Source organism: Hyalangium versicolor (assembly GCF_020103695.1).
Lineage (GTDB): Bacteria > Myxococcota > Myxococcia > Myxococcales > Myxococcaceae > Hyalangium > Hyalangium versicolor.
Genome location: NZ_JAHXBF010000038.1, coordinates 57,672 through 105,151 on the forward strand (window position 1 = coordinate 57,672; position 47,480 = coordinate 105,151).

Here is a 47,480-nt window from a genome sequence, read left to right on the forward strand (position 1 = left end):
CGAGGCGCTGTTCGTCCCGTATGTCCGCACATAGTATGTGCCCGCCTGCGGCGTCGGGATGACACAGCTGTCGGCGTTGCTCAGGCTCGCCGACCTGCAGCTATAGGAACTGAGGGTGGGCTCGGAGCCATACTTCACGTACAGGTCGCCGTTTCCCGATCCCCCGCTCGTGGTGAACTTGATGTCGGTGGCGCCCGCCGGCACCTCCAGCGCGTAGATGCAGCCCCAGGCCCCGGACGCCACGCTGGGGTAGCTCACGGGCGTCCCTTGGGTCAGAGCGGTGACGTAGTCGCAGTTGCTGGGTTTCTGGTACGAGCCCGTCAGGGTGACCCCCGAGAACTGGGTTCTTCCCTGCAGCCGCACGTACCAGGTGCCTGACACGGGGCTCGGAAGGGTACAGCTCTCGTTGCTGTTGCCCCCGGTCTGGCCGCGACAGTCATAGGTGGTGCTCGTCGGCTCGGCATTGAACTTCACGTACAGGTCCGCGTCCCCCGTACCCCCGCTCGTGATGAATTTGAGGTTGACGGCTCCAATGGGCACCTGCAGCGCGTAGAGGCAGGACCAGCCCTGCGTCGCCGCACCGAGCCCCGTCACGGGCGTGCTGGCGCTGAGCGGGACGGTGTCGGTGCAGTCCCCGGCGAGCGCTTGAATGAGGTGTTGAGGCGCCTCTGCTGATGGCACCTCTGGCCGGGGCTCGGCCTGGGCCTGCGTGCCGCTGGGGGGCTCACTTCCACATGCGACCAGGGCACAGAGCAACGACACTGCTTGGAAAAAAGTCTTTGCAATCGGTTTCAACGATGTTCTCCCTCATGGTGAGATTGCAGTTGCTCCAGGCATCACATCGCGCCCACCCACAGCTCGGGCAACCCTGTGAGGGCATCGCGAACGTCGATACGCAAATGTGTATTTAGCCGTGAGGCCTGACATCAAGGCTCCGCCCGCTCGCGAAGTCACGAGATAGGGGAAATCCCCAAGGTCAACCCTCGAGGCTCTCGTCACCGCTGCACGTGGAGCTCGCGAGCGTCAGCGCGGCGCTGTGCTCCGGGTCCGGTGAGGCCTGCCAATGGCTTCATGATGCTCTTGGCAAGGGAAGCATTGTTGGTGGACGTCCGGCGCCGCGCCGCCTCTGATGCCAGCCTGCGGCTACGGTGAGTTCTCGTCGCTTCAGATGTCCACGAACGTTTGACCGATGCCGTCTACGACTCGGTCCCGCCAGCCCCCGGTCCCACAAGCGGAAGCGTGACCTTGAAAGTGGAGCCTTGTCCCGGCTTTGACTTCACCTCCACCCCAATCCACCGCACCAGGCGCAGTCCCTACTACCGAAATGGCCCCTGCCAGAGCAGGGCTCGCAGTCTCTGGCGCCGTCGGGCCTCCGGGGAAGCATCTCCGCCAGCTCGGGATACTTCTTGCTCCCGACCCGGAGGGCCTGGGCCCGCCAGGCATTGGCGTCCAGGGGTTCCACCTCTTCAGGTGGGTTCCAGCGCTGGTTGCTGTGAAAGAAGAGCCACTCACCCGTGGGCTTGAGCGCGATGCACCCACCGATGTCCGCATAGAGCGGTAGCGCCCCATAGTGGATGGCGATGCTCCGGTAGTCTTCCCCGAGTGGGCCTGTGTCCGTGGAATCCCGAAGTTCGGACACTCTCTGCTCGATGAGCGGTGCCAGACGGGAGGGAAGGGTAATCATCATCGGATACCTCCATCCTACCAGGCGCGGGCTTGTCGTTCGACTTGGACGTGTTGGCCTGCGAGCGGTGCGGAGGCAGGCTTAAGGGTGTTGGCGTACGTAAAGTAGGCGGGAGGGGAGAGCGCGATTCGAGCACGATGATCTACGGCTTGAGCCTGCTCAGCGGTCGGGCGAGCCCGCGAAGAAGGGCTGAGCGTCCCCCAAGCTTGGGCATCGAAGCCGATGGAGGTGAGGGAGGACGCGTGAGCCGTCATGGTAGGCTCGCTTTGTTATCGGAGGCCGCGCCAGCGGCGGGGTTTCAGTCTCGGCAAGGTGTGGATCATGGCTGCTCGAGTGGTGCTCATCGGCAAGGACAGCGACCGCCTCTTCGCGCTGGGCCGGGCGTTCACGGAGCTGGGGGCCGGCAAGGTGAGCTACGTGGAGTCGCCGCTCCACGCCACCTCGCAGCTGACTGCTGACGAGGATCCGATCGCCTTCCTCTTGATGCCAGGCACGCGCCAGCTGGTCCTCCAACGGTTGCTGCTGGAGCACCAGCGCCAGTCCTCCAGGGCGCGTTTGTTCATGCTCGTCTCCGGCACGCCCGACGTTCCCTCGGGAGTCACTCCGATCGAGGACGTGCCCGAGGTCCAGAGCATCGCCGAGCGGCTCTGGCGAGAGCTGCGGCTGGCCCTCCCTCGCTTCGATCAGGGCACGCTGGTGTCCTCGTTCTGGAGATGTACGGTCTCTCGGGCCTGGGACCGGCAGCGCGCGCGGACTGTACTGCTCGCTCGCCTGCCCATGCTCGAGGGAGGCCAGGACGGGGAACTGGTAGCCGACTGGCTGGAGGAGGTACGGCGGGCCCAGGCCGTCCAGCACCGCAACCTGCCCCCACTGCTCGAGGCGGGCCACCTGGAGGATGAATGCTTCCAGCTCTGGGAGGACCTGACAGGCGTGCCGCTCAAGGATCGCATCTACCCCAGGTTCATGAAGGGCCTGCGGCCCCTGAGCGTCGAGTCCTGCATCTGGGTGGCCACACAGGTGACGGAAGCGCTGGCGGAGATCCACCGAGCGGGCCTGCGCCACTACCTGCTCGATCCGGCCACGGTCTGGGTGCTGCCAGACGGAGGCGTGCGGCTGATGTACCTGGGCTTCGGCCGCGAGGCCATTCAGACACGGCGGTCGATCGGCGGCTACGTCAGCTCCGTCGTCCCATCCATGGCGGACATGGCGCCCGAAGAACTGGACCCCTCCCACCCGCGCAGCGATGCGCGCACGGACGTGTACCGGCTCGGGTTGCTGCTCTACGAGATGCTCTTCAAGCACCACCCCTTCTATCAACGGAACGATCCCCTGGCCGAGATGAAGGCCATCCGCGAGAAGGTCCTCGAGCCGCCGATGGAGAGCCGGCCGGAGATGCCAGCGGGCCTGGTGTCGCTCATGCTGCGGATGCTGGAGAAGAATCCGGACCGGCGCCCGGCGAACGCCGCGGAAGCACTGGAGGCCCTCAAACCCTTGCGCGCTCGCAGCGCCCTCTTCCGCGCGCCTGAGGAGCTGGGCCAGTGGAGCCAGGAGTTCCTGCGCACACGAGGCGGCGAGGACTCAGCAGGAGGAGGCGGCAGCGGAGAGAGTGGCGCCTGAGGCAGCGGCGAGGCAGCAACTGAAGAAGGGTTGTCGCGCTGAGGTGACCGCATCAACCGCTGCGCATCCGGGGCACGGGCCTGCGCTACCAGGTGACCGGCAGCTCGTGCGCGCCGAGCAGGTTCTCGTCCTTCTTGAAGGGGATCTGTTCCAGGGGCACGGCCAGCCGCAGCGTGGGGATGCGCCGGAACAGCGTTTGGAACACCACCTCGAGTTCGATGAGCGCGAGCATGCGTCCGGTGCACAGGTGGATGCCGTGACCGAACGCGAGGTTGCGGTGCGGCTCGCGGCGCAGGTCCAGCTTGTCCGGATTCGTGAAGACCGCTGCGTCCCGGTTCGCCGAGTCCGCCTGGGCGAGGACGCCTTCACCGGCGCGGATGAGCTGCCCCCCGATGGTGACGTCCTCCGTGGCGGCGCGCTGCCGGCCGATGTGTGAGACGGTGACGTAGCGCAACAACTCCTGCACAGCCGCGGCCACCTCCTCGGGGTCTTCCATCGCGCGGAACACGCCGAGCTGCTCCGGGTCGAGCAGCAGGGCCAGCGCTCCCATGCCCATCATGTACGCGGACGGCCCGTGCCCCGCGTAGAACAGCGCATGGAACAGGGCGACAGCGTCCCGCTCGCTCAATCGTCCCGGCAACACCTGCTCGGCCACGATGCGTCCGGCGAGCGTGTCGCCAGGCTGGGCCTTGTTCGCGTCCAGCAGCTTCTGGAAGTAGCCATCCAGCGCGTCCAGCGCTCCTTCCGCCACCTCCCGTGACGAGGAGCGGGAGCCAATCGTCCTGCTGAGCACGTGCAGGTGTTCCGCATCCGCTCGGGGCACGCCGAGCAGATCACAGATGACTCGCATGGCCACCGGAAGCGCGAAGCCCGAAATCAGATCGGCGGGACGTGGCCCGGCCAGCATCGCGTCGAGCACCTCGTCGACCGTGGCCTGGATTTGTGTCCGCAGGGGCTCCATCCGCCGGGGCGCGAACTCCGGCATCACCATCGCTCGCTGCGCCCGGTACTCCGCGTCGGGAAGGAACGGGAACGGCAAGGGCCGCCCCTGGCGCGCCGCCGACGAGGGCGACGTGTGCGGAAACCCTGGCAGCGACGAGTCCAGGCTCAGGCGCGGATCCCCCAGGGCCGCGAGGACGTCCTCGTAACGGGTGATCAACCAAGGCGTGTTGCCGTCCCACGTCCGAACGGGGCACACCGGGGCTTCCTGGCGGAGCCGCTTGTAGCCAGGCGGAGGATCCAACGGGTACTGCCAGTCTTTCGGCAAGGGATAGGAATCGCTCATCGGGATGCTCCTGTCTGTTCAAGACGCGCGGCGGCACCCGCCGGGGTGGGATGTTGATACAACTCACGCAATCCGAGGTCCCGGCCCAGTTCGGTCCGGATTCGGGCCGCGACCTCGACAAGTTGCAGGGAATGGCCGCCGAGCCGGAAGAAGTCGTCGTAGGGGTCGATCGAGTCGACGCCCAGCACGTCGGCGAAGATGCGGGTGAGGCGTTGTTCGGTCCCGCTCCGGGCGGAGAGCAGGCCCGTCACCCGAGTACCGGGAGCCGCCGCGCGGAGGACTTCCTCGTAGGCCGCCAGCAGCGCGACGACGAATCCCGCGTCGAACAGGCTCTCGTCGAACTCGGCCCATACGCGGGTCGGGCCGTCGGCGTGGTCCTCGACGCGCAAGGTGAGTTCGAACTTCGCGGTAGGGAGATCCAACAGAGGCTCCGTCACCGTGCAGCCATGCAGGGCCAGTGCGCCCGCGGTGCCCACCGGGTGGTAGGCGAAGTTCACCTGGACGACCGGAGACCGGGTGGGATCTCGCGGGGGCGCGAGGTCGGCGACGAGCTGTTCGAAGGGCAGGTCCTTGTGCGCGTACGCGGACGTCGTGGTCTCGGACACGCGGCGGAGCAGCTCGCGGAAGTCGGGGTCGCCGCGCAGGTCCACCTGGAGCACGACGGTGTTGACGAAGAAGCCGAGCACGCGCTCGACCTCCGGCAGGTCACGGTTGGCCACGGCCAGCCCCAACAGCACCTGCTGTCGGCCCGCTCTGTGCCCGAGGATGACTCCGCACGCGGCGGCCAGCACCGTGAAGACGGTCTGGCGTTCGGCGCTCGCGAAGGTGCGCACCGCCTGGGTGACGTCGGCGGGAAGAACGCGGTGCACGCGACGGCCCTGCCCCAGCGCGGGACGGGGCGGGACAAGGTCCAACACCAGGGGAATCCCTGACAGCTGCTCCCGCCACCAGCGCGACAACTCCTCTCGCCGGGACGGGGTGAGCTGCTCCCGCTGCCACGCGGCCCAGTCCGCATACTGCACGGGCAGCTCGGGCAAGCCAGTGGACTCCCCGAGGAGGGCCGCGCGATAGGCGATGGCCAGCTCCTCGGAGAAGATCTGCAGAGACCAGCCATCCGCCACCAGCAGGTGCGACGCGAAGACGAGGAAGTGCGTCTCCGGATCCAGCCGCGCCACGGTGAGCCGCAGCAGCGGGCCGTGTTCGACATCGAAGGGCCGAGCCACCTCCGCCTCCGCGTGGCGCAACGCTTCCGCTTCGTCCGCCACGTCCACGATGTGCAGGCGTCCGCGGCCGTCGGGTGAGACGTGCTGGTGCGCTCCCAGCGGGAAGACCGTGCGCAGGGGTTCGTGCCGGGCCACCAGCACGTCCAGGGCCTCACGCAGGGCGCGCAGGTCCAACGGGCCCGTCACCCGGTAGCAGCGGACCGCACTGTGGGCGGCCCCCGTGGGGTCCACCCAGTGCAGGAAGCACAGCCGCTGTTGTGCGAAGGACATGGGGAACGCGGTCGTCATGCGCGAGGCAGTCTCCTGATGGTGGCCGGTGCGGCCGGCAGCACCGTCAGCACTTCCGCCAGCTGCGCGATGGTCGGGCCCGCGAGGAGGGTGGCGAGTCCGACTTCTCGGCCCACCATCCGGCTCAACCGCGAGGCGAGCCGCATGGCCTGCAACGAATGCATGCCGAGCGCGAACAAGCTCTCGTGGACGCCGACCTGCGGCTGGTCCAGCAGTTCGGCTACCACCGAGGCGATGCGGACCTCGAGCTCGGTCCTCGGGGCCGTGAGGGCCTCCGTGCGCCTTCCAGAGGTGGGCAGGCGGGCCCGATCGATCTTCCCGTGGGGGTTCAACGGCCACGCGTCGAGCACCACGACCTCCGAGGGCACCAGGTGCGCGGGCAGCCTGCGCAACAGGTCCTCGCGCACGGCGGGACCCGACAGCTCGGCGCCCGGCTCGGCGATGACATACCCCACGACCCGCGGTTCGCCGCCGGTCCGGTCGATGACCGCGAGGGTATCGGTCACTCCAGGGTGGGAGGACAGGCCCGCGCGCACCTCGGCCAGCTCCACCAGGAAGCCTCGGACCTTCGCCTGCTCATCGCGGCGGCCCAGGAATTCGAGCACGCCTCCAGGACGCCAGCGGCCCATGTCTCCACTGCGATACATCCGCGCGCCGGGAAGCGATGAGAACGGATCCTCTACGAACCGCTCGGCAGTGAGTTCCGGCATGCCCACGTATCCCCGCGCGATACCGGGACCGCCGATACAGAGTTCCCCGATCGCACCCGGGGGCACCGGCTGCGAGAACGCATCCAGCACGGCGAGGTGGACGTTGGCCAGCGCTCGGCCGATGGGCACGCTGGCGGCTCCGGCGTCGTCCCAGTCCGCCAGCCGTTGGCCGCTGGCCATGATGGTCGTCTCGGTGAGCCCGTAGACGTTCACCGCCTTCGTGAAGCCGCGGCGCCGCAGCGCGCGGAATGCCTCCGGTGGGAAGACGTCTCCTCCGATGATCGCCCGCTCCAGGGCATCGAACGCCTCTGGGTACTCGGCCACCAGCGGAGCCAGGACCGCGGGCGGAATCACCACGTGGGTGATGCGATGGTCGATGAGGCACCGCGCGAGCCCGCGCACATCCCAGCCAGGAGGCAGGAAGTGGATCGCGGCGCCGTTCACCAGCGCGCCCCAGACCTCGAGCACCGAAGGATCGAAGGAGGCCGGCATCAACGCCAGCATCGTCTGGCCCGGCCCCAGGTCGAGTGTCTCCGTGCCGTGCAGGAGGGCCACCGCCGAACGGTGCTCGACCTGCACCGCCTTGGGCCGGCCCGTGGAACCGGACGTGGAGATGACGTACGCAAGGTCGGAGGGGCTGCCTTGGGGCAGCGTGACGCCGGGAGCGTCGGGCACGTCATCGAGCACGACGAGCGGGAAGCCCGGGACTCTTCCGGCCAGCGCCGCGGTCGTGACCACCGTGCGGGCGCCCGCGTCCTGGACCACCCGCCTCAAGTGGGACGGAGGATGGCTGGGATCCAATGGAAGGAAGGCCGCGCCCGTCAGCAGCACTCCGAGCTGGGCCACGACGAGCTCCGCCGTGTGCGGAGCACACACCGCCACCACGTCCTCACGGCCGAGCGCCATCCCCCGCAGGTGCCGCGCCAACCGCTCGGCCTGCTGGGTGAGCACGCGATAGGACATGGGCACGGGGCCCGATGCCACGGCGATCGCATCCGGCGTGCGTTCCGCCCACTCCAGGACGAAGTCGGTCAGGCGCCTGGCCGGGGAGTCCCGCCGGGGGCCTGCGACGACGAGCGCCCGCCGGTCCACGTCGTTCATCAACGCGAGCCTGGACACCCGCGTGTCCGGGGCGGCGGTGATGGAGCGCAGCAGCTCCTGATAGGCGGACAGCATGCCCGTGATGAAGAAGTCCTCGAAGAGGTCCGAGTCGAACTCCCACGCGAGCAAGATGCCGCTCAGCGACGCGCGAGGACTGGAGCGCACGGTGGCTTCGGAGCGGGGGATGCTCACCACGTCCCCGGCCAGCCGGCTGGTGTACCCCGGCTCCGCGTAGAGGGGCACCGCGACGACGGACAGCTCGAACTTGGCGGAGCCGTTGCTCAAGCCCTCCACGATGGTGACATCGAGCGGCGACGCATCGAGCGTGCCCACCGGCGTGTCGTGGAAGTTGAACATCGCCTGGATCAACGGGTTGAGCCCACCCTGATGCCGCGCGGGCGACTCCGCGAAGATCAGCTCGTACGGCAGCTCCTGGTGGTCAAAGACCGCCAGGGCGTTCTGCCGCACGCGCGCCAGGAACTCCGTGAAGGAGGGATCTCCGTTCAGCCGGCCGCGCAGCACCACCGTGTTGACGAACATGCCCAGCAGGCCCTCGGTCTGCTGCCAGCGCCGGTTGGCGACCGCGGAGCCCACGAGCAGGTCCTGGGAGCCGGTGTAGCGGTGGAGGAGCACGAAGAACGCCGTGAGGAGCGTGGTGAAGAGCGACGTGTTGTTCCGGTCCGCCAGGTCCTGCAGGCGGCGCGCGAGTTCCCCGTCCAGCTCCATCCGGGGCGCCACGCCACGGAACCGGCGGGTGCCAGGCGCCGCTCGGCGCGGGAGCTGGAGCTGGGTCTCCGCCCCTTCCAGGGCCTCACGCCAGAAGCGGCGCTGCGCCTTCGCGGCCTCGGTGTTCACCCACTCCCGCTGCCAACGCGCGTAGTCGTAATACTGCACAGCGAGCGCCGGGCGCCGTACCCGGCCGTGGCGCACGTGCTCGGCGTAGCCGTTGATCAGCTCTCGGACAAAGACGTTGAAGGACCAGCCGTCGTGCACGACGTGATGCTCGACGTGCACGAAGACGTGCTCCTCCGCGCCCAGCCGGAGCAGCCGCCAGCGGAACGGCCTGCCCTCCGCCAGAGAGAAGGGGGCCTGGACCACGTCGCGAACCGCCTCGCCGACCCGTGTCGCCAGCTGGTGTTCGCCCACGCCGCTGAAGTCCTGGAGCGGAACCTCCACCTCCCAGGGTGGCTCCAGCTCGCACCGCAGCTCCCCATCCACTTCCGGGAAGCGGGTGCGCATCACGTCGTGACGCCGGACGATGTCGGTGAGGCTCGCATGCAGCGCCGTGAGGTCCAGGGCGCCCGCCAGCCGGAACACCGCTTGCGTGTGGTAGGCCCGCGCGTCCGGGTTGAGCTTGTGCATCAGCCACACCCGCTCCTGACCATACGAAGGTGCGATCGCGGCCTGTGTCGTGCTTCCCCTCGGGCCCAGGTCCACACCGCTCGGCCCTTCCTTCAGCCCGGCCGCGAGCTGGGCGACCGTGGGGGCCTGGAGCACCGCGCTCAGCTCCAACTGCGCTCCCATCACCCGACGCACCCGGGCCACGAGCTGGGTGGCGAACAGCGAATGCCCTCCCAGTTCGAACAGGTTGTCATGTCGCCCCACCTGCTCCATCCCCAGCAGCTCCGCCGCGATGGCCGCCAGGGCCTCCTCTCCGGGCGACTCCGGCCGCTGGTAGCCGATGCGCTCTGTCCTCTGTGGCCGAGGCAGCCGAGCCCGGTCCACCTTCCCGCTCGTGTTCAGCGGCCAGGCCTCCACGACCACCACCACATCTGGCACCAGGTAGCCGGGCAGCCGGCGGCGCAACTCCTCGCGCACCGCTTCGCCCGACAGCACCGCTCCGGGGTTCGGCATCACGTAGCCCAGCAGGCGTTCCCCCGTGCCATCCATGAGCGCGACCGAATCCCGCACCCCTGGTAACGCGGCCAGCGCCGCTTCCACCTGGCCCAGCTCGATTCGCGCGCCGCGAATCTTCACCTGGTCGTCGCGCCGGCCGAGGAACTCCAGCGTTCCGTCCGGCAGCCTCCGGCCCACGTCTCCGCTGCGGTACAGGCGCCCTCCGGGTACCGGGCCGAAGGCATCTGGAATGAACCGCTCGGCGGTGAGGATGGGCCGTCCCAGGTATCCGCGCCCGACTCCTTCTCCGCCGATGCACAACTCGCCCGGAGTTCCGTCGGGAACCGCGCGCAGGTGCTCGTCGAGGATGACCACGTGGTAGTTGGAGATGGGACGCCCGATGGGCACGCGCTCCCCGTCCACGGCACCCACTGCCTGGAGCGTGCTGGCCACCGTCACCTCCGTCGGACCGTAGCCGTTGATGAAGCGGTGGTGCGCACCCCACTGCCGGGCTGTCTCCGGCAGGCACACGTCTCCCGTGCTCATCAGCATCTGGAGATCTGAGAAGCGGCCCGGTTGCAGCGTGCGGAGGACTGTCGCGGGCAACACCGCGTGGGTGATTCGCCGCGACACCAGCACGTGGGCCAGCGGCTCCCCGGAGATTGACGACGCATCAAGGGTCTCCAGCCGACCGCCATTGGGCAGCGCCATGAGGAGGTCGAACAGGGAGGCGTCAAAGGAAGGGTGGAAGAACTGAAGCACCCGCGTGTTCGGCCCCAGCTCGCCCAGGAAGTCCCGCTGGGCATGGAGAAGGTTGGCGACCCCGCGATGCTCGGTCATGACCAGCTTGGGCTCGCCCGTCGAGCCGGACGTACAGATGATGTACGCCAGGTCCTCCGGGGCGAGCGCCACGTCCTCGTTCACGGACATGCCGTCGCTGAGCGCTCCGCCGAGTTCAAGGTGGGGAACACCCGGCACCGCGCTGTCTGCTGACCCACCGACCACCAGCACCGCACCCACCCTGCGGATGATGTCCTCCCGCCACGCCGCGGGATGCGACGGCGCCAGCGGGAGATAGGCCGCTCCGACCCGCCAGACGGCGAGCGCGAGCTCCACGAAGGCGGGGCCCCGGTCCAGCACGAGTGTGACGACGTCACCGCGTCCGACACCCCGGGCCCGCAGAGTCGCGGCCAGGGTGCGGGTGCGCTCCCGCAGCCGCGCATAGGTCGTCTCCGAAGTCGCGTCCGAGAGCGCGATGCGGTCCGCATGCAGCTGGCACTGCTCATCGATGACGTCCACCACCGAGCGCCATGCTCCGTGGTCGACCCGGCTCTCCCGCACGTTTGCGGCCGCGCGCGCACCGTCCAGGGCCTCCAGCGGTGCGGACGGGGTGCGGCCATCGAGCGCCCAGGGGCTCTTCAGCCGGAGGCTGGACAGCAGGCGTTCGTATTCCGTTCCTGTCACCAGGGGGGAGGGAGGGGTGGGGGGCACGGCGGATCTCCTGTGAAGCGATGGCTATCAACTCCGCCCCTGGGAGCAGTCATCACCCAGGAGCGCGGAGCGCCATAGCACGCAGGAAATGGATCGGCCCTCGATTCTGATGGGGGGCCAGGTGTGCCTCCGCGGTGGACGCTGCGTGGACCGAACGGGCGGCATGGGAAGCGCCCGGAACGCGCTGCTGCGGAGCCGCGAGGACTTCGGCGAGCGACTTGTTCATCCCCGGGCCCTACGCGGCGGGCCCGACGAGCGTGAACGGATCGGGGACGACGACGCGGATCGCCGCGCCGAGCTTGGGCTCGAGCCGCGACCGCTCGGAGTCCTCGATCACCTGCAAGTCGCGTTGCAGCAGATGATAGAGCCGAATGAAGCGGAACGGAGTCGTACCATTGAAATTCATGCCACTGCGGCGGCGGCTCATCGAGTCTGCTTCGAGCCACATGGGACGGAAGAACGACATCTCGGTCACCAGCTCGACGCACTTCTCCTCTTCGCGTCGGGGGTACAGCGCGGCGAGCAGGAGCAGCATCGCCAGTGGATCGTCGCTCGCCAGCCAGGCGGCCGTGACCGTCGCGCGATCGAAGCCGAGATCCTGCGGCGATCCCCAGCCGGGGATGCGGCGGCCGGACACCTCAGCCATCAGGTCGGTGAGCGTGCGTTGTGTCGTCACGCGACGATGATACAGCACGGCCGGGCACGGCTTCTCCACCGGAACGAAAGTGTCCGGCATTGCCTCCTCGAGGTGGGTCAGGCGCTCGTCCGAGCTCGACAGCCCAGGGCGATCTGCATTGCTTGCGCCTGATCCAAAAGCTGTCGCGGTATGAACGCTCAGGTGTCACCACTCATGGCTGTGGCTGCACGAAGTTCATCAACGTCAACGGCGTCAGCCGATTGGTGGTCGTCCCATCCCCGAGCTGGCCAGCAAGGTTGTAACCCCAGATCCACAGGGTGCCGTCCCGCTTCACCGCGGCTGTGTGGTAGAAGCCCGAGGCCACGGCGGTGATGGGGGCGATTCCGGGCACCTGCACCGGCACCAGCCGGCTGGTGGTCGTCCCATCCCCGAGCTGGCCCGCAAAGTTGTGCCCCCAGGTCCAAACAGTGCCGTCCAGCTTCACCGCGACGGTGGAGGCACCCCTGGAGGCGATGCCGCTGACACCGTTGAGCGCGTTGACTGCCCCTGGCGTGGAGCGGACGCTGGTGGTCCCAACTCCCAGTTGGCCTTCGCCGTTATAGCCCCAGCTCCAGACATCGCCCCCCTGGCGCAGGGCCACGGTGTGGTAGCCGCCCGCGGCAATGTCGACGACATCCGAGAGGGGAGACACCTGCACGGGGCTCAGCCGCTGGACGGTCGTCCCATCCCCCATCTGGTTGTTCGTGTTATCGCCCCACGCCCACACGGTGCCGTTCGCCTTCAACGCCACGGAGTGCCGGACACCCGCGCTCACGGCGATGACGCTGTCCAGCTCCGCCACCTGGACGGGAGTGAGCTTGCTGGTTTTGGTCCCATCCCCGAGCTGGCCATAGCCGTTGGAGCCCCACACCCACACGGTACCGTCCGCCTTCAACGCCAGCACGTGGGAGCTGCTGGTGCTCAGGGCGATGACGTCACTGAGGCCCAACACCTGCACGGGCCTCGTCCGCTGAAGGGTGGTCCCATCTCCGAGCTGGCCATAGAAGTTGTCGCCCCATCCCCACACGGTGCCGTCCGCCTTCAACACCAGGGTATGGTAGGTGCCCGTGCTGATGTCGGTGACGCCGTCGATGTTCGACACCGGTGCACCGGGCACGAGGCGACGCACGGTTGACCCGTCGCCGAGCTCGCCATGGGCGTTGGCTCCCCATGCGTAGACCTTGCCATCCTGGGTCAGGACCACCGTGTGCTCCATGCCGGCGCTCACCCGCTTGATGGGGGAGGGCACGACTGGGACGGGCGCCATGCGCACGGTGGCGGTGCTGTCACCGAGCTGGCCGGAGGAGTTGGCTCCCCAGGCATACACGGTGCCATTCGTCTTCATCGCCACCGTGTAGTCGCTCCCCGCGTCGAGTCCCAGGACGTCCGTGAGGCCACTCACCTGTACGGGTGTGAGACTTCTGGCGGTCGTCCCGTTGCCAAGTTGACCGAGGGCGTTGTCGCCCCAGCTCCAGACGGTGCCGTCCTGCTTCAGCGCCGCGGAGTGCATGTATCCCGCGGCGAGGCGGGTGACGCCGCTGAGCCCCAATATCTGCACAGGGTACGCGCGAAGTGTCGTCGTCCCATCGCCGAGCTGGCCATTGGCGTTGTAGCCCCACGCCCACACGGTGCCGCTCTTCTCCAGCGCCAGCGTGTGGTACAGGCCCGCCGTCACGGAGGCGGCGTTGAACAGGCCCGTCACCCTCATGGGTGTCGGCTGAGGGTTGGTCGTCCCATCTCCCAGTTGGCTGAAGCCGTTGTAGCCCCAGACATACACGGTATTGTCCTTCCTCCAGGCCACCGAGTGGAATGCTCCCACTGAGATGGAGCCCATGCCACTCAGGCTCGAAGCCTGCACTGGCGCATTGCGCTGGGTTGTCGTCCCATCGCCGAGCTGGCCATAGAAGTTGTATCCCCACGCCCACACGGTGCCGTCCGCCTTGAGCGCCAGCGTGTGGTAGGCGCCCGCGGACACGGCGACGACGTCGCTGAGGCCCTCGACCTGGACGGGCAGGACCCGCATGGCGGTCGTCCCATCTCCCAGCTCACCGTAGCTGTTATAGCCCCACGTCCACACGGTGCCGTCATCCTTCAGCGCCACCGAGTGGTAGAAGCCCGCGGACACGGCAATGACGTTGCTCAGTCCTCTCACCACCTGGGGGGTGTTGCGAGGGGCTCGATTTCCACTCCCCAACTGACCGTAGCTGTTGGAACCCCACGTCAGCACGGTGCCGTCTGCCTTCACCTCCACCGTGTGATTGCTGCCCGCCGACACCCCGGGGCAGGGTTGCGGGACGTTCTGGAACAACACCTTGGAGACGGTGAAGCACGTGGTGCGGTTGCCATTGCTGTCAACCACCATGGGGTAGGCAATCACTTCCACGGAGTGCACGCCACAGCTCACGTCCAACTGGCTGTAGGACCACTCACCCTGGACCCCCAGGCGCTCATCCGCCGTGGCGAGGGTTCCATCCACCCGGTACTCCAGCCGAACCCCGGCTGCGAGGCCATTCACCTCGTAAGTGCCGCCGCCCGCAAGCTCTCCTTCGAACGAACTGATCCCGTCCAGCGTCAGCGCGCTCACGCCCAGCCCCGAGCACAGCGCTTGCTCCTGGGTGTTCAGGGCTGGCTCGGCACCTGGTCCTTTCTCCTCGGTGGGCGCCCCACAGGCCATCCAGATTACCCCGCCCAACAAGGCCCACAGGTGCATGCCCCTTACGTCCTGCTTCATGATCGATTCCTCCGGCGCATGGGCTCTCCACCCGGCCAGCGCTTGCGTGCGTGGTGGGGCCCTGCATGCGACAAGCCAGCGGGACGTGGACTGCTCGGCTTTCCAATGAGTTCAACGATTCATGGGGTTTGGGAATGAGCTTGGGGCGCGAGGGGCCGCCTACCCGCCGTGACCCTGGTAACGCGTGTGTCCAGGCATGGGCGCCCCCTGAACACTGCTGTTGCCAGCAACAGGTCTGCCACTCCGGGCCCGCCGCATAGGGCCCGGGATCACGGCCCAGGCACGAAGCCGAGCAGCGTCTTCGGGAACTTGTCGGTCACCATCAGGAAGCCCCGGTCATCCAGCCGCACCAGCCCCTCCCAGTTCCGGCCTGTTCCCTCGATGAGCTGAAGCTGCAGGGGAGGGCGACCGGTGAGCACGATGCCGTCCGCCTTCACCTGCAGCTCGATGAGGCGCTCCACCTCGGGTTTCCGGGCATGGGTCGGTCCGGTGCCGTACCGGGCCATGAAGGGATCCGGCGCCGGCTTGAAGTGCTTCTGGGAGCCGGGGTAGTTGTAGTTGATCACCCAGAACCGGCCCTCCTCATCCATCGACGTCGCGTCGGTGATGCGGTATTCGATCGGTGGGAGCGGCAGCTTTCGGGAGGGCGTCAACGCGCGATCGAAGCTCTCGGCGGCCGCTCCCGGATTCACGAGGGCTCCGTTGGCCTCGTACAAGGCCAGCACTCGATCCTCTCCGACCACCAGCGTCTCGAAGCCCGCGTTCGACACATCGACCGGGAGGGGGATCGACGCCATCGGCGAGGCCTCGAGCTTCAGCCCGCTCAGATCCGGCGCGATACGGCCGGTGACGATGATGCCCGTCCCCGTGCTCCCCGAAACAGTCTCCACCGTCAGGTACGCCTGGTCCCCGGCAAACTCGATGGCCTCGTACCCTTCGAAGCCCTGGATGCGCTTCTCATGGCCGGCGCCATCGAACGGGATGCAGCGGGGCTCGAGCGCCCCTGACGCTGTGTGGTCGAGCCGCGCCAGGATGTCAGCCTTCGAGACGGTGTAGAGGCAGGAGACACCGCCACCCTGCCAGTCGGGATACTGCGGCAGCATGATGAGGTGATCTCCGTACCACGCGAGGCCGGAGAGCTCGGCGGCATCACTTTGGAGCGGGCCGCCCAGTGGCAGGAGCGTGACCGCCGTCTCCGGCGCTGTCCCCTGCAGCTCTCGAGGCACCTCGGCCAGCGCAACCGGCCGGGAACAGCTCGAGGTACACCCGGCCAGCCCCAGCACCACCAGCAGGGCCCCCTCCATCCACCGCACCGCGCTTCTCTCTCTCCTATCGCTCACTGTTCCTCCCCGGCGCCGAACAGCAACTCGAGAGCCCTGAGGTAGGCGAGATAGGCGGGAGCGAGCGAGGACACGTCGATGGCCTCATCCGGCGCGTGGATGTTCCGGTAGCGCACCCCGAAGCCACACGTGGCGGGGATGCCGTGCGTGGCGAGCAGGTTGCCCGTGTTCGACGGACCCGCGACCTCACACGGGAGCGATGAGCCTCGGATCTCCTGGGCGGCCTGCTGGAGGGCTCGGGCGAGTGGGGACTGCGCGGGCAGGACGTACGCGGGCCAGCTCGGGAGCACCTCGAACTCCGTGGGTCGCGACGCGGGTCGTGCCTCCTCCACCTTTCGCACCGCCTCGCGCACGAGCGCTTCGGCGGCGGAGGCATCGAAGAGGGGCGTCAGCCGCACGTCTACCTCCACCGTGGCGCTGTCCGGCACGAGCGCGAAGTCTCCGCCACCCCTCACTCCAGTCACCGTGAGCTTGGGCGGCAGCGGGAAGTCTTCTCGCATCCGCTGCGGGAGGGGCGCCTCCTCCAACTCACGCACCAGCAGGGCGGCCTTGCCCAGCGCGTTGACCGCCTTGCGGCGCCCGGCACCGGAGTGCCCTCCCTCTCCATGGACGCGCAGGCGGACGCGCCAGAAGCCTCGGCTGCCGATCATGATGCGCTCATCTCCCGGGTAGCCGATGAAGACGCCAGCCACTGCCTCTGGCTTGCGCGCCAACCACGCCTGCATGCCTCCGAGGCGTCCTGTGTGCTCATCCGCGTCGAAGAGCAGTTCCACGGAGCCCCGGTCGCCCAGCCTCCGGCGATGGAGCGTCGCGGCGATGTGGCAGAAGAGGGCGACAGCGCTCTTGCTGTCCGCGCTCCCCCGTCCGTGCAGCCACCCGTCCTCGAGCAGCCCCGAGGTGGGCGGGTGGGTCCAGCGGGTCTCGTCTCCATAGGACGCCGTGTCCAGCGTCGCGTTGAGCACGAAGCAGGGGCTGCCGTGCCCCACGCGCGCGTGCAGGGCGACGGGCTGTCCGCGCTCGTCGGTCAGCACCTCGCTGGAGAGGCCCTGCCCGTCGAGCCAGGCCCGGACCAAGGTGATGACGGGACCGTAGGAATCGAGCCCCCCGCGGCTGGGGGTGCGCACCAACTCCTGGAGCAGTCGGAGGATCGACTCGACCGGAGCTGTGCTCTGGGCGTCCAGGACCTGCGGGCCGGTCCCCGGGTGGAGCCGGTAGCTTCGGGCGATGGCTCGGTTGCGCTCCACCTCGTCGACGGACATGTCCTGCCTCAGACCGGACAACGGGATGTCCAGGTTCTGCAAGGCGATCAGCGCCTGGTAGAGGAGGTTGGGATCACGCTCCAGGTGGTGCTCGAGCACCTCGTCGAAGAGCGGCTTGAACTCAGGAGCCCTGAGCTTTCCCAGCGCCCACACCGCCAGCCCCGCGGACGGATGCTCGATCCATCGACGGACGAAGCGCGTCAGCGCGTCGCGCAGCTTCCGGTCTCCTTCCTTGGAGGTCTCCTGGGCGATGACCTCGGGAGGCCACCCCATCGAGCGCGCGAACTCCTCTGGATCCTGCGTGGACGACAGGACCGCCTTCTCGAAGAGGAACGCCGCGTTGAGGATCCCCTCCTGCGCGCTCTCGGGGGGATCGTTCTCCAGCGCTTCCGATAGCTGGTCGTAGAGGCTCATCCCGCTCATCCTCCCATACCCAGCCTCCCCGCGGGCCGGGTCTTCATGAAGTCAGTTCGAGGTGGTGCCTCGCCAGTGGGGCGACGGTGAATGCCGCATGACGGATCGCGCCGCGCGGCGCTATACCGTGCCGTGTCCAGCTTCCTCGCCCGGTGCTTCCGCCATGCTCCCTCTCTTCGCACTGCTCGTCCTGAGCGCCGCGCCCGCCAGCTCCCGGGAGCCCGTGTCCGTGAGCTTCAAGAAGACGAAGGACTTCCTGGACTGGAGGGCAGGGCGCTTCCTCTTCGAGGAGCGCTGGGTGTCACTGCCTGAGGCGGGGCTTCAGGTCGGCTACTTCCTCGTGCCCAGTGCCGTCAGCTTCGAGTACGCCAACCTCTCCCAGTACGGAAGGCCCTCGTTCGAGGATGCCTTCTTCGCGGTGGACTCGCGCACGGGCAGGCCTGTTTCTCAGGTCGTGCAGCGAGGGCCCTTCACTGTCTGTCCGGCGCCGGGACACGTCAGGGAGTTGAGGGCGGACTTCGCCAGCACCGAGCAGGCCGGAGTCCAGTTCGGCAACTACGGGCAGCCCTGTGGGCTGCGGTTCCGTCGCACGAAGGATGCGTGGACGGCCTCTCTCTTTCCGGACGAGATGCGCTCTCCCGAGGAGAACTTTCCGGAGGCGGCCCGTGCCATGGCAAAGGTGTCCCGCACGCGGGATGGAGGTGTCGGCACGCTCCGGTGGTCCTATCTTCCCGACTCGATCTGGCTTTTGGCGGCGTCCCAGGAACGCTGCGCCCTGTGGGCCTTCGACAGCATCAACAACAAGGTGGACGCGACGGCCAGCGAGGCGATGACGCGGAAGATCTGTACCTGTCTCCGGGAGGCCGGCCGCGACGAGACGGGAGGCCTTGAGCTCGACCGGGTGGCGCGTGGCCTGGAGTGGACGGAGCTGGGGACCGGGCAGCGCAGCTGTGCATGTCTGTTCTCGGAGACAGGCGAGGCGGACGTCGAGTGCGGCTCTCCCGCGGGCCGGTACTACTCCCCGGCCACCCTCGCGAAGATGGAGGCGGACGACCCGGGTCTGCTGGAGGCGCGAAGGGATGCCGAGAAGATGAGGAGGATGCGGGAGGGGCTCGAGTCCTTCCAGGAACTGGTCACCACGAACCGGAAGGCGCTCGAGGCGTGGAAGGCTGGGAACCAGGAGGCGGCGGTCGACTCATGGGTCTACCTGTACCGAAAGTGGATCGCCCTCGGTCGGCCCCAGCAGGAGGACGCGTTCGGAGAGATGACGGAGGAGGTCGTCTCCCTGCTCGGACAGAGCCTGGACGTGAGGCATGCGTCCATCGATCAGTGGGTGGAGATCCTCAACAACCTGGGCTTCGCCATGTGGTCCCGCAAGGAGTGGGTGCAGGCCGAGGCGGCCTACAATGAGTGCATGATCCTGCTGCGGCGTTCGGGTCGCACGCACAACGTGCTGGACCTGAACCGCGGGGACCTTTACCGGGACATGGGCAAGATCCCCTCGGCGAAGGAGGCCTATGAGCGCTTCCTGAAAGGCACTGTCACCGCGTCCCAGCGGCAGTACGTGGAGCAGGAGCTGAAGAAGCTCGAGAAGCGCTCGGGCCCGTAGAGGGCTACAGCGGGATCGTTCCCCTTAAAACTCCAGGAGCCCGCCTTGCCCTCAGCAGGCAGTGGGCAGGGCGGGCGTGTACCCCACGCCGACTGCACGTCATCTCACCCCGTTGCGCTCACGGCCCTGGGGGTCCCGTCAGCCAACCACCCCTGCCGCCCCATGCCCCTGCCTCGCACTCAACAGTACCCCTGGCCCTTCTATGCGTCGCTCGCGAGGATCGAGGCCAAGAACCGCAGCGTCGCCGAGGAGATCGCCACGTGGCACGAGGAGCTGGCGTACACCATCTGACACCCGCACTTCGAGTCAGGCTGTCGGCCGAGCTCGTCCGGGGGAGGGAAGGAGTAGTCAGAGGCTCAGAAGAGTTGTTATGGCTTGGGATCCCCGCGGTGATGAGCGCCGCCCCGCGAGCACCCGGAGGCATCATGAACTCGCCCCTTGTCCTTGCCGCGGTAGCTGTCCTGTTCGCCCAGGGGGCGTAGGCCCCTTAAGGCGGTCCCGAAGGTCCGTCTCAGCGCGGTGCTGGCCCTTGCTGGGTGCCCTGAAGAACAGGTGTGCAGCAGGCACCGTCCCTTGCTGCGCAAGCTTGAGTGGAGGCGGCGGGAGTCGAACCCGCTGTCGGAGTGGTTGCTGAACCGGTGCGGTGGAGGCTCGCGCGCGCCGACGACTGCTGGACTCCTGGTTGTTGAATAGCTCTGCGGGGACGCTGTTCGCCTCGATCAAGGCCTGTGTTTTCAGTGGCTTGCAACTTCCGACGGCTGTGGAGGGAACAATCCTCGCGTATGGCGTCTTGGGGGGAGACGTGATGCGCGCTGCCCTCTTCACCCTCAGCTCTCATGCACCCATCTTCTGCACGCAGGCCTCCTGCCAGAAATCTCCCCATCCACTTGGAGCGCTTGTGGCAGAAAGAGCACCAGGAGCCGGGGAGTGGGCTTCGTGTGGAGCCGCAAGGGGCCATGCGCCAGGAGCAGCGACAGCAAGCAGGGGCATTCGCCATGGCTCGACGGGATCGCCTCCTGGGCCAGGCGAAGAAGCTGTGCGCCAACCCCACGGATGCCGAGGATCTCGTGCAGGAGGTCATCGTGCGGTTCATCGAGGAGTTCGGTGACAAGCCCCACCTTCCTGCCGAGGCCAGCTGCGAGGCCTGGCTGGTCAAGACCCTCACTCACCAGTTCTACACTCAGTGCCGTAGACAGCGGACCCGACAGAACCGAGCCTTGGATCCGGCTCTGAGTGAGCACGCACGGGAGGCCACTCCCATCCCTGCGTATGATGCCATCACCTCCGAGCAGTTCTCTGAAGCACGTGACACCCTGAGTCCGAAGCTACACGAGACCTATGAGCTGCATGCAGCCGGCATAAAGTATGAGGAGATTGCCCGACGACTCGAAGTCCCGGTAGGCACCGTCAAGAAGCGGTTGCACGATGCACGCTCAAGGCTGCGCAAGTATCTCCAAAACTTCCTCAAGCCTGGTCCTCCCTGATGGCTTCCTCCTGCGATAACGTCGAGGCATTCGTGGACGGGGAGCTTTCGCCCTCGGAGGCGGCGTCATTTCGTCTCCATCTGCCGACCTGCGAGCACTGCCAGCAAGAAGTGGAGGTCCTTCTCCAACTCGAGTTCCTGGAGCAACGCCATACCGCGCGCCAAGGTGGGCGTAGTGTCTCTCTGATTCCTCGTGCCACGGCCTCTCGGGTCTGGTGGCGCCCCTCCCTCCTGGCGGCAGCCTCCATGGCCGCTCTGGTGCTAGGTCTGGTGGCGCTTCGTCTCTACTCCTCGACAGGACGCTACACCGTGGAGGCCGAAGTTTCATACCGGGTGCTGGAGGCGCGCCTGAGCTCTCCAGGCGAAGGGAGCTACAAGCCCCTCGCCTCTGGGAGGTTGGGCCTTTTCGGGCCCGGTCAGAATCCTCCTCAAGTGAGGGGGACTTCACCCAAACTCAATGATGGGGAGGACCCAGTTGATGCCTATCTGAAGCAGGGCGACGGCTATAGCGCCAAAAAGGCCGTGGAACTCCTCCAGCAGCAGCCAAGCACTCCAGATTCAGAGAGCCAGTGGGCCGTCGCATCGCTGCTCTTGGCCCAGCCAGCGGAAGCGCTTCAACACGCTGATTTGGCACTCTCCATGGCTCCAGGGCACGCTCCCGCCATGTGGAACCGCGCGTTGGCATTGCGTGATCTCCACCTTCCTTTTGCCTCGGCCAAGGCCTTCACCCAGGTAGCGTCCTTGAGGGAGACAGGCTGGGCCGAGGAGGCCGCTCGGAAAGCTGCGGAGCTTCACCAGAGCGCCGTCTCTCGCCGTAGCCGGTGGAAGGCGGTGTTCCAGGCGGGTGCTTCATTGGTCGACAACCCAGCCGCCCAACTTCCCGAGGACTTCAGCGTGACGCCCATCGCGCGCCTCTTCTTCTATGACGCGGTAAGGGCCGCCTCTACATCTGAGGCCGTGCAAGCCTTGCTCCCGCTGGCCCGGAAGCTGGATGATCGTGCTGGGGGAAACGTGCTCGAAACCTACGTTCAGCGTGTCGCCGCCAGGGATTTCGAGCTGCGTGGCCCACTCGCGCGGGGCTACACTGCCCTGGTGCAAGGTCATCTCGCTGATCCTAAGCCTGATCCTAAAGAGGACCGCTTATTGGAGCAGATCCTTGCTTCCCGCGAGGATGACCTCATCGTCGGCGCGCTCGTACAGACGGCCACTGTCGCTCGCCACCTTGAACTCTTCTCATTGAAGGCTGCCTCCCTGAATGATCCGTGGTTCCAGCTCACTGTGGCGCAGGAGCGCGCGGCCATGGACAGTCAGGCTGGGATGCTGGTGCGCGCGACGCGGACGTTGCGCGACGCGCTCCCCTTCTGCGAAGGCATGGGGTTGGAGTATCGCTGCCTCTCCGTCAAGATCGAGCTGTCCAACCTCCTCATCAAGCTCCACGAGTTCAAAGACGCGCGGCACTACGCGGAGGAGGCGTGGCAGGAGGCACGAGCAAGCAATGAGTGGTCGTTGGAGCAGAGCGCGCTATGGAACCTCGGGCGGATCGCCCGGCTCGTGAACGATACCGCTCTCTCGCTGGCCTACTTCGATGAGTACCTGGAGCAGTTCGAGGGCAAAGCGGACGCCAAGAGGCGCATCCACGAGAACCTCGCCTCCGTCGCGTTCCAGAATCTCCGTGTGGATGAGGCGCGGCGGGAGATTGATGCGGCGCTTGCTGCGGGAAATCCGCTCTCCCCCAGCGGTGCCTTTACGCTCGCGGAGATCGCGCGACTGAAGAGGGACCCTGGAGATGAGGCTCACCTGAAGAGAGCTCTGGAGAGGAACTCCGCTAAGCGGAGCCCTGGCGAACGCGCGGTGGACACCCATGTACTCGGGCGGTTCTTCATCGAGCAGGATCTGGTTCAAGGGCGCGAACTGCTCTGGCGAGCCATCGAGCAAGCCTCCGCCCCCGGGCTGGAAGAGGATCTCGCTGCACTCCGGGCGCGGGCCTATAGCTTCACCTCCCTCATTCTGGATGCGGGTCGGCGAGGCGCATTCAGTGAGGCGCTGGAGCTTTTCTCCCAGGAGCGTGGTCAGCAACTGCCAGGCCGGTGCCTGCTGGCCGCGACCGCGGACTCAGAGAGGACGCTGTTCATCGTCCGCGGTGCGGACGGAAAGCAGCTGGGCTGGCAGGATGAGGCGCGGCGCGAACTTCTCCACGAGCGACTCGATGGCCTCGTCCGGGAGGATCTCCTGGCAGCCTTGGAGCCTTGTGAGAGTGTGGAGGTTCTCGCGCGGCCTCCACTCCATGGAAGACCAGGCCTGCTACCACCAAGCATTGCCTGGAGCTACCTGACGCGGATCTCCTCTCCACAGGCTCCGCGGACAGGTCCCGCGATTCGCTTGGTCGTCTCGGGAGTGGAGATCCCCAAGGACTTGGATGTGAAGCAACTGCCTCCCTGGGTTCCCCCACTAGGGCCGGGTGAGCGACTCGTTCCGCGTCTGGGCGCAGAGGCAACGCCATCCCGCGTACGCGCCGCGATGCAGGACGCGACAGAGATTGATTTGATTACTCACGGCTTCGTCCACGAACGATCTGATGAGTCCTATCTCCTTCTGGCGCCGGAGCGGGGAGAGCGGGAGCTGACGGTGCCGCAGGTGAGGAAGATGCAACTCCGAGGGGCTCCATTCGTGGTGCTGGTGGCCTGCCATGGTGGCCACACGTCCTATGCGCTCCACGAGCCCTGGAGTCTGCCTGCTGCCTTCATCCAGGCGGGTGCGCGCGGTGTATTGGCCGCCACCGCGTCGATCCCCGACGTAGAGGGGTACACCTTCTTCATCCAGGTGCGCGAGCGCATACGTGAGGGGGTTCCGCCCGCCATCGCCCTGCGCGACGTGCGTGCGCAGTGGCTGAAAAGAGATCCAAAGCAGGAGTGGCTCACCAGCGTGCTCCTCTTCGAATGAGCCGTTGGCGGCTGGCGGCAAGGGAACAATAAAACCCGATCGCGTTCTTGATGGCGAGTGCACGCAGCGCCCAACCCGCCTGTCAGGAGCCACCGTGAGCAAGCCGCAGCCTCCATTCCACGATCTTGAGTTCGCTAATGCCGTCGACTTCTGGGCGGGAACCCCTTCCGCTCCTCGAAGCGCTTTCCTGATGCCCGTCAAGGCTTCCACCGAGTTTCTGGCCTTCGGGGAGCTCCAGCATTCGAGACAGGTACATTTCGTGGCGCGGGGCAGGCTGAAGGACCACCTGCCGGCTTTCATTACCCGCATGGCCCAGAGCGGAGCGCAGGTCGGGCTCTATATTCAGGCACCGGTGCCGGCAAGCCTCCTCAAGCGCTATGCCTCCGGTCCTCCCATCGAAGGCCAGGAGTCAGAGGATCCCCCCGAACAGCCTGTGCGCGGATTTGCTCCTGCAGGGACGACGCCCTACACAGAGTCGCGCACGGGGACTCTCTGGCCCCAGGGCGACGCTTCCTCGCGGCGCGTCCTGCTGACGCCCACACATGAGCCCGCAGCGTTCTTCGCCCTCGGGCTGCTGACGTCCTCGGGCAATGTACTCTTCAGGCTGAAGGGCTCAGTGCAGGAGCACCTCAGCGAGTTCGTCACCCGCATGGTGAGGGACGGGGCACGCGTGGAACTCTACGCCCAACCTCCAGAGCTCTAGCAACTCGCACGCTCACCTGAACATGCAAGGAGGGCCTTATGACTCTTGATCTGCTCCTCGCTCGCGCGGATGACTACCAGCCCCTGTTGCCTCAAGGGCTCTCTCTGGACTCGCTTCGGACTCTCCCTCTGCCCAGCCCCCGTGCTCCCTCGGAGAGGCTTTGGGATCCGAGTGGAGATCCGGAGAGCCTGTCGACACAGCGCTGGGGAGTTGTCACTCCCGAGGGGCCTGAGGGAGACAGACTCTTGGAACGCATGGCCCCCCTGATCCGGTGGCGCGAGGAGATTCAGGGAGCTCCGGTCATCCCGTACCGCACGCGGACGAGCATGGACGAAGCGACAGCCGCTCGTTGGAAGAGGCGTGAGTTTCGGAATGAGTCTGTGGCCGAGTCGGAACGTCCCCGATACTTGTTGCTGCTCGGCGACATGGACACGCTCTCACTCGAGCTGCAGCAGGTGCTCGCCACGGATGCCTACGTGGGACGGCTCGCCTTTCCAAAGGAGGAGGACTACGAGGCTTACGCCCACAAGGTGCTGAGGTGGGAGAAGGTCGCGCCCCAGTCTCACGCGCGGCGTCGCGTCCTCTTCTACACGGTGCGAGATCGGACCCGAGCCACGGACATCGCCCGCGAAGTCCTTGTGGAGCCATGTCTCGAATCCCTCGGAGCGAAGCGGCGAAAGGGGCTCCCCGATATGGAACTCCACGACTTCGTCGATGAAGGAGGCGCCGCCACTGAGCAGTGGATGCGATGTGTGGCGCAGCCTGAGCCGAGCGTGTTGTTCACGCTGAGCCATGGGCTGGGCGCTGCCTGGGAGTGCCCTGAGCAACGGAGGCAGTTCCAGGGAGCACTCGTACTTCCTGGCCGATGCCTGACGGGAAAAGACCTTGCATCTGGCTCTTTCCTCCCGGGAGGCGCCTGGTTTTGTCTCGCCTGTCATGGGGCAGGGACTCCGGAGAAGAGCAGCTATGAACCCTGGCTCCAGCAGCTCCGGCATGTAGACCCTGACGCAGCGCGCGCCCTTGAGAAGGGAATGCCACCGGAGGGCAATCCGCCCTTCACCTCAGCGCTCCCGCAGGCCGCCCTGGCCAACCCAGATGGCCCGCTGGCCTTCATCGGGCACGTGGATCTCGCGTGGACCTCCACACTGAGTGACGAAGGCAATCTCGCACACTCACGCTTTCTGGGAGTGCTCCAGGCGCTGGCGGCGGGACGGCGCGCTGGAAATGCCCTGCACACCTTGCTGAGGTTTTTTGGCGAGGCACTCAATGAGCTGACGCTGTTCTACAAGCAGGAGGAGCTGGCGCTCGCAGCAGGTCGAAAGCCTTCCGCCGATCCAGCCCGCGCCGCTCAATGGATGCTATGCCAGGATCTCGCGAACTACGTGCTGCTGGGAGACCCAGCCGTCCGACTGCCTGGGTTCGCGGCGCAAAAATGAAGGCTGCGAGGGAACCATTTCCGCGCATCGCGTCTTTCCTGTGAGAGCCAGCGTCCCCGCTGCCTCATAGGCCCATGCCCCAAGACAAGAGCCCCCTCTACATCTGCTTCGAATTCTCGCGCAAGAACAAGAGGTTCTCGCCAGAGAGGCAGGAGTACATCGTCCGTGACAAGCGTGTTCGCTACGACTCGGCCTGGTTCCCCTGGGACGATCCGGGCATTCGTCAGACGCTGGATGAGTTGAGGTCAGAACGCGCCTCGTCCACGGCGCTGGAAGTGCTCGGCCAACACCTGACCGATTTCTTGGAGCAGGCGAAGTGGTCGCGGTACGAGGATGCTATCGAGAGGGCAGTGCAGGAAGGTCGCCCCGTCGATCTCACGATTCGTACGGATGCTCCTGAACTCCATGCTCTGCCTTGGGACTTGATAAAGCTTGGCTCCCTTGACAGGCAACTGGCCGAGATTCCCGACTGCCTGGTCCGTTGCGAATGGCTTCAGAAGCCCCCATCCGGAGTGGTTCCTCCCACGGGGAGGATTCTGCTCGCCTGCTCCGCAGCAGGGAGAGACGTCCCATTCTCCAAGCATCTCGATACGATCCAGGAAGTCTGCCAGAATGCAGGTCTCGACTTTCGCCTAGATCAAGACGTGCTCACGGGCTTGAGCCGCGAGAAACTGGCACAAGCACTAGAGGATACCGAGCGTCCTGTTACCGTTCTACACCTGCTCTGTCATGGCGGGATGGCTGGCGAGGATGCGCATGGGCTCGTGCTCAACCCGAAGGATGCTCTTGATGACCCGGATCAGCTTGACCCATTGGAACTGCGCAGGCTCGTTCCTGGAGGGGTAACCTCACTTAGACTCGTGACCCTCTGTGCCTGCATGAGTGGTGACGCGAGTATCTCTGCCAACGTCCTGGGCAGTATCGGCCGCATCTTCCACCGCGTGGGAGTACCTGCCGTCATCGCCTCTCGGTTCGCGTTCTCCTGCGACGGCTCTGTCACGCTGACAAAAGAGCTCTACACCAAGCTGCTCTTGGACAAAGTCAGCCTGCGGAAGGCCATCTCCTCCGCTCGAATCCAGATGCTACGCGATCCAGGAGCCAGGGACTGGGTGGCGCTTCAGTTCTACGGCGGCGAGGAGGATGAGGCGGCGCTCCGGCCCTTCGATCTGCCAGTGCCCGCCAGCGCCAACGTAAACCGTCCGGAGTTGCTCCTCGTCTGCCACGAAGCATTCTCCTCAGTGCAGAAGGCTCCGGGGCATATCCACGCGAGGAGACTCCTCGAGAACCGCTCCTTGCAAACGGTTGTTATTGATCAGACAAAAGCACTTGGGAAGAACCGGCGCTCCAACCTAGCCACCCAGGTGAGGCGGCTGGTCAAGCCCAATGGCGAACTCCAGACCGCATTCTCGAAACCAGATGTGGAGCTACTCTACTACGGCTTTCCTCTAGTCCCTTTCGCGATCCTCGCTGGTTACCTCGCCAAGGCGACCAAGCACGTGCACGTCATCGAATACGATCGTGACTGTGACGGAGGCAAGGGATGCTTCACGTGGGACGAGTCGGGCAATAGCTCCTATCCATTGTTGGAGATGGCAAAGCCTGTTCTCGGAGAGGGGAAGGCCGTCCGGCTCCGCATCTCTATTTCCTCTGTTGTCAAGCCAGCAGACTGCGACGAGGTATTCCCGGCGAGTGAGTTGGGTGCGGATCTCCACTTCAAAGTCGAGAAGCCTGACTTCGGGATCGTACGGCGCGAAGAGCAGGCACAGGCATACAAGCAGGTACTCCGGAAGCAGCTCAATCACTGCATGAACGAGTTCGATGACATTGAGAGCTTCCATGTCTTTGCCGCCGTCCCCGTCAGCATCGCATTCCTCTTGGGGCAGGTGCTCTCTGCGACAGCCTTCCCACGCTGCTACGTCTACAACTTCAACAGACACGCCGAGCCAAAGCCCGGCTACGAGTGGCGACTCAGTCTGGATGACGCCCTCCATAACAAGAAGCCGTTCGTTCACATCTTCAATCGCGTCCGTACCCCTGGAGAAACATCATGACTCAGCTGAGCACCCGGAGCGTGCTTCACCGCCGCATGAGCGCATTCGTTGACTGGATCCGCACAGATGAAGCCAAGGTGGAGACCATCCGCAAGCAATCAGCGGAGATCCGCTCGCGCATTCGTGGGCAGGCCGATAAGGAGGGCTTGACGGTCCGCTCGACGCCGAACTCTGGCTCCTTCGAGAAGAAGACAGGCCTGCGCCGTCACCTGCAGGGTGAATCAGAGGTTGAAGGACAGGACATCGATCTGCCCTTCGTCATCTCTCCGCATGACGAAGACGGCAAGAAGATAGATGAGCTGCTCAACCGGTTCGCGCGCTACGCCGCGATCAGCTACCCAGAGACCAGTCGAACTGAGACGCGGAGTTCCATCCAGCTCGACTTCGTGGGGACGAAGCTTCGTTATGATCTCGTTCCCATGCTCGCTGTCCCAGGGGATAACGAGTCGCAGATCCTCCTGCGAAAGAACGGGGAGGAGCGAAGAACCTCTGTCCAGAAGCACATTGACTTCGTCACCCGGCGCACCGGAGAGAGCAATAATCTCCCAGGGCGCGTCAAGTTCAACGAGTGCGTACGGCTCGTCAAATGGTGGAGAGAATTTCGCCAAGTGAATGCACGAGTCCTGAAGGATGTCCCCTCCATCGTGCTCGATCTCATGTGCGCTCACGCCTATGACCATCTCCGAGTCCGAGAAACCTATGCGGAGACGCTAGCGCAATGGTTCAGCTACCTCGCCGCCGCTGTGCAGAAACGCCAGCGGGTCGCCTTCAATGACTTCGGCCCATTCCCGGCCGTGAATAGCGCGGCTGTGTGGGAGGTTCTCGATCCCGTCAATCCCAATAACAACATCGTCTCCCCATGGAACAACTTCCAAGTCGAGGAGTTTGGGGAATGGCTTGAGGAGAGCTGCGACATCCTCCACCGCGCCATTGCCGCCGACCTTCGCGGAGATGATGTGGCGAGCATGGTGTCGCTGGTCGAGCTTTTCGGCAACCCGTTCAAGCATCATTGCGAGGCAGCGAAATGACAGAGTCTCGCACGGGCACCACTACCTTCACTGAGGCTCGAGTCCGAGAAGTCATGAAGCCGGTCATGGATGACCTTGTCGCATGTGTCATGAATGGGTTTATTTCAATAGAAAGGGCTCAGAAGTGGTGCAATGATCTGACCTATCTACTGACCCAACAGGCTATCTCCATTTTCGAGCTTCAGCTTACCCAGCCTGACGGGAGCGAAGTGGGCTTCGAGTACAGGGTGAGTGACGACGGTTCACTGTTTGAGTCATCGCCTTCGGGGGGGCAGCGGCTCCACCTGCTTCCCCAGGGCACTAAAGCCAACCTCTGGGTACGCTACCGCGACAACGTCGAACCCCATGTGCACGAGGAGATGCGCAGGAGGAACTGGGGAGCGGGGGGGGGCAGCCTTGGCGGAACTGCTGTCCGTGAGCGCGCGTACTCTAATGAAAGCTACGGGCTGATTCGCGGCAGGTTAGGAGACTGGTGATGGCTGAGTTGCACCTCGTAGAGACTGTTCATCCGCAGGATGCGGTGCGGGATCGCTTCGATGCCTTGGTGGGGCTCGACGCCCACAAGCAACGCCTGATTGAAGGGCTGCTCCTGTGGATGGACCAGAAGGGGCTGGAGACTTGGCTCCGGAGCCATCATCGCCATGGCTTGCCTCTCGTAGACACCATTCGAGGGGCCGCGCCGCTCGTGTTGCTCTCTGGGGAAGTGGGCTGTGGAAAAACAGCCCTGGCGACAACGGTGGCGACCCCACTGGCGGATGAACTCGAAGAGAAGGTTCGGATGCTGGAGAGCCCTTCTGATATCCGGGGCACGGGGCTGGTGGGGGAACTCTCGGCAAGAGTCGCGGCGACTTTTACCCAAGCTCGAGCAAAGGTCGGGAAGGGGGCGGGGTTGCTCATCATCGACGAGGCGGATGATCTCGGCCTGAGCCGCTCCGAGCGGCAGGCCCATCACGAGGACAGGGCAGGCCTCAATGTGTTGATCAAGCAGATTGATCTTCTTGCACGAGAGAAGACCCGCTTGGCGGTGCTGATGATCACCAACCGTGCGCGCGCGATGGATCCAGCACTTCTACGGCGTGCGACGCTCACACTGGAGTTCACTCGTCCCGGCCCTGCCGAGCGCCAGCTCCTATTCAACCGTTTGCTTGAGGGGAGCCGCCATTCTCCTAAGGACGTGGAACTGCTCGTGCAACAGAGCGAGCAGGCCGTTCCCTTTTCGTACTCCGACCTGACTCTGCGGGTTGCTCGTGCCGCACTCCTCGAGTCCGTACGGCAGGACGAGCCGTTTGGTCCCACCAGCCTCATGGCGGCTTTGAAGCGCGTAGAACCGTCGCCGTTGATGGAGGAATAGCTGAATGCCCAGTACTCGCTCCTCTGACGACCCGGGCAGGTCTAAGAAGGCCTCGTCGGCAGTCGTTACCCGGAAGGTGCCACCGGATACCAAGCTACGCCTGGCCGTTGCCGCGGGCGGGCGATGCGAATTCCGCGGCTGCAACCTCTTCTTGTATGAGCACCACGTCACTGGCACTGACGGAAACTTCGCGGAGGCCGCGCACATCGTGGGCTTCCGCGAGGGCGGACCCCGCGGAGAGGATCCTGAACGTCCCGAGGAAATTCACGCACTCAAGAATCTTCTGCTCCTCTGTCCGAGCTGCCACAAGCTCATCGACGATCGACCGGAGGAGTTCTCACGGTTGGTGCTAGACGCCCATAAGCGCGAGCACGAGGAGCGTATCCACCACCTCACCGGCCTGGGTCCACATCTTCAGACAGTCGTGGTGCAGCTCAAGTCGAGCATCCACGGCCAACCGGTGGAAATCCCACTTGTGGACGTCAGGAAGGCCGTGGCACCGAGATACCCGGCCGGTCGCAAGCCCCATCTCATCGACCTCACTGTTCTATCGGACGACGGTGACGCCTTCTACGCGGCCGCTCAGGAAGTGATCCGTCGTGAAGTCCGGATGTTGTATGCCAAAGGGACGGACGTGGATGCGGTCAGGCACATCTCGCTCTTTGCCCTCGCACCGATTCCGCTTCTTGTCGCGCTGGGCGCGCAGCTGAGCAGCAAGATCCCCGTCGAACTCTTCCAGCGGCACAGGGATACCCAGGACTGGGGGTGGAAGACTGAAGGCTCGCCCGCTCAGTTTAGCATTCGCACGTTGCGGAGCGGCGCCGACCTGACGAAGGTGGCGGTCGTCTTGCCCCTGAGCGGTCCCATCGCTGCCGAGCGACTCCCCGCCGCCATTGACAGCCAGTTCACTGTTTACGAGATTGCCCTTGAAGGGCAACCACCTGGTACGGACTTCCTGCGCACTCGTAACGACCTGATTCGGTTCGAAGCTACGTACCGTCAACTCCTCTCGATGATTGTCGGGGCGCACCCAAGCGCGCGCGACGTTCATCTTTTCTCTGCAGTGCCAGCACCCATCGCCATCGCTTGTGGGCACCAAGTCTTGCCTAAAGCTCAGCCCGCTCTCATCGTCTACGACTATGTTGCCGTGAAGGGCTGCTTCATCTTCTGCCTAAGGATCGATCAGGGCCATGCGTGAACATCTCGCAGCAATCCTGACATCGCCGCCAGCCCGGCCCTGCTTGGGGCGAGACGCGATGGCTGGAGACGATGCGCGAGAAGCGCAGGATTTCGATCGCGGCGAGCGAGATCGCCCGGGCCCCCGCGATGTCTCAAGGCCTTGTCAGTTCGAGGCGTTGCCTCGCTAGGCGAGCTGCAGTCACGCGGATCGTTGGCCCGCGTTTCCGGGAGATCGTCTCCCCCTGCGCCTCGAGCCGGGGAACATGAGGATTGTGGATGCGCGCCAGGAGCGAGGCCTCTCGCGCCCCAGGCGCCTCGGCCCCTCCCACCGAAGCCTGGCGGAGCGAAAGACCACCGGGCGTGGACGCGAAAGAGGCCGCCAATTCTTCCTATGCGTCTGTGGAGCGGCTCCAACAAGGACGGTGTACCGCGCCCAACCTCGCGCGGAAGGGACAACGTGGGTGCGGCGGGCCGGGACGCACCCGCGTTGTCAGTAGAATGGCCCCTCGTCGGCGCCGAGCTGTCGTGCCGCCTTCTCCCAGGAGGCCCCCCGCTCGTCGTCCGGCCAGTGGGTGACGATGCTGCCCCCGCGGCTCACCTCGCTCACGGCGCTCATCGCCGCCAGGTGGGCGTCCCCCGTGACGAACTCGTACATGGCTGCTTCATCCTTCCAGACGGTGAACGTGCGCGCTGTCTTGCAGCGCTCGGAGGAGGCGAACGCGACGGCCATCAGCCCTGGCTGGCGGCTCAGCGCCTCGTTGATGGGGCCGATGAGCTCCTGGAAGCGGGCCTGGGCCTGCGCGTCCGTCTTCATCTTCAGGTACGTGCTGCTCAGGATGTACTGGCCGGGCGCCAGGGTTCCGTCCTCGCGGACCGCCGGCCCGGACAGCGGAAGATCGCGGGTGAGATCCTCCTCCAACCGTTCGCGGGTGCAGCCAGCCAGCTCCTCCACGGCAGGAGGCGGATCGATCTGCTTCGTCGAGTCACAGGCCAGCAGGCTGAGTGTTGCGAGGCAGGAGGTGAGGATGCGCTTCATGGGTGCAGCTCCTTTCAGAGGGACGACTCAGGACGACAAGAGGACGGCTCGGAGACGGCGCCAAAGAGCAGCGGGGTAAAGGAACGCCCGAGCCTGGCCGAGGTGAAACTCTCCGCACGTGCCAGCACCCGCACCGAGACCTCCGGCGTCCCAACGGCCGAGGAGCGCAGCGTGGCCACCCAGTGGAGGACTCCCGCCGCGTCCCGCACCCGCAGGTAGAGGTAGCTGCCAGCCGGCAGGCGCTCCTCCACGTGGCCACACACCGTGTAGCGGGCGGCGGCGGCGAGCGAGTAGCGAACGAGCGGGTTGCTCCCTGTCGAGGAGCGAGACGCGACGGCGGTCAGCACCACCAGTCCGCCCAGGGCCATCATCCACGGCAGCGTGCGTTTCATGCCCCCAAGGTAGAGAGCAGCACCTGCCCACCGAGCGACGCCCGACCAGCGGCCCACCGGCGGGGATGAACGGCGGCTGCTGGACGACGAGCGGCGGCTCCGCTCACCCCGGAGCTCCGTTCAGCCCGAGTCCCTCCTTCACCGCCGCCAGCAGACGGCGGCTTACCCGGGCAACCTGGCCGTCCCGCATCTCCACCGCGAACGAGCCCTCCAGGGTGCGCAGTGCCTTGATGCTGCCCACGTGCACCAGCTCCCCCCGGTGCACCCGCAGGAAGCCCCGCCCGCGCAGGCGCTCCTCCAGGGAGCTCAGTGACTCCTCTGTCACCTGCTCCGCGCCGTCCGCGTGGAAGAGCGTGTACTTGTCCGCAGCCCAGAAGCGGGTGATGTCTCGCGCGTCGAAGAAGCGGATCGCCCCGGGCGTGCTGGTGACGACGCGCGTCGAGGCCCCCGCCGGCCACACCGTCTCCAGCGCCCGGGAGACCGACTCCCGAGTGGCCAGTTGGCGCAGTCGCGCGCGCTCCATCGCCGCAGCCAGCCGCTCCGGGCGTACCGGCTTGAGCAGGTAGTCCACGGCGTTCACCTCGAACGCCTGCACCGCGTGCTCGTCATACGCGGTGACGAAGATCAGCGGTGGTAGATCCGTGTAGCGCTGCGCGAGGGTCAACCCGTCCAGCCCCGGCATGCGGATGTCCAGCAGCAGCAACTCGGGCTGGAGCACCTCCACCTGGCGCAGGGCCTCATGGCCGTCCCCGGCTTCGCCCACCACCTCCACACCGGCCACCGCCTCGAGCAGGCGGCGCAGGCGGCTGCGCGCCGGCTCCTCGTCATCCACGATGAGGACCCTCATGTCATGCCTCCCAAAGGCAGTGCGAGGAGCGCCCTGCACCCGCCCGTGGATGCCGGCTCCAGCTTGAAGGCTCCCCGCTCGCCGTAAACCAGCAGCACCCGCTCGCGGAGATCCCTCACGCTCGTCTGGGTCCCTCGGTGCTCCGAGGCGCCTGGCCCCGGACCGTCGTCCTCCACGGCCAGGGTGACGCGGTTCTCCTCGCGCCGGATGCGGATGCTCACGTGGAGCTGCTGCCGGTTGGCCAGTCCGTGGAGGATGGCGTTCTCCACCAGCGGTTGGAGCAGCAGCGGCGGCACATGAAAGCCGGCGGAGCCCTCATCGAACTCGAGCTCCACCTTCAGCCGCGAGCCATAGCGCGCCTGCTGGATGGCGACGTAGTCGCGCACCATGTCCACCTCGCGTCGCAGCGGCACCATGCGTGTCTTCGAGCTCTCCAGGGCATAGCGGAACAGATCCGCCAGTCGCTCGAGTGTGCGCTCCGCGAGTTCGGGATCCCGGGGGATGAAGCTGGCCACCGCGTTGAGGGTGTTGAAGAAGAAGTGGGGCTGGATGCGCGCATGCAGCGCCTCGATCTGGGCCTGCAGCGCCGCCTGACGCTCGGCCTGGGCCATGCGCTCGCTGAGGAGTGCCCGGTTGCGCAGCCGCTGGACGATGAGCGCTGGGAAGAGAACGGCCCCGGAGATGATGACGCACGTCACGTAGAAATGGAGCGGGCCGTTCGGACTGCCGCCATACCGGCCCATCCACGGCCTCATGAGCCAGGCCATCCCGATGGCCACGGCGAAGGTGACGACCAGGTGCAGGGCGCCCCTTGCCGCCGGGCTCCGGAGCCGCCGGAGCAGCCCTGGCATCACCCAGCGGTAGAGGAGGTGGAAGGTGGGCGACAGCACGACCCAGGGCATGAAGGCGGTCACCAACATCCCGAGCGCGACGTCCAGGGGCACGGAGAAGAGGTCGTGCTTGAGCAGCGGCGCGGCGGCGAGCGCGCTGAGGGGGTAGAGCCACACCATCTCCCGGGGCAACAGCTCGGCCTCGTCTGGACTGTGGACCTTGGGGGGGCGGTTGTCCGCACTCGGGGCGTCAGGATCTCCCATGGGGCCACGGTAGCTCCGGGCCCATGGTCGGAAAATGCCTCCGACGAACGGTCACTCCCTTCCGACGAGCGGCTGCCGGGGGATGCAGACCCGCCGCCAGCATGGAAGCAACTGCTAGCGTGGCAGCAGGCGTTTGCCGGTCTTCGCATCCCAGACAGCCAGCGTGCGCTTGTCGACGACACCGAACACGCGCAATGCCTTCGGCGAACCATAAAAGATCGACTCCGACACATGGCCATCTGCCGCGAGCGTGCGCAGCTTCTTGTGCGTCTTCGCGTCGTGGACCGTGTTGCCGAAGACCTCCTGCTTGCGGTCCGGTGACAGGTAATCCGGTGCGAGCTTGATGGCGGCGTCGGTCTTCTTCGCACGCTTCTCGGCGGCGATGAAGTCATCGAGGTGGGTTTGCACCTCGGTCGTGTCGAGCTTCTTCTTCTTCAGCGCCGCGAGCGTGTAGCGAAGCGCCTTCTCGTTGCCGATGGCTTTGTCGAGACCACGGGTGTCCGCATTCGCTTCGTCGAGGATCTGGCGCAATCGCCACGGGCCGTGCCACGCGTAGAGCTCGCGACCGAGCTTCTTCAGCGACGGCACGGCCAGTTCGATCTGATCGGTCCCGAGCTGATCTTCACGCTCGACGAGCACGAAGACCCGCTTCTCGTCGGTGGTGAAGTGCACCTCGGCACCCGTGGGAGAGCCGTGCGCGAACAGCCCGAGCCGCTTGCCGCTCTTCGCGTCCCATAGCGCGACCGTATTGTCACCCCCCTTGACGACGCTCGCGCTCGCCGATGCGAGGTACTTCCCGGATGGGGCGAACGTCACAGCCACGACTTCGCCCTTGGGATGCCCGGCGTACTCGGCGAGTACCTTGCCCGTCGCGAGATCGAAACGTTTCAGTCCCCGCGCTCCTCCGACGACGCTCTTCGAGTCGGGACTCATCGCGATTGCATTGAGGAACTGCATCCCGCGTCCGCCGGCTGAGGTGATGCGATGACGTCGCTCGCCCGTGGTGGCGTCCCAGATGCAAATCGCACCGTCATGGCCCGTCGAGACGAGCGTGGTGGCATCGGGCGATGCTGCGAGCGCGATGATGTCGCCCTCGTGGCTCATGGGTGCGGGTTTTGCCGTCGGCTTTGTCGTGCGGATGAGCTGTTTCTTCAGCTGCGCATCGATTGGCGTGAAGCCGCGCTGAGTGGCGGTCGGCGAGTGATAGCCCGCCTTCGCCGCGGCCTCGTCGGGATACAGCACGTACTGCTCCGGCGACATCTTCCGCAGTGTCCCGGGGACGATGTCAACGCTCCACGCGACCGCGTCACCATCGGCATCGAACGCGGCGAACGACATGAGCATCGCGCCCCGCTTCGTGCCGACAATGCTGACGCCCACGCGCTCAGCCTTCGCGACGTCGCCGAACATACCCGGACCATGATAGGGCACGACGAACCCGTGGACCTCGCGCGCAGCGACAAGCGCGCGCACCGCGGTGGTGACCCATCCCGTGAGGCCGTCACCCGCGACGTAATCCACGACGAACTGAAAGTCCTCGGCGCGAATCGTCATCAGATGCAGTTTTTCGCGAGCGAACGTTCGCGTCAACGACGCGCGAGGCCCGGCGCTCCCGTGCATGGAAAGAGTGACTGGCACTGCTAACACCTCCCGGGCTAGTCTGGGAAAAGCTGATTTCCAGGAGGACACATGACAAGCAAGATGGCAGCGCTGATGGCGGCGGTGGCACTCGTAGGATGCGGAGGCAGTGAGGGGCCGGTGGATGCGCAGACGGAAGGCGCGGCTCTGTCCGTGACGGCGAGCCTGAGCTCCCTGTCCGCCTCGTCCAGCGTTTCGTCCTGGTACATGGTCTGGCGGTGGCCGGCGGGCCCGCAGCAAGATCCGCCCGTGGTGATCTACGCGACGGGCGGCGTTCCCCCGTACTCCTACTCCTGGCAACGCCTGTCAGGAGACCCGAGCAGCTACGCGGTGAACCCAAACAGCGCCTCTACGGACTTCAACAACTACATCCCCGTGGGCGACCAGAATGCCTACACCTCCATCTGGCGCGGCGTGGTCACCGACAGCACTGGGGCCACGGCGAGCACCTCCAATATCTTCGTGTCTCTGCAGGTGACGGGCTACCACCCGGGCGGCGGCGGGGAGCCGTAGGCGGCGTTCCCCCGCGCAGCCCGCCTCAGAGCAGGCTGCGCGCCCTGATGTCGAGGTAGCGGTTGACGGCGGCGAGGCTCAAGCCGCCCCAGGGCAGTCTGCATGGCTTGAGGTTTATCCAGAAGCTGGAGTAATGCACTGACATGGAATTCGTCCGCTGGACCGCGCTCGCACTTTTGGTTTTGTTTTCTGGCTACACCGTTTACGCCAGTCGCACCGAAAACTTCTGGCGCTCTTTGCGGACCGTGATGGCCCTGAAATGGGGCCGACAAGTCACCGCTGATTTGTACTTAGGACTTCTGCTTTTTAATTTCTTTATTTATCTGAACGAAGCTTCGATTTTGATCACGATCGCGTGGCTGATCCCAACGCTGATCCTGGGCAATATCGTGCCGCTGGTCTACTTTGTTCTGCATTTTGAATCGCTGGTCGGTCGATTTCTGTGAGCGCTCATCCTCCCGGAGCCTAACAGCAACTCGAGAGCCCTGAGGTAGGCGAGATAGGCGGGGCGGGTGGCTCCCCTGCAAGGTGTGGCAGGGGAGGAGCGGGTGGAGGAGCGCGGGTGGGCGGCGGAACTCCCGGTCCTCCACCTCGGACCCCGGCAAGCTCAATTACAAACAGGAGAGATAATTCTCGGTCGAATAGCCCGTGACCTTGCAGGCTCGGACGACATCGCCGCAGCACCCACTCCAAGCCTGGGTACCGGACTGAACGTCGATCCGTGGCATCGTGCCGCCCTGACAGTTTTGGTACGGGCCCCCGGGGAGCGCTGCGAGTTGTGGAGACACCCCGCCCTGGGTGCAGGTCCCATTATAGGTGTAGCAGGTGACTGTATTCTGGGTCGAATAGCCCGTAACCCTGCAGGTTCGGAGGAGATCACCGCAGCACCCACTCCAAGGCTGGGTGCCGGACTGAAGCTCGCTTCGTGGAATATCGCCACCCTGGCAGTTCTGGTACGGGCCCCCGGGGAGCGCTGCGAGCTGTGGCGAGACCCCGCTCTGGGTGCAGGTCAGCCCATCCTCCCGGGTTGCGATATTGGACTCCTCATTCTCGGAGACGTCACTCCTTCCGCACCCAGCCGCCAGCATTGCCATCGCCAGTAACGCGGGAATTCCTGTCTTGATTCGCATAGGTAGTTCCTTTCCCATCTGAAAATAGAGGAGCCAATGAGGTACTTCTCTGAGTAGGCCTCCTCCTAGCCAACTCAGGTTTAATCGGAATGGCCAGGTTATTCCCTATTTGGGAGCAAGCTCAAAGGAAAATGAGGCGGGGAATCCACGAGCTTCCGTAAACCTCTGGATGGATAAGGACCAAAGACAAAGGACAGGCATCGCCCCCATACCTGTCACAGTGCGGGTGAGGCGTAATCAGGGGGGCGGGAAGGGGTGACGGGGATTCCTGCTTGACAAAACCATCTATCTCCACAGCCGAGGAGGTGGCCCGCCTTCTCGGGTGCAGCCCCAAGGGCGTGTACGCGAGGGTGTCGCGTGGCCAGTCTCCAGGCGCGTTCCGCGTGGGCCGCCCGCTGCGGTTCCGGGGGAGCGAGCTTCTGCCATTCATTGCTCCCCAGTGTCTCCACCCCCGAGCCCGCGGCTTCCACGCGCGCACCATCGAGCTGTTCCGCTCGGCTTGAAGGAGTTCCTTCTGGAAGCAGGGCGTAGGTGGGTTTCGGCGGTTCTTCACCCGAGCCACCAGACGCCATTCCGTCATCTGAACACGGCCAAGCCCACACCCGCCCGATGGTTGCGCGATCGTCGTACGCGGAGCGTGTTAGCCAGTATCACATCCCGTACCTCCGTTGCCGTCAGATCGGGGGCACGGCAACGATAGAGGGTGGCAATGCCGGCTACGTAGGCCGCTGCCATAGAAGTGCCACTCATTCGCTCATAGAGCGCTCTGCTGTCACTCCGCCGCATGGTGGAGGAGTATACATTGACCCCATAACCCATCACGTCGGGCACCACCCGCTTGTTGATGACAGCACTGGCCGAGTAAGAAGCCACCCGACGGTCATTGTCAACGGCTCCGACAGTCAGGCATTCCGGAAACGCTGCTGGATAACTGACTGTGTTGGGCCCACCGTTTCCTGCTGCGACGACAGGCAGGATATTACTATCCAGGAGTCGTCTCGTCAGCGTTTGGAGGGACCTCAATATGTTTCTGTATTCTGTTGCCGACATTCCTTGCGGAGCTTCAAGTGGGAACCCTAGAGGCATCAAGACGACAGCAGGGCGCGTGGCGTTCTCAGGGCGAGAAAAACAATGCAACATCCACTCAATGCCAGCGGCTACTCGGCCTAAGCTGATACGGATGGTCTCTGACTCAATGACCGACGCGACGAAGAGGTCTGCCTCTGGCGCCACCCCGTGGAACTTGCCAGCGGCGATGCCGCACACGTGCGTGCCAAAGCCGTCCGGATCAAATCCGCGCATGTCCTGCGCCGGACTATGCGGCGAATTCGGGAAGAGCGAGACATAGCGAAAGTCGATGTGCCTGCCAACGTGCTCGGGGTGGTCTGCGTCCACACCAGTGGCGAGTACTCCCAGCATGACACCGCCGCCGCGGATACCCTGGGCATGGGCAAGTCGTACGCCAGATTCTTCCGGCCAGTTGGTTTCAATCCCTTCGGGCCGATCGCTTGGAGCGACCAGAGACACTCCACTGCCGTGCAAATCCGCCTTCTTGGCACTGGCTTTGGAAGTACTGCGCTTCTGAGCGGAAGCCTCCTGCTTCTCTGACTCCGGGTTTGCTGGAGCGGCTCCCATCAACCGTTCAGCCAATCTCTTGTAGTCCCCTCCTAGCTGAGTGAGCAGGCCCGCAGCGACCTGGGCGAAGGGCCAATGGGCTTTGCCCACCAGCTCAGAATCACCGCTGGTGGGGTCCATGAGCATCGCCGAGAAATCGAGCGTCCTGCCGAGCTTCCGCTCGATCATCTCCGAGACACAGCGCAGTACCTGGAACGAGTCTGGGAATGGCGAACTCTGTTGCAAGAGAGTTCGCACGCCTGGCGCGAAATCGTACTGCACTTCGTTCTCTGCGGATGCCTCGGAGCGAACCTCCACCAACAACCCACTCAGGAAGATCTCCGCGAGGTGGATATGCTCAGCCTCCGGCAGCAGCGTCTGCCGGACCAGGTGCATCACATCCAACGTCAGCGGCGCAGCGGCCAGCAGGCGTGCGAGCCTTCGGGCCTGGGGTGATGCGGTTGCATCAAAGTGTCTGAGCAACACATGCGCATCTGGAGGCCCTTGTCGTGAGACAGACCTCCGGTCGGGTGCAGGCTGTCGCAGCAGGATCCCCGGGCTCCACCCACCCGGAGCGCCAGCGATGACCTCCGCCCAGGCCGCGAGCGAGTTCTTCTCCAGTTCCACGACGGGAACCGGCAGCACCTTGTGCAGGGCAGGCTGTGCTCCACCTTGAAAGCCTGCGCCATGGACACCGACAGAGGGCCCATAGACGAGCCGCGTATTGGGCACTCCAGGCCCCGGCCCATGTACCCACAGCGCGGGGTAGCGTCTCAGAGCCGTTCGGAGCCAGACCCGCTGCGGGAGCAACTGGAGGATGCTCACCGGGAGGTGCCGTCCCCAGTCATGAAAGACCTTGAAGAGCTGGCCCTCCGCCCCGGTGTGCCATGCGGGCGCGACACAGTCGGTCACCACGAGCACCAACTGCCGCCCAGAAGCATCCAGCAACTCGTGGGGGTGGCGCCTGGGAGCATTCTTCTCGGCACCCTTCATTCCACGGTACAGCCACACCGCGTTGCCCTCGGTGCTGAGCGACCACACCCGAACATCGCGGAAAGCCCCGTGGTGACGGAGGAACGCGCGGAACTCAGAGATCGTCCGCCGCCAGATCGTCATGGAGCGACTGGCATCCACGACCAACGCGACCTTGAGCCAACGCGTGCGGCTCGCCCGGAGAACGGGCTCCCAGAGGCCCGTCTGGGCGATCCGCTCAACGGTGGCCTCCTCATCCAGTTCCCACCGGTGCGGCGAATCCACACGCCTGTTGAGCGGTCGCAGCGCGCGCCCCATAGGTAATGTGTGCGGGAGTGCTGGCGCGGTCGGACTCCGGAAAGGCACCATGCGTCCGCTCTTCACCGGGGCGCCGCCCACTTGGGAGATACCGGCTTCCACGCGCGATTCCTGAAGCTCCTCCCTCTTCTCGGACGAGGCCGGCTTCCTCGCAGGCCCTTCTTCCGCTGTCTTGGCCTGGATGTCCGCTTGGACCTGAATGGCGGCCGCAGAATCCGGCGCAGCCCCGAGAAAAGGCGCGAGCCATAGAGCCTCGGCGATCTCGCGTGCATCCAGGTCCAGGCCCGCCGCCCGGAAAGTCTGAACCAGCTCGTCGATCATACGTCGCCTGCGGAGAGGCTCTGGAAGATGGCATCTACCAGGGCGGGCAGATCCTTCTCGATGCCAGTCCGGCGAGTCGCGAGGTAGACGGCATTCAGGAGCTGGTCTGTGGCAAGCTGCTGGCTGTTGCCACGCCTCTTCAGGAACTCTTCGATCAGCGGCCTGGCTTTGGGGACAGCGCTCTTGCCGAGGTGGGCTTGGATGATGGCGGACAGCTCCTTGTCTCCGGGCTCCTTCATCTCCAGCCGCAGGCAGCGGCGCAGGAAAGCAGGGGGAAACTCCCGCTCACCGTTGCTGGTGAGGAAGATCAACGGGAACTCGTGGAAGCCGACCCGGCCCCCCACCACGGGTAGCCGTTGATGGCCATTCCAGGACCGAACGAGCATCGTCTCATCTGGCTGGGTGCTCCGCGCCAGCTCGGGGATCTCGAACGCTCCCTGCTCGAAGACGTGCAGCAGATCGTTGGGCAGGTCCACGTCGCTCTTGTCGATCTCATCGATGAGCAGCACCCTGGGAACGCGCCATGGCGCCAGGGCTGTACCCAGCGGCCCAAGCTGGAGGAAATCCGCGACGGACGAGTCGTCCCCTTCTCCATCACGCTCCTGCTTGCGTGCGGCTTCTCGGAGCCGGCCCACCGCGTCGTACCTGTACAGCCCATCCATCAGCGTCGAGCGAGTACTGATGGGCCATACGAGTACCTCCCCCAGGCCTAGCTCGTGCGCGACCGCGTGGGCCAGGGAAGACTTGCCCGTGCCAGGCTTGCCTGTCACCAGCAAGGGACGCCGCAGATAGAGCGCGGTATTGACGAGCTCGATCTGTTCCGCGCTGGCTTGGAAGGGGTGTGAAGCTGTACCGAGCGCGAGGGGGCGATCGATCAGCGGCCCTACCGCGCGGGGAGCGCGCCAGGGCGGAGGCTTGGGAAGACCCTTGATGCCATCGTGGGGAGTGTGAGTGCCGCGGTAGATCCACCAGTCCTTGAAAGCAGTGGTCATGGCTGGGTCTCCAACACGCCTGGCGCATGGTAGTCCCACCCGGGAACAGCATCCGGTGGCACGCGGTCAGGGGAATCAAAGAGCAGGGTCAGGGATTGGCCTGCGTGATGCGGGTTGTTGCTCTCGAAGGCACTCAGCCGCTCATCGAGGACGCGACTCGGCAGTTCGAGCACCTCCGTGAGCAGACGCTCGAAGGTAGCGCCAAGCTGTGTGGGAGCGGCCTTCTCCCCCCGCGTCCAGAGCGCAATCGGGATGCCCTTGCCGATGACCGTCTTCAGGACGTCCCGGCGCGTCTGCACTGGGCAGTTGCTGGGAGAGAGTTCCAGCGCCACACAGGCAATCTCCTTCTTCAGCAGCATGGACAGCAGCCGTGTCCGTTCGAGGTCCGTCAGGGAAGCAATCCTGAAGACAGGCAAGGCGCCTTCGGCAAGCGCCTGCATGGCCTGCCACTTCTGACGCCAGTCCGTCGCCGCATCGAGGAACTCTTCATCGAGATCTGAGCGGACTTCAGCATAGATGCGCTCCAGTGAGCGGACGACAACAGGGTGCCGAATACCAATCGGAACAGGGTCGCTCCCCTTCTCGATGACCCAGTGCTCCACCTCCTCGAGAAGAAGTTCCCGAGGAAGAATGAACTCGAACATCAAGTTCTGCCGTCCAATCTGGTGGAGACGACTCTGGATGGCGGTGTGTTTTCGGAGCTCCCAAAGGACGCCTGGCAGCGCCTTCTTGGTGCAGCGTGTCTCTGCCTGAAGAGTCTGGATCTCTCCGCCGTCATCGAGCCAGGCCTGGACACTGAATCGCGCACGGGGCAAGGGCTCGATCTTCACCAGCAGGTGGAGCTTGTCAGGCAACTGTGCCACCGGAAGCGTCACGGACTCGGGGGCCACACCCATCGTCTTGGCCGCGCGCTTGAACCATGTCCTCACCTCCGCGCGAACTGGCAGTTCTTCCGGGTGCTTGCTCACACGCAGTGCGAACTCGAGGAGTGGGAAGGTGCGCCGCTCGTATGGCCGCGACGGCATCTCAGAGAGGATGTCGACAAGCTCCTCGAGCATGTCCGGGCCGGGGCGCAACTGGTCGAAGTCGCCACGGCAGGCCTCGGACAGACTCATCCGGCAGAGTTCGGAGAGCTTCTCCCAGGAGAGGCCAGAGCGCCTGAGCAGTGTCGCGAGCTGCGCCAGCTCTGCGGTGTCAGCATAGGGGCGCGGCAGGTAGAGATCGGCGTACTCACGGAGACGTGGGTCCATTCCCGGAGCCCGACGGGCCCTCCGGAGCAGGAACCGGAGGTTCGAGTCGAGCACCCCATTTGCTGCCTGGAGTGTCTGGACGAGCCCACCACCTGGGGAAGAGCCACCGCCGCCCCCCCCTGGTGAGTGGCCTTGCGCGAGTCGGCGCAGGAATGGAGCGAGATCGCTGTGCTTCGCGCCATAGCCGACGACCCGCAGCTTGCCCGTGGGCGGGTACTTCTTCTCCGCCTCGGCGGACTCGTTGTCACGCAGGAGGAGATAGTGGGTGTAACGAGACCGGCTGAAGAGGGGGAGCAACCATTCGAATAGCGCCCCTACATTGGGATCCCCCATCCCATCGAGACCGCTCCCCACGAAGACGAGCGTCCCCAGCGCTCCAATGGCTGCTTGGAGCTGCTGGAACGCCTTGTCGTTCAGGACGCGCTCGTAGTCCCGAATGCCCAGGATGACGGACTCAGGATCCTTCCAGTGGCCATGGAGGTGAAGAATCGCGGGTGGCTCGGAGCGCAGAGCGCGCTCCACCTCCCGGGCGTTACGCCATGTCACGGGCGGAAGCCCCGTGGCCTCCTCAAGCAAGCCATCGTAGTTGGTGGTCGCCAGTCGCGTACCGAAGGCATGCAGCGCATCCACCACGTCCCGCTGCTTGAGCCGCAGGGCTCCGACGGACTCCTCTAGCCAGTCGGCATAACGGGAGCCCTGTGGACCTCCCATCTTGCGTTGAAGCTGTTCGGCCGCGCTGATGCGCTCATCCGTGCCAGGTTGCGCCAGTTGTAGTCGCCGAAAGTCCGCCCACGCCTTGTCGGCCAACTTCTGCTTGAGGCAGAAGTCGATTCCATCCTCGATCAAGCCTGTCCAGGAGGCACAGGAACTCCCTGGGGACGCCCCCATCGAGACACCCGAACCAACGACGATGAGCGTGTGCTGGGTATCCTTGAGTGCTTCCGCCAACGCGTCTTCTAGGCTGCGGCCCAAGCCTCCTCCCTTGTTGAAGGCACGCACATGACAGCACAACCTATATCCCGCAGGGAAAGTGGAAGTGGGCAAGTGCGGCTGCGAGCAGGCTCGGTGAAGATTCTGCCGGCCAGGAACATCGTGCGCTGAGCCAGCCGGGTTGCCCAGGTTGAGGGAGACGGCACGTGAACGATGGGAGAAATGGAGGCCCATGGGCGGGGTGCGGCCCAGGGCCCTGCGGGGAAGGAGTGCTGCTGCTGGGTGCCGCTCGAGCCGTTGGCCGGGCCCGTGTCCCGGTCCTTTAGCCGCAGGGGATCCACGAGAACCCGGCAGGCCACGCCGGCCCGGGCCCGCTGAGTGAGGATGGAGAGTATCCGCTCGGAGGCGCGTCCCGGACGCCAGATGAACAGGACGATGTTGATGGAGGAGCGTGCGCGGGACAGTTCCTCCGCCATGACGTCGAAGACAGCGCCGTTGTTGGCCCAGCGCAGGTGATTGCCCGGAACCATGCGCGTGTTCACGCCTGGTAGAGCGCCGTGGCGAACTCCGGGCCCCGTGAGGCCATCTCCGAGTGCAGAAAGAAGGGCTGCGACTGCTCCTTGTTACGGCTACACGAGACGCATCCCACCCACACGATGGCTGGCGTCAACATCACCGCCCACCTTCGCCCTCGTCCCATTCTCTCCCAGCTCCCCCTGGGAAAGAGATGGGCACGGGACATCCGCCCGTCACCCTCCGGGCCCCTGGAGGGGCTCGCTTCCTGAAAAGTGTGAGCAGGCTTCCTACAGCTGGCCTCTGAGCGACCCGCGCTGAACTGCTCGGGGAGTTCCCCCCGCAGGCTCATGCGTCCTCGGAGCCGAGGCCCCACAGCTTGAGCCGCTTGAAGAGGGAGGAGCGAGCCAGCCCCAGCTCCTTGGCGGCGAGGTCCCTGCGGTAGTGGCAGCGGCGCAAGGTGCTCTCGATGAGCTGGCGCTCCAGCCGCTGAATCATCTCGTCCAGGGAGACGCCCTCGGGCAGCTCGAGCGGCGGAGGCCCTGCGTCCTCGGGAGCGCGGTGGAGCTCCTGCTCGAAGGTGATGTCGTAGGAGTCCAAGTGTGGCCCCTGGCGCACGAGCAGCGCGCGGCAGACCACGTTGCGCAGCTCGCGGATGTTGCCCGGCCAGGAGTGCTGCTGGAGCCGGGCCAGCGCGGCGGCGGTGAACCTGGGCGCGTGCCCCTGCGGTGCGTAGGTGCGGACGAAGTGCTCGGCCAGCGCGGGGATGTCCCGGCGCCGGCTGCGCAGCGGCGGCAGCACCAGCGGCATGAGGCTCAGCCGGTAGAACAGGTCCTCGCGGAACCGGCCGTTGCGAGCCCAGAGCAGCAGGTCCCGGTTGGTGGCTGCCACCACGCGCACGTCCACGTGGAAGGGGCGATTGGAGCCCACGGGCTTGACCTCTCCGTTCTCCAGCACGCGCAGCAGCTTGGCCTGCAGCTCCAGCGGCAGCTCGCCCACCTCGTCCAGGAAGAGGGTGCCGCCGTGGGCCTCCTCGAAGGCGCCCTTGCGCTTGGAGTCCGCGCCGGTGAAGGCGCCCTTCTCGTGGCCGAACAGCTCGCTCTCCATGAGGGAGGGCGAGAGCGCCGCGCAGTTGATGGGGATGAAGGGCTGCTGGGCGCGCGGCGAGCAGGCGTGCAGCGCCCGCGCCACCAGCTCCTTGCCGGTGCCGGACTCGCCCAGCACCGTCACCAGGGTAGGGGAGGGCGCCAGGCGCTGGATAAGCTCCACCATGTGCCGCACCGAAGGCTCCGCGCCGACGATGCCGTGGAAGGAGTCCTGCGGCTGTCGCGGCGAGCGCGGCTCGAAGCGCAGCTCCGTCTCGCCCAGGCGCAGCACGGAGTACAGGGGAAGCTCCGCCTCGAACAGGCGTACTGTGTCCACGAACGTGCCGTTGGTGGAGTTCAAGTCCCGCACGTGGAAGCCCGCCTCGCAGGGAGTCACCTGGAGGTGCTGGCCGGAGATGAAGCGGTCCTGGAGGACCAGGTCATTGTCCGGGTCCTTGCCGACGGTGAAGCTGCCGGGTCCGGGCACGTAGAGCCGCTCGGTGGTGCCGTGCTTCACGCGCAGCTGGACAGGGCGATGCGCGTCCTCGAGGGACTGGCGAGCCAGGATGCCGGTGCGGTGGCCCGTCCGGGTGGGCCCTGCGGCGCCCGTGGTGCCGCGCTCGCGGAACACCGCGCTCCACTGGCCCAGGCGCAAGTCAGCGCCATCGGGCAGCTCGCCCCGGTGCAGGGGCTGACCGGCCACCAGGGTGCCATGGCCAGACAGGTCCTCCAGCAGGCAGCGCGAGCCGTCGAGCAGGAGCGCCACGTGCTGGCGGCTGACGTGGGGATCCGGGATGACGATGTCATTGTCCTCGGCGCGGCCGAGCACCAGGCGCTGGCGCTCCAGCGCCACGCGCAGCACCTCCTCGCCTCGACGAAAGAACACCAGCTCCGACATGGACGGCTCCTCGGGAACATCTCGCTCGAATCGGATGGGGGGGGCGCGGCCACTTCGGACTGAGTCCGAAGTAGCGCGTGGGGGGCCTCCGGGCAGAAGGCGACCCGTGGCCACTGCGGACTGAGTGCGAAGTAGCGCGTGTGAAAATCCTCCGGCCAGAAGGCGGCAGGTGGCCACTCCTGACTGAGTCCGAAGCAGCGCGCGGGTGCAGAGTCCGCGCGCGCGGACTCGCCCTGGCATGTGAGAGGAGCACCCATCCCTGTGTCTTCAACCGTTTGGCGAGCCACCCCCCGCACGCCATTGCTGGCAGTGCCCCCGTAACTTGCTGAAACACCGATTGTTTTTCTCGCCGAGTCTCCCGATGCGGACGAATCGTCCGCGCTGTCGCCACCGAGGTCGGGGTGAACCAGTTCCACCGAGATCACCGAGGACCAGTGAACCACCCGGCGATTTCAGAGCAGTTCTCCGCCCAAGCCGACAGCGCCAAGAGTGCGCAGGGCCG

At 65.6% G+C, this 47,480-nt stretch carries 34 protein-coding genes (1 of these 34 only partly in view); 15 read left to right on the forward strand and 19 right to left on the reverse strand.

The window, feature by feature from the left end; translation table 11 throughout:
- Both KY501_RS47165 and KY501_RS47170 read right to left on the reverse strand, forming a co-directional pair.
- Positions 1-795: the 5' portion of a PPC domain-containing protein gene (locus KY501_RS47165; RefSeq protein WP_224371700.1), read on the reverse strand. It extends 4,323 nt beyond the left edge of the window; only the first 795 of its 5,118 coding nucleotides appear in the window; it begins with the start codon at positions 793-795; its stop codon lies beyond the left edge, outside the window.
- A gap of 481 nt (positions 796-1,276) precedes the next feature.
- On the reverse strand, positions 1,277-1,687 hold the full coding sequence (locus tag KY501_RS47170; protein WP_224371702.1) for a hypothetical protein: 411 nt from the start codon (positions 1,685-1,687) through the stop codon (positions 1,277-1,279).
- 318 nt (positions 1,688-2,005) lie between these two features.
- Between KY501_RS47170 and KY501_RS47175 the strand changes: the two genes are divergently transcribed.
- Positions 2,006-3,301 (forward strand): protein kinase domain-containing protein, encoded by a 1,296-nt coding sequence (locus tag KY501_RS47175; RefSeq protein ID WP_224371704.1) that lies wholly within the window; start codon positions 2,006-2,008, stop codon positions 3,299-3,301.
- Between the two features lie 85 nt (positions 3,302-3,386).
- On the opposite strand, the gene KY501_RS47180 is transcribed toward KY501_RS47175, so the two are convergent.
- From KY501_RS47180 to KY501_RS47210, 7 genes are all read right to left on the reverse strand, one after another.
- Entirely contained in the window at positions 3,387-4,586 is a 1,200-nt protein-coding gene (locus KY501_RS47180; protein WP_224371706.1) for a cytochrome P450, read from the reverse strand.
- The gene (locus tag KY501_RS47185) at positions 4,583-6,097 is read right to left on the reverse strand and encodes a condensation domain-containing protein (protein WP_224371708.1); all 1,515 of its coding nucleotides are present in this window, start codon (positions 6,095-6,097) and stop codon (positions 4,583-4,585) included. The genes KY501_RS47180 and KY501_RS47185 overlap by 4 nt, the downstream gene beginning before the upstream one ends.
- On the reverse strand, positions 6,094-11,235 hold the full coding sequence (locus KY501_RS47190) for a non-ribosomal peptide synthetase (protein ID WP_224371710.1): 5,142 nt from the start codon (positions 11,233-11,235) through the stop codon (positions 6,094-6,096). Before KY501_RS47190 ends, KY501_RS47185 begins: the two co-directional genes overlap by 4 nt.
- Positions 11,236-11,470: 235 nt before the next feature.
- Positions 11,471-11,971: a hypothetical protein gene (locus KY501_RS47195; protein ID WP_224371711.1), complete on the reverse strand. Its 501-nt coding sequence runs from the start codon at positions 11,969-11,971 to the stop codon at positions 11,471-11,473.
- Positions 11,972-12,083: 112 nt separating this feature from the next.
- Positions 12,084-14,642, reverse strand: coding sequence for an RCC1 domain-containing protein (locus tag KY501_RS47200; protein ID WP_224371713.1), 2,559 nt, complete (start codon positions 14,640-14,642; stop codon positions 12,084-12,086).
- A 269-nt stretch (positions 14,643-14,911) separates the two neighbouring features.
- Positions 14,912-15,982, reverse strand: a complete 1,071-nt coding sequence (locus KY501_RS47205; protein ID WP_224371715.1) for an SdiA-regulated/phytase-like domain-containing protein — start codon at positions 15,980-15,982, stop codon at positions 14,912-14,914.
- Entirely contained in the window at positions 15,979-17,655 is a 1,677-nt protein-coding gene (locus KY501_RS47210) for a M20 family metallopeptidase (RefSeq protein ID WP_224371717.1), read from the reverse strand. The genes KY501_RS47205 and KY501_RS47210 overlap by 4 nt, the downstream gene beginning before the upstream one ends.
- Before the next feature lie 163 nt (positions 17,656-17,818).
- On the opposite strand from KY501_RS47210, the gene KY501_RS47215 reads away from it, so the two are divergent.
- The 11 genes from KY501_RS47215 to KY501_RS47265 all read left to right on the forward strand — a co-directional run bounded on the left by KY501_RS47215 (position 17,819) and on the right by KY501_RS47265 (position 31,454).
- Positions 17,819-19,264, forward strand: a complete 1,446-nt coding sequence (locus KY501_RS47215) for a tetratricopeptide repeat protein (RefSeq protein ID WP_224371720.1) — start codon at positions 17,819-17,821, stop codon at positions 19,262-19,264.
- Positions 19,265-19,426: 162 nt separating this feature from the next.
- Positions 19,427-19,555 carry a hypothetical protein gene (locus KY501_RS53510; protein WP_255637410.1) on the forward strand — a complete coding sequence of 43 codons (129 nt, stop codon included), beginning with the start codon at positions 19,427-19,429 and terminating at the stop codon, positions 19,553-19,555.
- A 704-nt stretch (positions 19,556-20,259) separates the two neighbouring features.
- Positions 20,260-20,748 carry an RNA polymerase sigma factor gene (locus tag KY501_RS47220; RefSeq protein ID WP_224371722.1) on the forward strand — a complete coding sequence of 163 codons (489 nt, stop codon included), beginning with the start codon at positions 20,260-20,262 and terminating at the stop codon, positions 20,746-20,748.
- Positions 20,748-23,687, forward strand: coding sequence for a CHAT domain-containing protein (locus KY501_RS54645; protein ID WP_507236561.1), 2,940 nt, complete (start codon positions 20,748-20,750; stop codon positions 23,685-23,687). The genes KY501_RS47220 and KY501_RS54645 overlap by 1 nt, the downstream gene beginning before the upstream one ends.
- Before the next feature lie 190 nt (positions 23,688-23,877).
- Positions 23,878-24,390: a hypothetical protein gene (locus tag KY501_RS47235; protein ID WP_224371724.1), complete on the forward strand. Its 513-nt coding sequence runs from the start codon at positions 23,878-23,880 to the stop codon at positions 24,388-24,390.
- A gap of 380 nt (positions 24,391-24,770) precedes the next feature.
- On the forward strand, positions 24,771-25,826 hold the full coding sequence (locus KY501_RS47240; RefSeq protein WP_224371726.1) for a hypothetical protein: 1,056 nt from the start codon (positions 24,771-24,773) through the stop codon (positions 25,824-25,826).
- Positions 25,827-25,900: 74 nt separating this feature from the next.
- Positions 25,901-27,877: an SAVED domain-containing protein gene (locus tag KY501_RS47245; RefSeq protein ID WP_224371728.1), complete on the forward strand. Its 1,977-nt coding sequence runs from the start codon at positions 25,901-25,903 to the stop codon at positions 27,875-27,877.
- Positions 27,874-28,905 (forward strand): CBASS oligonucleotide cyclase, encoded by a 1,032-nt coding sequence (locus KY501_RS47250; RefSeq protein WP_224371730.1) that lies wholly within the window; start codon positions 27,874-27,876, stop codon positions 28,903-28,905. Before KY501_RS47245 ends, KY501_RS47250 begins: the two co-directional genes overlap by 4 nt.
- 53 nt (positions 28,906-28,958) lie before the next feature.
- Positions 28,959-29,381, forward strand: a complete 423-nt coding sequence (locus KY501_RS47255) for an HORMA-1 domain-containing protein (RefSeq protein ID WP_255637417.1) — start codon at positions 28,959-28,961, stop codon at positions 29,379-29,381.
- Positions 29,381-30,256, forward strand: coding sequence for an AAA family ATPase (locus tag KY501_RS47260; protein ID WP_224371735.1), 876 nt, complete (start codon positions 29,381-29,383; stop codon positions 30,254-30,256). Before KY501_RS47255 ends, KY501_RS47260 begins: the two co-directional genes overlap by 1 nt.
- A 4-nt stretch (positions 30,257-30,260) precedes the next feature.
- Positions 30,261-31,454, forward strand: coding sequence for an SAVED domain-containing protein (locus KY501_RS47265; protein WP_224371737.1), 1,194 nt, complete (start codon positions 30,261-30,263; stop codon positions 31,452-31,454).
- Positions 31,455-31,925: 471 nt separating this feature from the next.
- On the opposite strand, the gene KY501_RS47270 is transcribed toward KY501_RS47265, so the two are convergent.
- From KY501_RS47270 to KY501_RS47290, 5 genes are all read right to left on the reverse strand, one after another.
- The gene (locus tag KY501_RS47270) at positions 31,926-32,471 is read right to left on the reverse strand and encodes a hypothetical protein (protein ID WP_224371739.1); all 546 of its coding nucleotides are present in this window, start codon (positions 32,469-32,471) and stop codon (positions 31,926-31,928) included.
- Between the two features lie 14 nt (positions 32,472-32,485).
- Positions 32,486-32,863, reverse strand: coding sequence for a hypothetical protein (locus KY501_RS47275; RefSeq protein WP_224371741.1), 378 nt, complete (start codon positions 32,861-32,863; stop codon positions 32,486-32,488).
- 103 nt (positions 32,864-32,966) lie between these two features.
- A complete protein-coding gene (locus KY501_RS47280; RefSeq protein WP_224371742.1) occupies positions 32,967-33,710 on the reverse strand; it encodes a LytR/AlgR family response regulator transcription factor in 744 nt (247 codons plus the stop codon).
- On the reverse strand, positions 33,707-34,804 hold the full coding sequence (locus KY501_RS47285; RefSeq protein ID WP_224371744.1) for a sensor histidine kinase: 1,098 nt from the start codon (positions 34,802-34,804) through the stop codon (positions 33,707-33,709). The genes KY501_RS47280 and KY501_RS47285 overlap by 4 nt, the downstream gene beginning before the upstream one ends.
- Before the next feature lie 114 nt (positions 34,805-34,918).
- Positions 34,919-36,358 carry a WD40 repeat domain-containing protein gene (locus KY501_RS47290; RefSeq protein WP_224371746.1) on the reverse strand — a complete coding sequence of 480 codons (1,440 nt, stop codon included), beginning with the start codon at positions 36,356-36,358 and terminating at the stop codon, positions 34,919-34,921.
- A gap of 135 nt (positions 36,359-36,493) precedes the next feature.
- Here KY501_RS47290 and KY501_RS47295 point away from each other — a divergent pair, with 135 nt between their 5' ends.
- The 3 genes from KY501_RS47295 to KY501_RS47305 all read left to right on the forward strand — a co-directional run bounded on the left by KY501_RS47295 (position 36,494) and on the right by KY501_RS47305 (position 38,588).
- Positions 36,494-36,955, forward strand: a complete 462-nt coding sequence (locus tag KY501_RS47295) for a hypothetical protein (protein WP_224371748.1) — start codon at positions 36,494-36,496, stop codon at positions 36,953-36,955.
- A gap of 143 nt (positions 36,956-37,098) precedes the next feature.
- On the forward strand, positions 37,099-37,401 hold the full coding sequence (locus tag KY501_RS47300) for a hypothetical protein (RefSeq protein WP_224371750.1): 303 nt from the start codon (positions 37,099-37,101) through the stop codon (positions 37,399-37,401).
- 989 nt (positions 37,402-38,390) lie between these two features.
- Complete coding sequence (locus tag KY501_RS47305) at positions 38,391-38,588, forward strand: helix-turn-helix domain-containing protein (RefSeq protein WP_224371762.1); 198 nt, start codon at positions 38,391-38,393, stop codon at positions 38,586-38,588.
- 73 nt (positions 38,589-38,661) lie between these two features.
- Here the strand turns inward: KY501_RS47305 and KY501_RS47310 are convergent, their stop codons facing one another.
- The 5 genes from KY501_RS47310 to KY501_RS47325 form a co-directional block, all read right to left on the reverse strand.
- Positions 38,662-41,310: an SAV_2336 N-terminal domain-related protein gene (locus tag KY501_RS47310; RefSeq protein WP_224371752.1), complete on the reverse strand. Its 2,649-nt coding sequence runs from the start codon at positions 41,308-41,310 to the stop codon at positions 38,662-38,664.
- The gene (locus KY501_RS47315; RefSeq protein WP_224371754.1) at positions 41,307-42,302 is read right to left on the reverse strand and encodes an AAA family ATPase; all 996 of its coding nucleotides are present in this window, start codon (positions 42,300-42,302) and stop codon (positions 41,307-41,309) included. The genes KY501_RS47310 and KY501_RS47315 overlap by 4 nt, the downstream gene beginning before the upstream one ends.
- Positions 42,299-44,500 carry a VMAP-C domain-containing protein gene (locus KY501_RS47320; RefSeq protein ID WP_224371756.1) on the reverse strand — a complete coding sequence of 734 codons (2,202 nt, stop codon included), beginning with the start codon at positions 44,498-44,500 and terminating at the stop codon, positions 42,299-42,301. The genes KY501_RS47315 and KY501_RS47320 overlap by 4 nt, the downstream gene beginning before the upstream one ends.
- A gap of 520 nt (positions 44,501-45,020) precedes the next feature.
- Positions 45,021-45,155 carry a hypothetical protein gene (locus KY501_RS53515; protein WP_255637419.1) on the reverse strand — a complete coding sequence of 45 codons (135 nt, stop codon included), beginning with the start codon at positions 45,153-45,155 and terminating at the stop codon, positions 45,021-45,023.
- 188 nt (positions 45,156-45,343) lie between these two features.
- Complete coding sequence (locus KY501_RS47325; RefSeq protein WP_224371758.1) at positions 45,344-46,978, reverse strand: sigma 54-interacting transcriptional regulator; 1,635 nt, start codon at positions 46,976-46,978, stop codon at positions 45,344-45,346.
- Positions 46,979-47,480: the final 502 nt, after the last annotated feature.

Coding starts and splice junctions, on each gene's coding strand:
- KY501_RS47255 (WP_255637417.1), top strand. CDS start 28,959: ATGAAGCCGGTCATGGATGACCTTGTCGCATGTGTCATGAATGGGTTT.
- KY501_RS47235 (WP_224371724.1), top strand. CDS start 23,878: ATGCCCGTCAAGGCTTCCACCGAGTTTCTGGCCTTCGGGGAGCTCCAG.
- KY501_RS54645 (WP_507236561.1), top strand. CDS start 20,748: ATGGCTTCCTCCTGCGATAACGTCGAGGCATTCGTGGACGGGGAGCTT.
- KY501_RS47325 (WP_224371758.1), bottom strand. CDS start 46,978: ATGTCGGAGCTGGTGTTCTTTCGTCGAGGCGAGGAGGTGCTGCGCGTG.
- KY501_RS47245 (WP_224371728.1), top strand. CDS start 25,901: ATGCCCCAAGACAAGAGCCCCCTCTACATCTGCTTCGAATTCTCGCGC.
- KY501_RS47185 (WP_224371708.1), bottom strand. CDS start 6,097: ATGACGACCGCGTTCCCCATGTCCTTCGCACAACAGCGGCTGTGCTTC.
- KY501_RS47195 (WP_224371711.1), bottom strand. CDS start 11,971: ATGCCGGACACTTTCGTTCCGGTGGAGAAGCCGTGCCCGGCCGTGCTG.
- KY501_RS47175 (WP_224371704.1), top strand. CDS start 2,006: ATGGCTGCTCGAGTGGTGCTCATCGGCAAGGACAGCGACCGCCTCTTC.
- KY501_RS47310 (WP_224371752.1), bottom strand. CDS start 41,310: ATGATCGACGAGCTGGTTCAGACTTTCCGGGCGGCGGGCCTGGACCTG.
- KY501_RS47265 (WP_224371737.1), top strand. CDS start 30,261: ATGCCCAGTACTCGCTCCTCTGACGACCCGGGCAGGTCTAAGAAGGCC.
- KY501_RS53510 (WP_255637410.1), top strand. CDS start 19,427: ATGCCCCTGCCTCGCACTCAACAGTACCCCTGGCCCTTCTATGCGTCG.
- KY501_RS47315 (WP_224371754.1), bottom strand. CDS start 42,302: ATGACCACTGCTTTCAAGGACTGGTGGATCTACCGCGGCACTCACACT.
- KY501_RS47270 (WP_224371739.1), bottom strand. CDS start 32,471: ATGAAGCGCATCCTCACCTCCTGCCTCGCAACACTCAGCCTGCTGGCC.
- KY501_RS47275 (WP_224371741.1), bottom strand. CDS start 32,863: ATGAAACGCACGCTGCCGTGGATGATGGCCCTGGGCGGACTGGTGGTG.
- KY501_RS47295 (WP_224371748.1), top strand. CDS start 36,494: ATGACAAGCAAGATGGCAGCGCTGATGGCGGCGGTGGCACTCGTAGGA.
- KY501_RS53515 (WP_255637419.1), bottom strand. CDS start 45,155: ATGTTGACGCCAGCCATCGTGTGGGTGGGATGCGTCTCGTGTAGCCGT.
- KY501_RS47215 (WP_224371720.1), top strand. CDS start 17,819: ATGCTCCCTCTCTTCGCACTGCTCGTCCTGAGCGCCGCGCCCGCCAGC.
- KY501_RS47250 (WP_224371730.1), top strand. CDS start 27,874: ATGACTCAGCTGAGCACCCGGAGCGTGCTTCACCGCCGCATGAGCGCA.
- KY501_RS47285 (WP_224371744.1), bottom strand. CDS start 34,804: ATGGGAGATCCTGACGCCCCGAGTGCGGACAACCGCCCCCCCAAGGTC.
- KY501_RS47180 (WP_224371706.1), bottom strand. CDS start 4,586: ATGAGCGATTCCTATCCCTTGCCGAAAGACTGGCAGTACCCGTTGGAT.
- KY501_RS47290 (WP_224371746.1), bottom strand. CDS start 36,358: ATGACGATTCGCGCCGAGGACTTTCAGTTCGTCGTGGATTACGTCGCG.
- KY501_RS47260 (WP_224371735.1), top strand. CDS start 29,381: ATGGCTGAGTTGCACCTCGTAGAGACTGTTCATCCGCAGGATGCGGTG.
- KY501_RS47210 (WP_224371717.1), bottom strand. CDS start 17,655: ATGAGCCTCTACGACCAGCTATCGGAAGCGCTGGAGAACGATCCCCCC.
- KY501_RS47200 (WP_224371713.1), bottom strand. CDS start 14,642: ATGAAGCAGGACGTAAGGGGCATGCACCTGTGGGCCTTGTTGGGCGGG.
- KY501_RS47170 (WP_224371702.1), bottom strand. CDS start 1,687: ATGATGATTACCCTTCCCTCCCGTCTGGCACCGCTCATCGAGCAGAGA.
- KY501_RS47220 (WP_224371722.1), top strand. CDS start 20,260: ATGGCTCGACGGGATCGCCTCCTGGGCCAGGCGAAGAAGCTGTGCGCC.
- KY501_RS47300 (WP_224371750.1), top strand. CDS start 37,099: ATGGAATTCGTCCGCTGGACCGCGCTCGCACTTTTGGTTTTGTTTTCT.
- KY501_RS47280 (WP_224371742.1), bottom strand. CDS start 33,710: ATGAGGGTCCTCATCGTGGATGACGAGGAGCCGGCGCGCAGCCGCCTG.